55 protein-coding genes and 1 tRNA gene (2 of these 56 only partly in view) are annotated in these 56,124 nt (G+C 58.9%); 27 read left to right on the top strand and 29 right to left on the bottom strand.

The genetic code is table 11. The annotated features are described in order from the left end of the window. Positions 1 to 364 carry the end of a reprolysin-like metallopeptidase gene (locus LGH74_RS11190; RefSeq protein WP_226175675.1) on the top strand. 3,224 nt of this gene lie to the left of the window's left edge, so the window shows 364 of its 3,588 coding nt (coding positions 3,225-3,588); the start codon falls outside the window, past its left edge; the stop codon is at positions 362 to 364. A 288-nt stretch (positions 365 to 652) separates the two neighbouring features. Here LGH74_RS11190 and LGH74_RS11195 read toward each other — a convergent pair whose 3' ends face one another. The 3 genes from LGH74_RS11195 to LGH74_RS11205 all read right to left on the bottom strand — a co-directional run bounded on the left by LGH74_RS11195 (position 653) and on the right by LGH74_RS11205 (position 6,095). Continuing rightward, on the bottom strand, positions 653 to 2,761 hold the full coding sequence (locus LGH74_RS11195; RefSeq protein ID WP_226175676.1) for a helix-hairpin-helix domain-containing protein: 2,109 nt from the start codon (positions 2,759 to 2,761) through the stop codon (positions 653 to 655). Next, entirely contained in the window at positions 2,758 to 3,612 is an 855-nt protein-coding gene (locus LGH74_RS11200; protein WP_226175678.1) for a hypothetical protein, read from the bottom strand. Before LGH74_RS11200 ends, LGH74_RS11195 begins: the two co-directional genes overlap by 4 nt. A gap of 161 nt (positions 3,613 to 3,773) precedes the next feature. Continuing rightward, positions 3,774 to 6,095, bottom strand: coding sequence for a S46 family peptidase (locus tag LGH74_RS11205; protein ID WP_226175680.1), 2,322 nt, complete (start codon positions 6,093 to 6,095; stop codon positions 3,774 to 3,776). A gap of 123 nt (positions 6,096 to 6,218) precedes the next feature. On the opposite strand from LGH74_RS11205, the gene yidD reads away from it, so the two are divergent. Both yidD and LGH74_RS11215 read left to right on the top strand, forming a co-directional pair. Continuing rightward, positions 6,219 to 6,440, top strand: coding sequence for a membrane protein insertion efficiency factor YidD (gene yidD / locus LGH74_RS11210; RefSeq protein ID WP_226175681.1), 222 nt, complete (start codon positions 6,219 to 6,221; stop codon positions 6,438 to 6,440). A gap of 85 nt (positions 6,441 to 6,525) precedes the next feature. Further along, positions 6,526 to 7,419, top strand: a complete 894-nt coding sequence (locus tag LGH74_RS11215) for a hypothetical protein (RefSeq protein ID WP_226175682.1) — start codon at positions 6,526 to 6,528, stop codon at positions 7,417 to 7,419. A 68-nt stretch (positions 7,420 to 7,487) separates the two neighbouring features. On the opposite strand, the gene lgt is transcribed toward LGH74_RS11215, so the two are convergent. From lgt to LGH74_RS11250, 7 genes are all read right to left on the bottom strand, one after another. Beyond that, positions 7,488 to 8,369 carry a prolipoprotein diacylglyceryl transferase gene (lgt, locus tag LGH74_RS11220; RefSeq protein WP_226175683.1) on the bottom strand — a complete coding sequence of 294 codons (882 nt, stop codon included), beginning with the start codon at positions 8,367 to 8,369 and terminating at the stop codon, positions 7,488 to 7,490. 129 nt (positions 8,370 to 8,498) lie between these two features. Further along, entirely contained in the window at positions 8,499 to 8,804 is a 306-nt protein-coding gene (locus LGH74_RS11225) for a hypothetical protein (RefSeq protein ID WP_226175684.1), read from the bottom strand. Continuing rightward, entirely contained in the window at positions 8,797 to 9,429 is a 633-nt protein-coding gene (locus LGH74_RS11230; RefSeq protein WP_226175685.1) for an RNA polymerase sigma factor, read from the bottom strand. Before LGH74_RS11230 ends, LGH74_RS11225 begins: the two co-directional genes overlap by 8 nt. Positions 9,430 to 9,644: 215 nt before the next feature. Beyond that, positions 9,645 to 11,579 (bottom strand): NAD(+) synthase, encoded by a 1,935-nt coding sequence (gene nadE, locus LGH74_RS11235; RefSeq protein ID WP_226175686.1) that lies wholly within the window; start codon positions 11,577 to 11,579, stop codon positions 9,645 to 9,647. Between the two features lie 164 nt (positions 11,580 to 11,743). Continuing rightward, on the bottom strand, positions 11,744 to 12,493 hold the full coding sequence (gene rnc, locus LGH74_RS11240; RefSeq protein ID WP_226175687.1) for a ribonuclease III: 750 nt from the start codon (positions 12,491 to 12,493) through the stop codon (positions 11,744 to 11,746). Further along, complete coding sequence (fabF, locus tag LGH74_RS11245) at positions 12,493 to 13,740, bottom strand: beta-ketoacyl-ACP synthase II (protein WP_226175689.1); 1,248 nt, start codon at positions 13,738 to 13,740, stop codon at positions 12,493 to 12,495. Before fabF ends, rnc begins: the two co-directional genes overlap by 1 nt. Before the next feature lie 87 nt (positions 13,741 to 13,827). Next, entirely contained in the window at positions 13,828 to 14,064 is a 237-nt protein-coding gene (locus LGH74_RS11250) for an acyl carrier protein (protein ID WP_226175691.1), read from the bottom strand. Between the two features lie 163 nt (positions 14,065 to 14,227). Between LGH74_RS11250 and LGH74_RS11255 the strand changes: the two genes are divergently transcribed. Both LGH74_RS11255 and pyk read left to right on the top strand, forming a co-directional pair. Beyond that, entirely contained in the window at positions 14,228 to 14,656 is a 429-nt protein-coding gene (locus LGH74_RS11255; RefSeq protein WP_226175693.1) for an IPExxxVDY family protein, read from the top strand. A gap of 161 nt (positions 14,657 to 14,817) precedes the next feature. Beyond that, complete coding sequence (pyk, locus tag LGH74_RS11260; protein ID WP_226175695.1) at positions 14,818 to 16,257, top strand: pyruvate kinase; 1,440 nt, start codon at positions 14,818 to 14,820, stop codon at positions 16,255 to 16,257. A gap of 75 nt (positions 16,258 to 16,332) precedes the next feature. On the opposite strand, the gene LGH74_RS11265 is transcribed toward pyk, so the two are convergent. The 3 genes from LGH74_RS11265 to rpsT all read right to left on the bottom strand — a co-directional run bounded on the left by LGH74_RS11265 (position 16,333) and on the right by rpsT (position 19,811). Next, positions 16,333 to 17,859, bottom strand: coding sequence for a T9SS type A sorting domain-containing protein (locus LGH74_RS11265; RefSeq protein WP_226175697.1), 1,527 nt, complete (start codon positions 17,857 to 17,859; stop codon positions 16,333 to 16,335). Between the two features lie 43 nt (positions 17,860 to 17,902). Further along, complete coding sequence (locus tag LGH74_RS11270) at positions 17,903 to 19,411, bottom strand: T9SS type A sorting domain-containing protein (protein WP_226175698.1); 1,509 nt, start codon at positions 19,409 to 19,411, stop codon at positions 17,903 to 17,905. Positions 19,412 to 19,553: 142 nt separating this feature from the next. Further along, positions 19,554 to 19,811, bottom strand: a complete 258-nt coding sequence (gene rpsT / locus LGH74_RS11275; RefSeq protein WP_135463256.1) for a 30S ribosomal protein S20 — start codon at positions 19,809 to 19,811, stop codon at positions 19,554 to 19,556. Positions 19,812 to 20,032: 221 nt separating this feature from the next. On the opposite strand from rpsT, the gene LGH74_RS11280 reads away from it, so the two are divergent. Continuing rightward, complete coding sequence (locus LGH74_RS11280; RefSeq protein ID WP_226175699.1) at positions 20,033 to 21,202, top strand: MFS transporter; 1,170 nt, start codon at positions 20,033 to 20,035, stop codon at positions 21,200 to 21,202. Between the two features lie 76 nt (positions 21,203 to 21,278). Here the strand turns inward: LGH74_RS11280 and LGH74_RS11285 are convergent, their stop codons facing one another. After that, positions 21,279 to 21,968 carry a DUF4142 domain-containing protein gene (locus LGH74_RS11285; RefSeq protein ID WP_226175700.1) on the bottom strand — a complete coding sequence of 230 codons (690 nt, stop codon included), beginning with the start codon at positions 21,966 to 21,968 and terminating at the stop codon, positions 21,279 to 21,281. A gap of 392 nt (positions 21,969 to 22,360) precedes the next feature. Here LGH74_RS11285 and LGH74_RS11290 point away from each other — a divergent pair, with 392 nt between their 5' ends. Then, positions 22,361 to 23,344, top strand: coding sequence for a YheT family hydrolase (locus LGH74_RS11290; RefSeq protein WP_226175703.1), 984 nt, complete (start codon positions 22,361 to 22,363; stop codon positions 23,342 to 23,344). Positions 23,345 to 23,563: 219 nt separating this feature from the next. Here the strand turns inward: LGH74_RS11290 and rsmG are convergent, their stop codons facing one another. The 3 genes from rsmG to LGH74_RS11305 all read right to left on the bottom strand — a co-directional run bounded on the left by rsmG (position 23,564) and on the right by LGH74_RS11305 (position 26,032). Next, entirely contained in the window at positions 23,564 to 24,187 is a 624-nt protein-coding gene (gene rsmG, locus LGH74_RS11295; RefSeq protein WP_226175707.1) for a 16S rRNA (guanine(527)-N(7))-methyltransferase RsmG, read from the bottom strand. A 103-nt stretch (positions 24,188 to 24,290) separates the two neighbouring features. Further along, on the bottom strand, positions 24,291 to 24,914 hold the full coding sequence (locus tag LGH74_RS11300; protein ID WP_226175709.1) for an RNA polymerase sigma factor: 624 nt from the start codon (positions 24,912 to 24,914) through the stop codon (positions 24,291 to 24,293). Next, a complete protein-coding gene (locus tag LGH74_RS11305) occupies positions 24,905 to 26,032 on the bottom strand; it encodes a glycosyltransferase (protein ID WP_226175711.1) in 1,128 nt (375 codons plus the stop codon). The genes LGH74_RS11300 and LGH74_RS11305 overlap by 10 nt, the downstream gene beginning before the upstream one ends. Before the next feature lie 179 nt (positions 26,033 to 26,211). On the opposite strand from LGH74_RS11305, the gene tgt reads away from it, so the two are divergent. From tgt to LGH74_RS11320, 3 genes are all read left to right on the top strand, one after another. Beyond that, positions 26,212 to 27,342 carry a tRNA guanosine(34) transglycosylase Tgt gene (gene tgt / locus LGH74_RS11310; RefSeq protein WP_226175714.1) on the top strand — a complete coding sequence of 377 codons (1,131 nt, stop codon included), beginning with the start codon at positions 26,212 to 26,214 and terminating at the stop codon, positions 27,340 to 27,342. Between the two features lie 106 nt (positions 27,343 to 27,448). Further along, on the top strand, positions 27,449 to 28,525 hold the full coding sequence (locus LGH74_RS11315) for an LptF/LptG family permease (protein WP_226175716.1): 1,077 nt from the start codon (positions 27,449 to 27,451) through the stop codon (positions 28,523 to 28,525). A gap of 104 nt (positions 28,526 to 28,629) precedes the next feature. Continuing rightward, a complete protein-coding gene (locus tag LGH74_RS11320; RefSeq protein WP_226175718.1) occupies positions 28,630 to 29,562 on the top strand; it encodes a DMT family transporter in 933 nt (310 codons plus the stop codon). On the opposite strand, the gene ispE is transcribed toward LGH74_RS11320, so the two are convergent. After that, positions 29,518 to 30,330, bottom strand: coding sequence for a 4-(cytidine 5'-diphospho)-2-C-methyl-D-erythritol kinase (ispE, locus tag LGH74_RS11325; protein ID WP_226175721.1), 813 nt, complete (start codon positions 30,328 to 30,330; stop codon positions 29,518 to 29,520). The genes LGH74_RS11320 and ispE overlap by 45 nt on opposite strands. Positions 30,331 to 30,502: 172 nt before the next feature. Between ispE and LGH74_RS11330 the strand changes: the two genes are divergently transcribed. The 3 genes from LGH74_RS11330 to LGH74_RS11340 are packed head-to-tail and all read left to right on the top strand — an operon-like array spanning position 30,503 to position 32,989. Then, positions 30,503 to 31,159, top strand: coding sequence for a sugar transferase (locus LGH74_RS11330; RefSeq protein ID WP_226175723.1), 657 nt, complete (start codon positions 30,503 to 30,505; stop codon positions 31,157 to 31,159). Next, entirely contained in the window at positions 31,156 to 31,851 is a 696-nt protein-coding gene (locus LGH74_RS11335; protein WP_226175725.1) for an acetyltransferase, read from the top strand. Before LGH74_RS11330 ends, LGH74_RS11335 begins: the two co-directional genes overlap by 4 nt. Further along, a complete protein-coding gene (locus LGH74_RS11340) occupies positions 31,844 to 32,989 on the top strand; it encodes a DegT/DnrJ/EryC1/StrS family aminotransferase (RefSeq protein ID WP_226175726.1) in 1,146 nt (381 codons plus the stop codon). The genes LGH74_RS11335 and LGH74_RS11340 overlap by 8 nt, the downstream gene beginning before the upstream one ends. 170 nt (positions 32,990 to 33,159) lie before the next feature. On the opposite strand, the gene LGH74_RS11345 is transcribed toward LGH74_RS11340, so the two are convergent. The 5 genes from LGH74_RS11345 to atpD form a co-directional block, all read right to left on the bottom strand. Then, a complete protein-coding gene (locus LGH74_RS11345; protein ID WP_226175727.1) occupies positions 33,160 to 33,861 on the bottom strand; it encodes a membrane-associated protein in 702 nt (233 codons plus the stop codon). Positions 33,862 to 34,102: 241 nt separating this feature from the next. Continuing rightward, positions 34,103 to 35,224 carry a trans-sulfuration enzyme family protein gene (locus LGH74_RS11350; RefSeq protein ID WP_226175728.1) on the bottom strand — a complete coding sequence of 374 codons (1,122 nt, stop codon included), beginning with the start codon at positions 35,222 to 35,224 and terminating at the stop codon, positions 34,103 to 34,105. Positions 35,225 to 35,287: 63 nt separating this feature from the next. After that, positions 35,288 to 36,172 (bottom strand): tetratricopeptide repeat protein, encoded by an 885-nt coding sequence (locus LGH74_RS11355; RefSeq protein ID WP_226175729.1) that lies wholly within the window; start codon positions 36,170 to 36,172, stop codon positions 35,288 to 35,290. A gap of 157 nt (positions 36,173 to 36,329) precedes the next feature. Next, positions 36,330 to 36,575 carry an ATP synthase F1 subunit epsilon gene (atpC, locus tag LGH74_RS11360; RefSeq protein ID WP_135496997.1) on the bottom strand — a complete coding sequence of 82 codons (246 nt, stop codon included), beginning with the start codon at positions 36,573 to 36,575 and terminating at the stop codon, positions 36,330 to 36,332. A 115-nt stretch (positions 36,576 to 36,690) separates the two neighbouring features. Further along, positions 36,691 to 38,196 (bottom strand): F0F1 ATP synthase subunit beta, encoded by a 1,506-nt coding sequence (atpD, locus tag LGH74_RS11365; protein ID WP_226175731.1) that lies wholly within the window; start codon positions 38,194 to 38,196, stop codon positions 36,691 to 36,693. Between the two features lie 275 nt (positions 38,197 to 38,471). Here atpD and LGH74_RS11370 point away from each other — a divergent pair. The 5 genes from LGH74_RS11370 (at position 38,472) to pth (ending at position 42,084) form a co-directional block, all read left to right on the top strand. Next, a tRNA-Gln gene (locus tag LGH74_RS11370) sits at positions 38,472 to 38,544 on the top strand. Positions 38,545 to 38,644: 100 nt separating this feature from the next. Next, positions 38,645 to 39,574: a ribose-phosphate pyrophosphokinase gene (locus LGH74_RS11375; protein ID WP_226175733.1), complete on the top strand. Its 930-nt coding sequence runs from the start codon at positions 38,645 to 38,647 to the stop codon at positions 39,572 to 39,574. Positions 39,575 to 39,673: 99 nt separating this feature from the next. After that, complete coding sequence (locus LGH74_RS11380) at positions 39,674 to 40,729, top strand: DUF6340 family protein (protein ID WP_226175736.1); 1,056 nt, start codon at positions 39,674 to 39,676, stop codon at positions 40,727 to 40,729. A 127-nt stretch (positions 40,730 to 40,856) separates the two neighbouring features. After that, complete coding sequence (locus tag LGH74_RS11385; RefSeq protein WP_226175739.1) at positions 40,857 to 41,429, top strand: 50S ribosomal protein L25/general stress protein Ctc; 573 nt, start codon at positions 40,857 to 40,859, stop codon at positions 41,427 to 41,429. An 88-nt stretch (positions 41,430 to 41,517) separates the two neighbouring features. Further along, entirely contained in the window at positions 41,518 to 42,084 is a 567-nt protein-coding gene (gene pth, locus LGH74_RS11390) for an aminoacyl-tRNA hydrolase (RefSeq protein ID WP_226175743.1), read from the top strand. 202 nt (positions 42,085 to 42,286) lie between these two features. On the opposite strand, the gene metG is transcribed toward pth, so the two are convergent. Then, entirely contained in the window at positions 42,287 to 44,332 is a 2,046-nt protein-coding gene (gene metG, locus LGH74_RS11395; protein WP_226175750.1) for a methionine--tRNA ligase, read from the bottom strand. Positions 44,333 to 44,544: 212 nt separating this feature from the next. On the opposite strand from metG, the gene LGH74_RS11400 reads away from it, so the two are divergent. Continuing rightward, positions 44,545 to 45,183 (top strand): hypothetical protein, encoded by a 639-nt coding sequence (locus tag LGH74_RS11400; protein ID WP_226175751.1) that lies wholly within the window; start codon positions 44,545 to 44,547, stop codon positions 45,181 to 45,183. Between the two features lie 70 nt (positions 45,184 to 45,253). Here the strand turns inward: LGH74_RS11400 and LGH74_RS11405 are convergent, their stop codons facing one another. From LGH74_RS11405 to msrB, 3 genes are all read right to left on the bottom strand, one after another. Further along, a complete protein-coding gene (locus LGH74_RS11405) occupies positions 45,254 to 45,610 on the bottom strand; it encodes a hypothetical protein (RefSeq protein ID WP_226175752.1) in 357 nt (118 codons plus the stop codon). A 69-nt stretch (positions 45,611 to 45,679) separates the two neighbouring features. Further along, on the bottom strand, positions 45,680 to 46,477 hold the full coding sequence (locus tag LGH74_RS11410; protein ID WP_226175753.1) for a DUF3050 domain-containing protein: 798 nt from the start codon (positions 46,475 to 46,477) through the stop codon (positions 45,680 to 45,682). A gap of 123 nt (positions 46,478 to 46,600) precedes the next feature. Then, positions 46,601 to 47,161, bottom strand: a complete 561-nt coding sequence (gene msrB / locus LGH74_RS11415) for a peptide-methionine (R)-S-oxide reductase MsrB (RefSeq protein WP_226175754.1) — start codon at positions 47,159 to 47,161, stop codon at positions 46,601 to 46,603. A gap of 189 nt (positions 47,162 to 47,350) precedes the next feature. On the opposite strand from msrB, the gene typA reads away from it, so the two are divergent. Further along, on the top strand, positions 47,351 to 49,159 hold the full coding sequence (typA, locus tag LGH74_RS11420; protein ID WP_226175755.1) for a translational GTPase TypA: 1,809 nt from the start codon (positions 47,351 to 47,353) through the stop codon (positions 49,157 to 49,159). A 131-nt stretch (positions 49,160 to 49,290) separates the two neighbouring features. After that, complete coding sequence (locus tag LGH74_RS11425; RefSeq protein ID WP_226175756.1) at positions 49,291 to 50,034, top strand: YqjF family protein; 744 nt, start codon at positions 49,291 to 49,293, stop codon at positions 50,032 to 50,034. Between the two features lie 33 nt (positions 50,035 to 50,067). Here LGH74_RS11425 and LGH74_RS11430 read toward each other — a convergent pair whose 3' ends face one another. Together LGH74_RS11430 and LGH74_RS11435 are read right to left on the bottom strand one after the other, a co-directional pair. Further along, a complete protein-coding gene (locus LGH74_RS11430; protein WP_226175757.1) occupies positions 50,068 to 50,340 on the bottom strand; it encodes an acylphosphatase in 273 nt (90 codons plus the stop codon). A 137-nt stretch (positions 50,341 to 50,477) separates the two neighbouring features. After that, on the bottom strand, positions 50,478 to 51,284 hold the full coding sequence (locus tag LGH74_RS11435) for a TrmH family RNA methyltransferase (protein ID WP_226175758.1): 807 nt from the start codon (positions 51,282 to 51,284) through the stop codon (positions 50,478 to 50,480). Between the two features lie 112 nt (positions 51,285 to 51,396). Between LGH74_RS11435 and LGH74_RS11440 the strand changes: the two genes are divergently transcribed. From LGH74_RS11440 to LGH74_RS11465, 6 genes are all read left to right on the top strand, one after another. Next, entirely contained in the window at positions 51,397 to 52,911 is a 1,515-nt protein-coding gene (locus LGH74_RS11440) for a sensor histidine kinase (protein ID WP_226175760.1), read from the top strand. Positions 52,912 to 52,991: 80 nt separating this feature from the next. After that, positions 52,992 to 53,402, top strand: a complete 411-nt coding sequence (locus LGH74_RS11445) for a response regulator (RefSeq protein ID WP_226175762.1) — start codon at positions 52,992 to 52,994, stop codon at positions 53,400 to 53,402. A 245-nt stretch (positions 53,403 to 53,647) separates the two neighbouring features. Then, positions 53,648 to 54,541, top strand: coding sequence for a hypothetical protein (locus LGH74_RS11450; RefSeq protein WP_226175763.1), 894 nt, complete (start codon positions 53,648 to 53,650; stop codon positions 54,539 to 54,541). 46 nt (positions 54,542 to 54,587) lie between these two features. Beyond that, the gene (locus LGH74_RS11455) at positions 54,588 to 55,334 is read left to right on the top strand and encodes an endonuclease III domain-containing protein (RefSeq protein ID WP_226175765.1); all 747 of its coding nucleotides are present in this window, start codon (positions 54,588 to 54,590) and stop codon (positions 55,332 to 55,334) included. A gap of 32 nt (positions 55,335 to 55,366) precedes the next feature. Further along, positions 55,367 to 55,645, top strand: a complete 279-nt coding sequence (locus LGH74_RS11460; protein ID WP_226175767.1) for a DUF167 domain-containing protein — start codon at positions 55,367 to 55,369, stop codon at positions 55,643 to 55,645. Positions 55,646 to 55,741: 96 nt separating this feature from the next. After that, a protein-coding gene (locus LGH74_RS11465) for a ZIP family metal transporter (RefSeq protein WP_226175769.1) crosses the window boundary here: on the top strand, positions 55,742 to 56,124 show its beginning. 412 nt of this gene lie beyond the right edge of the window; 383 of the gene's 795 nt are visible here — the first part of the coding sequence; the start codon lies at positions 55,742 to 55,744; the stop codon falls past the right edge of the window.

The raw sequence follows: 56,124 nt of genomic DNA on the forward strand, positions 1-56,124 counted from the left end.
CCAGGTAACGGTGAATGGCCGCTACTTCTACCGGGTCCGCTCGGTAAACTCGGTTGGCGTTTCGGCCTATACCAACGAAACCAGCGTGTTGAGCAACAAGAGCACTGCGCAGCTGAAAGGCATCCAGGTATACCCGAACCCGAGCACGGGTATCTTCAAAGTGAACGTGGATAACGCCCAGCGCGGTGCCATCACGCTGCGGGTAACCGATGCTATGGGCCGCACGGTAGCCACCGAAACTCTGACCAAGGGCGCAGCGCTGCTTCAGCACGAACTGGACCTGAGCAAGCTCAGCACCGGCGTCTATCAGCTGCACATCGACATGCCCGAGGGCACGGCGGTGCAGCGCCTGCTGAAAAACTAATCAGCTTCCGCTAAAGCCAAAAAAGGGCGACTCCAGTGTGGAGTCGCCCTTTTTGTTTGTTGGTAATATTTTATTGGTAATGTGAAGAGGCAGTCAGCAGCGTTATTGAAAACTCCGACCGTCATGCTGAGCGAAGCCGAAGCATCTCTACTGCAATGATAGTTTGACTACTACTGCGGGAGAGATGCTTCGGCTTCGCTCAGCATAACGTGCTTTTCCAACAACGTCAGCCCACGAGATGCTTCGGCTGTGTCGCTGCATGATGTTCTTGCAGTTCCTTCTCAACGGCTAAAACTTGTAGCGGGCCTGCACTTTTACTTCCGAGCGGCGCGGGCCCTGCAGCTCTTCCAGGCCCGAGCCCACAGTGTTCTGGTGGCGATAATGGGTTTCGGCGTAGCGCAGCCACAACGTCAGGTGCTTGGTGCATTTCACCTCGGCTATGGCGTAGGCGCGGGTGCCCTGCCCGCTGAGGGCCGGCACCGAAAATGCATACAGTACATCCTGCTCAAACACATACTGGCGGGTGTCGAAATCGTCGGTATCGAAGAGGGCGTAGCGCCCGCTCAGCTGCAGGCGCCGGCCAATTTTCACGGAGGCATCCTGGGCCAGCACGTAGCCGGTGCGCTGCGGGCCATCATCCTCGCGGTAGTGGGTGCCCTGCAGGCGGGTGCGCAAACTCAGAATGAGTGTGGGGCTGGTGTCGTAGAACAGCAGCAGGCTGCGCCGCTGGGTGGGAGCCGTACGGGGCAGGTTGCCGGGGCTGGCTACGTCGTATTCCTTGTCCCGGGTCCGGATCTGGGCGTAGAGCAAGCTGGTTTTCGACGGGGTGAAGGCTACCCGCACCAGCCAGTCGTGGCCCTGGGTGGGCGTGCCGGCCTGGAATTTCAGCCACGGAAAGCTGAACTGGTCGTAGTAGGCCGACACTTCCCAGCGCGACACGGGCCGCACCTTCAAGCCCACGTATAAGCCTTTCTCGTTGATATTGCGCGTGTTTTCGCTCAGCGCATTGCCGTAGAAAGTGTGAAAGTTGCGGGCGTAGTTGCGGTAGAGCAGCGACACATCCACGTTGGAAGCCAGGCTGGCTAGCAGGCCATTCACGGTGCCGATGCCGCCGCTGCTGGAGCGGGCCGTTTCGCCAAACAGGATGATGTTGCGGATGACGTAGCTGTAGTGCGCGCCAACGGCCAGGTTTGTGCGCCCCCGAAACTCAAAGGCATTATACAGCTCAGGTTGGCGCTGCAGGGGCTTGTCGAAATAAGTGCTGACGGCGGTGAGGCCCGCGTTGAAGTTGCTGCTGCGGCTGGTGTAGCTCACGTTGCCGCCCCCGATGGTTTCGCGCAGCGTCTGGCGGTTGGCCAGCTCATTGGCCGTGCGGTGGAAACCCGTAATCAGGAAGCCCGACGAAAACTCGTCGAATTCGGCCAGGGAGTCGGCGGCCGACTGCACGTTGGCATCCACCCGCTTGCGCGACACGAAAGCCGTGGCCCGTAGCGTGGAGGTGAGGTTGACGGTAGCCGCCGCGCCCCGGAAAAACGTGCTTTCCAGCACCGACGAGTAGGGCCGCACGCCCAGGCTGCTGCGCCGGATGGTGGTAATGGTTTCGGCCCCCTTGCCCACCTGCAGCCCCGACGACAGCAGCAGCCCCTGCCCGAATTGCAGCTGGTAGTCGCCCACGGCCAGGGTTTTGAGGCGGCCCCGCTCCTGCAGCACGAAGTGGCCGGAGTAGAAGTCGGCGCCGTAGCGACGGGTGCCGGGGTTCCAGATTAGCTGCTCGCCGGCATCCTTCTCGGCCGTAATAGCCAGGCTGAAGTCGCGCTGGTGGCTGACGCGGTAGCGCACCAGCAGCTTATCGGGGGAGCCCAGGTAGCGACTGGCGGGCCGGCCGGTGCTGGTGGTATCGGGAGCGGCGTAGCCCTGGCGCTCCTGTAACACCCGCTCGTAGCGCACAAACAGGGCGTTGTTTTCCTCCTGGGCAATGCGTTTCCAGAGCGGCCCGCGCGCGGCATTGCCGGCATTGCTTTGCACCGAAACGAAGGGCGACACCCGGTAAATCGTGCGCAGATCGAAGCCTTCCACGCTTTGCAGCTCATAGAGGCTGATGAGGTTGCCCTGGGCCACGCGGTGCTCCAGCAGGTTGGTAATCTGGGTTTCGGAGAGCAGCAGCAGGGCCCGCAGCTCTTCGCGGGTGGCCGTGTTCAGGTTCAGCGGCGTCTGATAATACAGCAGCAACGTTTCGTAGAGGTCTTCATACGGCACCTGGTCACTTTGAATTTCGGCAAACAGCTCCTGCACCAGCCGGTCGAGGTCGGCCGGAGGGCGCACGTATTCCTGGGCCCGCACGGGCCGGGCCGCCAGCAGCGCGGCCAGCGCTACCAGGGCAAGAAACGGCCGCTTCATTTGGTGGCGCGGTTTAGCTGCACCCCAATGGCCAAATGCTGGCTCAGCCCCAGCGCCGTGTGCCAGGCCGCCGCGTAGTCAATGCGAAACTGCCCGGCCAGGAAGCCCACTCCGCCCGTCGTCTGGCGGCTGAGCGTGGAAAAGCCGCCACGTACGGCCAGCGCCGGAATTACCTGGTATTCGATGCCAGCTTTGAAGTCGGCGGCCTGGTCCACGTCCTTTTCGGTTTCCGCGTTCAGCATCACCTTCTCGGTGGGGCGAAACGAGAGGCCGGCTTTCAGCACGGTGGGCACCCGCTCGGTTTCGTATTCGGCCAGCTTGGCCTGGTTCAGGTTGTAGAGGTAAGCGCCGAAATACAGCCGCTTGGGCAGCACCTCGGCCTGCCCGCCGAGCGACACGGCCACGGCCCGCTTGCTGCCCAGCCCCTCAATGCTGACCTGGAGCACGTCGAACCTAGCCCCTACGCTGATGAGGCTGCCCCGGTAGCCGTAGCCGGCCCCCACGCGCTGCTCCGAGTACAGCTTGTCGCCGAAGCGCTGCGCCTCGAAGCCGACTACACCGCGCGTGGCTTTGCCGTCGGTAGCCGCGCCAATGGGCAGGGCGGCCGCCAGCACGGCCGTGTTCAGGGCGCGGCTCAAATAGCGGTTTTCAGCGTAGAAGCCCACTGCCGGACTCGTGACCTGCCCCAGCCCGGCCACGTTGTTGCCAATAGACCATACGTCGGTGAGCGTAACCGAGGCGTTGCCCAACCCTGCCGCCCGGGCGCCCCGCACGCCGGGGCCATTGCCCTGGGCGTGGGCAAGCGAAGCGGTTAACAAAAAGGCACTCAGTACGGAGTAAATTTTTAGCATAGGCCAGGGCCGCGGGTTTGAAGACTCTTTTCCACTCCCTAAGTAGGGCATTGTTCCGGTAAAATGAGTTATGCCAGACCGGCTATTTTCGGGCTCCACGCAAAAAGGCCCCAACGCACGGTGCGCCGGGGCCTTCAGGGCTGTCAGAGGAGGTTTTGGACTTACATGCCCGCCGCGCTTTCTTCCTTTTCCTTGCTTTTTTTCTTCTTGACTTTGGTCTTCTGGCCGTCGTCGGTTTTCACCTTCATCTTGTCCACGTCGCCGAGCTGGTTGAGCAGGGCCGCGCCGTTGGCCTGCGGGCCTACGCCGGGGTTCGGGCCGTTGTTGACGATGGTCATTTCATCGACCAGGGCCTTGCCGCCGCCGAGCTTCTCCACGCACCACAGCACGTAGCGAATATCCACGTTGATGCAGCGCTTCAGGTCTTTGTCGTAGGCCAGGTCGCCGGTCATGGCTTCCCAGTTGCCGTCGAAGGCAATACCGATCAGCTCGCCGCGGCCGTTGATAACGGGGGAGCCGGAGTTGCCGCCGGTGATGTCGTTATCGGTGGTGAAGGCCACGTGCAGCGTGCCGTCCTTGTCGGCAAAGCGGCCGTAGTCTTTGGCCGTCAGCAGCTCATTTTCCTTCTTGGGCACCACAAACTCGGGGTTGGTATTGTCTTCCTTGTCCAGAATGCCCTGGGCGGTGGTGTAGAACTTATAGTCTACCGCGTCGCGGGGCGAATAGTCGCGCACGGAGCCGTAGCTCAGGCGCAGCGTCGAGTTGGCGTCGGGCGAGTACACTTTATCGGTATTCTTGGCCCGCAGCGCGGCTACGTAGGCGCGGTTGGCGCGGGCCAGCGTGGCCTGGTAGCCCTGCATTTTGGGCTGAATGTTCTGACTGTAGTTGCGCTGCACCGAGTTCCAGGTTTTGAAGCCGGGGTCAGCCTCCAGCTTGGCTAGCGTGGGTGCAGCCAGGAAAGCCTCGGTTTTGGCCTTCGACACCAGGAAGGAATTGGCAAATACGTAGTCGGCATACTTCTGCATCGAGCCACCGTACTGCTTACTCACCGTCTGGAACACGTCGGGCAGCTGTTCCTTGGGCACGTCGGTGGCATACATTTGCATCAGCGCGGCGAATACCTTCTTGTCGGTTGGGTCGTTGTAGTCCTTGAAGTGGTCTTCCACGGTACCACGCAGCGCAGCTACGGCCTGCTGGATGGCGGCCTTATCGGCTTTGGGGTCCTGGAGTAGCTTGTAGAGCGGGGCCATGCGGCCGGCAAAGGCCACGACTTCGGTGCCGTTGGCGGCTTCGCCCACGTACACGGCGCTCAGGTTGTACTCGCGCAGACCATTGTAAGCCTGGTTAATGTCGTTCAGGGCCGCGCCGTACAGCGGGCCACGCGAGGCGTCGGCCGCAATCCACTGCATGAGCGAGGCTTCCTCGGCTTTCTTCTGGTCCACGGTTTTCAGGCGCTTCATACCTTCGTTCTGGCCGATGAAATACTTCCAGTAGTTGGCAATGTTAGCATATTTCGAAGCGTATTTCAGGCGAATGGCCGGGCTGGCGTCCGAGTCTTCCTTCCAGATTTTGAGGCGGGTATCGCGCAGCTTGATGCGGGCCGGGTTACTCTGGTCGAGCGTCAGCTGCAGGCCGGCGGCGGGCAGAAAACGCTGCGTGCGACCGGGAAAGCCGAATACCATGGCAAAGTCGCCCTCACTCACGCCCTGCAGGCTCACCGAAAGGTGCTTTTTGGGTACGTAAGGCACGTTGTCGGCCTGAGGGCCGGCGGTGGGCTTGTTGTTTTTGTCGGCATACACCCGGAACATCGAGAAGTCGCCGGTGTGGCGGGGCCACATCCAGTTATCGGTGTCGCCACCGAATTTGCCCACCGCTTCCGGCGGCGCCCCTACCAGGCGCACGTCGCCGAAGCGCTGATAGACGAACATGTAATATTCGTTGCCGGCAAAAAAGTCGCGCACGTAGGCTACGTACTGGCCGTTTTCCTTGGCCGCATCAGCCAATTCCTTCTGGCGCTGCTGAATCAGGATGGTACGCTCTACTTCCGACGTCTGAGGCGTGATGCCCTCGAGCACCTTGCCCGTCACGTCTTCCATGCGCACCAGAATATCCACGAACAAGCCAGGGTTGGTTTTTTCCTCGCTCTTGTTGGTGGCGAAAAAACCCTTTTCCAGGATATTGTTTTCCGGCGTGCTGTGGGTCTGAATGGCGTCGTAGCCGCAGTGGTGGTTGGTAAGTAGCAAGCCCTGGCTGCTCACAAATTCGCCGGTGCAAAAGCCGCCCAGCTGCACAATGGCATCTTTCAGGCTGGCATTGTTGACGTCATAGATTTCTTCGGCCGTCAGCTTGAGGCCCTTTTTCTGCATGTCGGCGTAGTTAAGACGCTTTACATACAGCGGCAGCCACATACCTTCGTCGGCGCGGGCGGCGGCGGGCAGCAGCAGCGCCAGCAGCAGCACTTTAGCCCAGAGTTGTTTTAACATGGGTGGGAAATGGGAGAGTGAAAAATCTAAAAAGGAAACCCCAGCCGCAGCCAGGCGCGTTTCTCAGTTCAAACTTACGAAAAGGCTGGCCGGTTCTTTTTGCTCAGCTTTGCCTTCCGCAGCATGTCCTACCTATTCCGCCAGCTTTTGCTGGGCCTCATCTGGGTGTACCGCCACCTTATTTCGCCGCTTACGCCGCCCAGCTGCCGGTTTCAGCCTACCTGCTCGGCCTACGCGGCCCAGGCGGTGCAGAAATACGGGCCTTGGCGGGGCGGGCAGCTGGCGTTGCGCCGCATCGGCCGCTGCCACCCCTGGGGCGGCCACGGCTACGACCCCGTACCCTAAGCGGCACGGCTGCGTATAGAATACTTCGTGTTTGTGCCTTTGCCCGCGGGCAAAGGCTTTTTTTCAGCTTTACTTTTGCTTTCGTATGCGTTTACTTCTGATGGGGACTACCCTGGCTACTGCTCTGTTCACCTTTAGCTGCTCCGAGGCCCAGAGCGACGATAAAAAGGGCAAGGGCGGCAAGAAAAAGGATAAGCAGGAAAGTCTGGAAAACAAGCTCACCGATGGCGCCATTCCCGGCCTGCGCCGCGTAGGCTCCCTCAACGGCGGCGTGCCCGAAAGCTCGGGGCTGGCCCGCGCCGAAACGGCCGGCACCTTCTACACCCATGCCGACGCCGGCAATGAGCCCGTGCTCTACAAGATTGACATGACGGGCCGCCTGCTGGGCAAATCGACGCTGCCCTTCTCCAACGTGGACTGGGAAAGCCTGGCCCAGGACGATAAGGGCAACATTTTCGTGGTGGACGCCGGCAATAACAACAACAGCCGCCGCGACCTGGTGGTGTACCGCATGAACCCCAACTCCCAGGATCTGAGCAAAATTGCCTTTTCCTACTCCGATCAGAAAGCATTTCCCCCGGGCAAAAAGGAGCGCAACTTCGACTGTGAAGCCTCGCTCTGGCACGCGGGCAAGGTGTATCTGTTTACCAAAGACCGGGGCGCCGGCCAAACTAGTAAAGTCTACACCCTCTCCGACCAGCCCGGCACCCAGAAAGCCCAGCTCCTGACGCGTATCAGCATTGCCGGGGAAGTCACCGGCGCCGACGTTAGCTCCGATGGCCGCCGCATTGCCCTGCTGGCCCGCGAAGAGCTATTCCTGTTGGAAGGCAGCAGCTTCGCTGCCGCGCTGAAAGCTACGCCCCGCCGCATTTCCCTGAAAGGCGCGGGCCAGACGGAAGGCATCGTATTCCACAAAGACGACAACAACACACTTTTTATCAGCACCGAGGAGGGCAATATCTACGAGTATAAGCTGTAGGCCAAGGCTCCCCTGCCCATCATAGTGCGTAAAAAAGGCCGATTCAACATTGAATCGGCCTTTTTGCTTTACCGGGCTTTTACTACCGGCTTGTTGTCTTCTTCCTGGCCCAAATCCCGGGGCGCGTAGCCGTAGGGGTTACTTGGGTTTTTACCGGCCCGCCAGAGCACCCAGATGCCCACCAGAATCAGCGGAATGCTCAGGATCTGGCCCATGTTCAGGGGCAGGCTGTTTTCGAAATCCACCTGATTTTCTTTCAGGAACTCACCCAGGAAGCGCTGCAAAAACAGGAATACTACGAAGAGCCCGAAGAGCAGCCCGCGCGGAGTGCGCTCTTTGGTGCGGTTCCACATGGCATAGAGCACGGCCAGCAGCACGATGCAGAACAGGGCCTCGTACATCTGCGTGGGGTGGCGCAGCTCGTTCGGGATGTTGGTTACCTCGTGGTGAATCTCATTATAGCGCACAAATTTGAAGGCCCACGGCACATCCGTCACCTTGCCGATAATCTCGGAATTGAACAGGTTGCCAGTCCGGATGAGGGCACCGCCTAGGGCTACCACAATCACAATTCGGTCGAGCACCCAGAGGTAGTCGAACTTGTTGTTGCGGGCAAACAGCCAGCAGGCCAACAGGATACCGATGGTAGCACCGTGGCTGGCCAAGCCGCCCTCCCAGATCTTGAGAATGTCCAGCGGGTGCTTCAGGTAATAGTCCGGGTCGTAGAACAGGCAGTGGCCCAGGCGGGCGCCTACCACCGTGCCCACCAGCATGTAGATGGTAATGACATCGACCCAGCGCGGCGACACCCGCTCCGATTTGTAGATGTGCGACAGAATGAACGTGCCGAATACGAAGCCCGACATAAATAGCAGCCCGTACCAACGCAAGGTCAGGGGGCCAATTTGGGCAATGATGGGCGACACGTCCCAGGTAATGAAGGCAAGCATGGGGAGCACAGTTACGAAAAGATGGAAAGGATTCAAAGGTAGTCAGACATTCGGCTTGCCTGCGGGCCAGCCGCCGGGCCGCAAGGGAAGCCGAATGGCTTGGCCGCCGCGGAGAACGCCAGAAGCTGGTCAGCGCGGGGATGAATCGGCCGGCTGGCCCCCAATATAGGACTGGTTTTGGTTGGCCGGGTCGGGTGAAGGCAATACTGCGCCGTCGCCACTTAGCAGCAGAATTATACCCAGCATGGCCACGTAGCCGGGCCAGCGCAGCCAGATGGGCAGCAGCTGACGCTCCGTGGGCATCTCGCCAACGAGCCGGGCGCGGACGCGGCTGTAAAAAAAAGGCTGGGGTTGGGAAGGCTGCTGGGCCTGCCATTGGCGCAGCAGGATTTCCCATTCTTCGTCGGCGCTGAATCGAGGGCTATGCTTAGGCATGACGCAAGGTGGGCGTAAGGTGATGGCGAAGGGTTTTGCGGGCCCGAAACAGCAGCGACTCCACCGCTGGCACGGTGGTGTTGAGTACGGCCGCTATTTCCTCGTAGCTCAAGTCCTGCTCGTGCCGCAGCGTGAAAGCCACCTGCTGCTGCTCGGGCAGGCGGTCAATGAGGTCCAACAAGTGCGTCAGCTGCTGCTGCCCCTCCAGCTGGGCCTGCGGGTGCACCTGATGAGCTGGCTCGTGCAGCAATTGATTGTCGAAGCCCAGCAGACTGGTAAAGTAGGCGAAGCGCTTCTGGGCCCGGGCCCGGCGGCGGTTTTTCAGGGCGCGGGAGGTTGCCAGCCGGTAGAGCCAGGTGCTCAGCGCAGCCTCACCCCGAAACCGACCGATGGTCTGGTACACCTCCACAAATACTTCCTGGGCCACATCTTCGGCTTCTTCCGGCGACCGTAGCAGCGCCAGTACCGTGCGGTAAATCCGGTTTTGGTAGCGCTCTACCAGCGTGCGAAACGCGGCTTCACTGCCCTGCTGCAGCTGCGCCACCAACTCGGCATCGGCAGCGGCGGCAGTACCGTGGGTAGCAGGCGGGGAGCCGTAAACGATGGAAAGCGGAAGAGTATACACCGGAAAAGCAGGAGCTGAAAGGATAGAAATGCTACTCGTTCAGTTTCCAGCGCGTGCCGCGAATACTGAGGTTATGCCTGCTTAGGCCACCTTGTTGCCCAAAACTTGCGCCCACCTCCCAAATTTATTTTAGTAACCTAAAAGTCAATCTTTTACAGCACCTAAACCCTGCATACCCTTGTTACGGTGGCTCAGCTAAAGCCAGCCGGGTTGCGCTACAGGTTATTGAGCTCCTGAGTGAAGCCACCGCTCAAAATGGGGAAGCGCAGCCACGAGCGGGGGTCTACGTTGTAGTCGTCGAGATGAAAGGCTGGGGCATACCGCTCCCGCTTCCACTGGTTGCGCGCCCACAGCGAGTAGAAGCGCTTCACGTAGGTTTTGAGCTGCTCGGGGTCGGCGGCCGGGTCTTCCTGCACCAGCGTGGCATACACCTGCTGCGGACTCAAGCGGTTGTAAAAGGCCAGCCGCTCGATGCGGTTGAGCAGAATATAGGGCATTAAATCCCGCTCATCGGTTTGGTTGTCTTCCAGGGGCCGCAGCTCGGCCGTGGGTTGCAGCGCATTCACGTAGCGCAGGCCAGGGTAGCCCAGCTCGGTTTCGGCCCAGCGCAGCCACTTTTTCACGAAGTCTTTATCCACGCCCGCAATGGGCGAAATGCTGCCGGCCGTGTCGCCGTCCATCGTGCAGTAGCCCACGGAGGCTTCCGAGCGGTTCGAGGTCGTGAGCAGCAGGCAGTTTTGCACGTTGGCCAGCATCCAGATAGCCGGGGCCCGCACCCGCGCCTGAATGTTCTGCAGCGCCAAATCGTCGGTTTGCCAGGTCAGCTCCCGACCCAGGGCGTGCTCAATCTTGCCCACGTAGCCATTCACTTCCTCATCAATACCCCAGTTGTAGAACACCGCGCCAATGGAATCGGCTAGCTCTTTGGCCGAGTTGTAGGTGTCGTCGGACGAGTTGACGGTGCCCTGGTAGGCGCAGGTGAGCAGGTGGTGGGTAATTTCGCGCTGCTGCCGCTGCTGTTCGGCGTCGGGCTGGGTGTGCGACGCTTCTTTAGGGCCCGGGGTATCCTGGTCGCTCCGGGGCGTTACGGGGCCGGCAATGCGGGCAATATCGTCGGCCGTGAAGCAGCCGGCCCGGCGCATAAACTCGGCCGTCCCGATTTCCAGCGTACCCAGCCGCACCATTTCGGCCACGCCTACGGCGCACATGCAGGAGTCGGCCCCGCCGCTCAGGCTCAGCACGAAGCCCCGGCTGCGGGCCTTGCGCAGGTAGTCGAACAAGGCCAGACTCAGGGCTTGGTTCAGCTCCCGGTACTCATCGGGCGTGGGCAGGGGCTCGATGGTTTCGGCCCGGGCCAGGGGCGTGGCAAAATCCACGTCCACACACTCCATATCCACTTCCTTGAAGCTCAGCAGCTGATTGCGGTGCAGCAAATGTCCATTGCGGGCCACCAGAATTTCGCCGTCGTAAATCATGCGGCCCGCCTCGTTGCCGAGCAGGTTGGCGTAGAGGTAGGTGCAGTCGAAGTTGCGCGAGGCGTTGAGCACCAGGTTGTAGCGCACGTCGGTTTTGCTCATGGCAAAGTGGCTGGCCGATGGATTCACAATCAGATCCACCCGGCCCATCAAGCGGCAGGCAGGCCGCTCGTTGTCGGGCCGCCACGCATCCTCGCAGATTTCAAAGCCGAACCGCACGCCCTTGTGCTCGAAAATAAGGTCGCCGATGGGCCACTGCTGCCCCTCCCAGCTCACGGTTCCGGTTTCGCCGGCCCGCCACGAGGTAAACCAGCGCGGCTCGTAGTGCACCCCGTCGTTGGCCAGAAACTGCTTGGCCGCGAAGCCCAGAATTTCCCCGTCGCGCAGCACGGCAGCCGTGTTGTAGGTGCGGCCCGCCATGCGTATCGGCAGCCCCACGCACACCAGAATTCCCTGGGTCCAGGGCCGGATCTGCTGCAAATGGGCCAGCGCCGATTCGGGCAGCCAGTCACTCAGAAACAAATCCTCGCAGCCGTAGCCGGTCAGGCACAGCTCCGGCAAACACAGCAGCTCCACGCCAGCAGTTTTAGCCTGCTCAATGGCGTCTTTGATGGTGCGCAGGTTGTGTTGCCAGTCAAAAGGTATCTGGTTGAGGGCGGCGCCGGCTATTCTCATCGTGCGAAAAATTGATTCTGGTTAACAACTATATTTTCTGGTCCCAGGTTGTCAAAATCTACTCTGCGGACCTCCGCGAAACCACTGCGCACCTCTGCGGGGACCGTCGTTCAACGATATTTCCCGCAGAGGTGCGCAGTGGTTTCGCGGAGGTCCGCAGAGAATTATACGCCCAGGGCCGTCAGGGCCCGCTCGGCGGCCAGCTGCTCGGCCTGTTTTTTACTCAGGCCCATGCCAGTAGCTACGGGCTCGTCGTCGAGCATTACGGTGGCTGAAAACTCCATTACGCCGCCCGAGCGGGGCTGGCCCGTCAGGTCGTAGCGAATGGTTTTGCCCTGCCGCTGGGCCCATTCAATGAGTTTGCTCTTGAAATTGGCCGTCGTTTCAATCAGGGATTTAACATCGACAAATGGCTTAATCAAGCGGGCCAGCACGAATTTTCGGGCGGCTTTGTAGCCCTGGTCGAGGTAAATAGCCCCCACCAAAGCTTCCAACGCGTTGCCGTTCACGGAGCGGGAACGGGCGGCGCGGCCCTGGGCGGGGTCGAGCTGCACGAGCTTGTCCAGCCCGATTTTCAGGGCCAGCGCGTTCAGGCTTTCCCGGTTCACAATGCGGGATCGGAGCTCAGTAAGAAAGCCTTCCTGCTCATAGGGAAACTTACGGAACAGGTATTCGGCTACTACGGCCCCCAGCACCGCGTCACCTAGAAACTCCAGCCGCTCGTTGCTTTGGTGCCGGGCCGTATCGCCCTGCTGCCGCACCACTGAGGAATGGGTAAAGGCCAAATGGTAAAGCCGCACGTTGTCAGGCGTGCGGCCGGTTACCGTGGCAATGGCTTGCCGAAAAGCCCGGTCCTGCCCCAGCAGCCGCCGAAAAAATCCGAAGAGCGGTAGTGGCTGACCGGGCTTCAGCATTAGTCGCGAAGCTTGCGGAAGACCACCGACGTGTTGTGGCCGCCAAACCCGAAGGTGTTGCTCATGGCCACCGTCACTTCCCGCTTCTGGGCCTCGTTGAACGTGAAGTTCAGACGCGCGTCCAGCTCCGGGTCGTCGGTGAAATGGTTGATGGTCGGCGGCACGATACCGTGCTGGATAGCCAGAATGCTGGCCAGCGCCTCAATACCGCCAGCGCCGCCCAGCAAATGGCCGGTCATGCTTTTGGTCGAGCTGATGTTGAGGTTATAGGCATGCTCGCCGAAAACCTTCTGGATGGCCTTGATTTCGGCCCCGTCGCCCAGCGGCGTGCTCGTGCCGTGGGTGTTGATGTAATCCACCTCTTCGGGGCTGATGCCGGCATCCCGCAGCGCGTTCTGCATTACCAGCACCACGCCTTCGCCCGTAGGGTCGGGAGCGGTGATGTGGTAGGCATCCGACGACAGGCCGCCACCAATAATTTCGGCGTAGATCCGGGCCCCACGGGCCTTGGCATGCTCGTAGTCTTCGATAACCAGCGCACCGCTGCCCTCGCCCAACACAAAACCGTCGCGGTCTTTATCGTAGGGGCGGGAGCCGGATTGCGGGTCGTCGTTTCGCTCGCTCATGGCCTTGAGAGCATTAAAGCCCCCTACCCCGGCCTCGGTAATGGCCGCTTCGGAGCCGCCGGTAACGGCTACGTCGGCCATACCCAGACGGATGTAGTTGTAGGCCGCCACGATGGCATCCGAGGAGGAAGCACAGGCCGAAGTGGTTACAAAGTTGGGGCCGCGGAAGCCGTTCTTAATCGAGATGTTTCCCGACGAGCTGTCGGCAATCATTTTTGGGATAAAGAACGGATTGTAGCGGGGCGTACCGTCGCCTTTGGCGAAGTTGAAGCACTCGTCCTGGAAGGTTTTGAGCCCACCAATACCAGAGCCCCAGATAACGCCCACCCGGTCTTTGTTCACTCCTTCGAGATTAGCATCCCGGATGGCTTCGTCGCTGGCAATGACGGCGAACTGCGTGAACAGGTCCATCTTCCGACCTTCCTTGGTGGGGAAATAGTCGTCTGGATTGTAGTTTTTAACCTCGCAGGCAAAGCGCGTTTTAAACTTGCTGGCGTCGAAGCGGGTGATGGGGGCCGCACCGCTTACCCCGCGCGACAGCCCGTCCCAGAATTCGGCGACGGTTTTGCCCAGCGGGGTAATGGCACCAAGGCCGGTCACGACAACTCTCCGAAGAGACATAGGCGAAAGTGGAGACTGAATAAAAAGCAAAACGGCCGGCGGCGAGCCGGCCGGTAAGCACTAAATGGGGGTAGAAAGAAGCAAAGCCTACTTAGCGTGCTCTTCCAGGTAGCTCACGGCCTGACCAACGGTGGCAATGTTCTCAGCCTGGTCGTCGGGAATAGATACGTTGAACTCCTTTTCGAACTCCATGATCAGCTCGACAGTGTCCAGGGAATCAGCACCCAGGTCGTTGGTGAAGCTAGCATCGGTGGTAACTTCAGACGCTTCAACACCAAGTTTATCGATGATAATGGCTTTTACTTTTTCTGCAATTTCAGACATTTCCGTGGGGGTTTAGAGAAAACTCGCCACAAATAACACTAACTTCCCTAACATTTTCAAACCGGCGGCCTGTAATCTTGGCAGTGCAAGATTATGGCGGAGGTGGTTTCTTTGGCCCCGTTGCGTGCGTAGTTTTGTTCTTCCTTGTTTTTGGTAGTGCCTTATGAAAACGCTCACGCTGGACGTAGACTATGATTGTGACTTCGACTTGTTCGGCATTGTGTCGTCGAGCCGGGAGCATAAGCTGGCCTGGACGCTCAACAGTTCGCTGCGCCTGCGCCTGGTAAAGCAGCAGGATTTAATTTACGATTTGCTGGCCCAGGGCCGTTTGGTCATCAGCAATTACCTGCATTCCACCGAAAACAGCACCCTGCGCCTGCTGCGCAACCGCTCGGTAGACCCTTCGCCCCTAAAAAAGCCCTTCTTGGCGCCCGACATCAAGGAGTACGACTACCTGATTCAGGTTAATAACGGGGCCGGGCCGCTGGCACCGGAAGAATTGCTGGAGCAGCTCACCCGCCTGCCGGAGGTACAGTACGCCTGCCAATTCGACCCGAATACGCTAAAATTCAAAGAAAATCTGCTCTTTTGAGCTCGTACAACCAGCAGCGGCCGGTTGAGCCGCTTGCCTAAGGACCTTGTTTTGTCTGTCTGCCTCCCCGAAACAGCGTTTCAGCGGGCGGCAGAGTAGCAGGATGAGGTCCTTGGCTTGCCCTCATACCAGTCGCTCATCTTAAATCTGACCCATACTTCATGGAACCGTCTCCGCATTTTAATAAAACCAAAATCGTGGCCACCGTGGGCCCCGCCTCCAACACGTATGAAAAGCTGGGAATGCTGATTCGCGAAGGCGTCGACGTATTCCGGCTCAATTTTTCCCACGGTTCCCACGAAGACCACCTGTCGGTTATCAACACGGTGCGCCGCCTCAACAAGGATATGCGCACCAACGTGGGCCTGTTGCAGGACTTGCAGGGCCCGAAAATCCGGCTGGGTGAGGTGGAAGGCGGCGCCGTGGAAATCAAGGCCGGCGACAAGATCAAGCTAGTGTGCGGCGAAAAGGAAATCACGACGGCCACGCGCCTGAGCACGATTTACCTGGGTCTGGCCCGCGACGTGAAGCCCGGCGACATGATTCTGATTGACGACGGCAAGATTGAGCTGCGCGTGCTGGCCACCGACCGCGACAAAGAGGTGGACGTGGAAGTAATTTACGGCGGCACCGTCAAGCCCCGCAAGGGCATCAACCTGCCCGACTCCGAGGTTTCGGCCCCGTCGATGACCGAGAAGGACATTGAAGACCTGAAATTCGGTCTGGAAAACGATGTAGACTGGATTGCGCTGTCGTTTGCCCGCCGCGGCGAGGATATTCGCTTCATCAAGAGCCTGATTGCCGAAAGCGGCAAAACGGCCCGCGTCATCGCCAAAATTGAGACGCCTGAGGGCCTCAAAAACCTCGACGAAATCATTGCTCTGACCGATGCCGTGATGGTAGCCCGTGGCGACCTGGGTGTGGAGGTGAAGATGGAAGAGGTGCCAATGGCCCAGAAGCTCATCGTCTCGAAGTGCAACAAGGCCGGTAAGCCGGTAATTGTGGCTACCCAGATGATGGAAAGCATGATTACGGCCCCCCGCCCCACCCGGGCCGAAACCAGCGACGTGGCCAACGCCGTTATCGACGGCGCTGATGCCGTGATGCTGTCGGCTGAAACGGCCGTGGGCGCCTACCCGGCCGAGGTTATTCGGTCGATGGTGGCTACTATTCTGAGCGTGGAAACTCAGATGCCCAGCCTCTACAACCGTTGGCACCCTATCACGCCCGAACTGCCTTCGTTCATGGTGGATAGCGTGATTTCGGCGGCCTGCCACTTGGCCAAAAACACCGGTGCCAAAGCCATTACCGGTATGACGCACCGGGGCTACACGGCCTTCCAGATTGCCAAATACCGGCCCAAAGCCAACATATTCATCTTCACCGACAACCGGCCGCTGCTCACCACGCTAAGCCTGATCTGGGGCGTGCGGGGCTTCTACTACGACCGGATGCTGAGCACTGACGGCACGGTGTCGGACATCAAATACGTGCTGACTACGACCGGCAACCTCAACAAAGGTGACGTATTCATCAACACCGCGTCGATGCCCATCAACGAGAAAGGTAAGACCAACATGGTAAAGGTGAGCGTAGCCTAGTGCTGGTTCCCGTTTATAGTAAAAAGCCCCGGCAGAAGTTTCTGGCGGGGCTTTTTATTGCATACAGAATACCGTTTACGGCAGTTTCTGAACCCGCACACTGCGCACATCACCAGCCGCAACCTGGAGCTGCACCAGGTAGATTCCAGCCGGTTGCTGCCGCAACGATAGTGGTACTGTGGTCTGACCAGCGGCCACTTCTGTTCTCCATACCAAACGACCCAGCGCATCCTGCACCACTACGCTGGTACCGGCGCGGGCCGGGCCTTCCAGCTGCAGCTGCAGGCTCTCCGCAGTCGGATTGGGGAAAGCCTGGAAGCCGGGCGCCAATGCCGCAGAACGGGCCGGCAGCAGCGTGGCAAAGTCGCTGCGGGTGCCGCAGGTAGTGGTGTTGCCGCCGCGGGTGCGCGTGTAGTACTGGAGGGAGGTTTCACCAGTGTATAAGTCGCCCAGCCCGAGTACAGGCGAGAAGCTCTGCTGAATCGTCAGCGCATCCAGGCCGCGCCAGTACATGCCGGGGGAGGTATTGTAAGGATACATAACCTGGTAGCCAACGTTGCGGCCAGTGCCCGCGCACCCGCCCAGGCTCTGATACAGCAGGCCCATACCCACAATCAGCCGCTGGTCGTTGCCCGTGGTAGAAGCCACGCGGTACTCGCCCGACAGCATGGGCAGGGCCCCAAACAGGTAGCTATACTGTCGGGCCTGACCCGTGCGCAGGGAAATGGCTAGTCGGCCGGTTGTCGCGGAGCCGGTGCTGCTGCCAGCCGGAGAGCCGCAGTTTGGTACGCCGTACGTTTGGGTGCGGCTTTGTTCCTGGTAGGTGTAAATCAGGCTGTCGGCCGTTTGCTGCCGGGTTTTGATCTGCCGCAGCTTGTAGGTGCGCGAACAGGGCAGGCCCCCGTAGCTGAACGGCTCCTGCACGTAGCCCAGCTCGTCGCCGGGCTGCATATCGAAAATAGCCAGCGGACTGTAGGCTGACTGAAGCAGCGCAGCGGGCAAGGCAGCCTGCACGTATTCCCTGGAGTTGCCCGAGTAAGGATAGACCAGCTCGGTAGCCGACACCAGGCCGTAGCGCCGGCTCATACGCACCACCTGCCCGTTGCTGAGCGTGATGGTAGCTAGGCTGTCGGTAACGGCGGGCGTTCCGAAGGTTTGGACGGCACGGCTGGTGAGAGTGGCCGTTACCAGTGGATTCTGCCCGGCGGCCCAGCTGCTGCCTACCGCCGCCCGGGGACGCAGTAACAGGGAAGTGGCCCCTTGCCCAGCCGTGGGGTCGGCATTCACCACCAGCCGATACTCCGCCGTGCCCGGCCGCCATTCCAGCCGGGAGCCAAATAGGTTGTTGCGGGTTTTGTAGAACGTACCCTGGTCGGTGCCCGGCGCCCGGCGCATTATGCGGTTGAAGGTGAAGACCGAATCTCCAGCCGTGGTGGCATAGGCCGAGTCGACGCGCAGCGTGAAAGCATCGGTAGCCGGACCAGTGCCCGTGGGCTGGTAAGCGTAGATCAGGCCCATCCGAAAAGGCTTCCAGCTTTGAGCCTGGACAATAGTGACGGAGCCACACAGCGCGGCTATTACCAGGGGGTAAAGTTTTTTCATCGTGAATAGCTAGCTCAACAGTTGATCCTGACAGGCTGATTCCTTACCGGGAGTGCTGCAGCTTCAGATACTGCGCCGGCTCGTGGCCCGCCTGCACTTCCACTAGGTACAGGCCCGGAACCAGGCTTTGCAGCGGCAACACCAGCTCGGTTTGTCCGGTGGTCAGCTGCTGAGTTTTCACGGCGCGGCCCAGGTTATCGAGCAGCCGCACCGTGGTAGCAACCCGCGCGGCGCCAGCCAGCCGCAGCGTTGCTGATTCGCCCGCCGGGTTCGGATACAGCTCGAAAGTAGCGGCAAGCCGAGCAGCCTTGGTGGGCAGCAGCGTGCCAAAGCTGGTGCGGCTACCACAGGTCTGGTCTGCGGCATTCACAGTGCGCCGCCAGTAAACAAGGCGCTTCTCTGCTTGGCTTATCACCCCAACGCCCGGGCCCTCCTGCTGCTGCCAGCCGGGCAGGTCGATGGCCTGGTACGGGTTGTAAACGTCGCCATTGAGGCGGTAGAGCATTTGCTGCTGTAGCCGTGCGGGTATGCTGCAAGCCGTAGCCGGACTGGCCACAAGTACTGGATACCCCATCATCAGCGACGCTGGAACGCCGGGCAGGGCGCGGTATTCATACGCTAGCAAATCGGTATTGACGGGCACCAAGGCCGCGTTGGGCCTGTTGGGGCCGGCCCACCGGCCCGTGCGCAGAGAGGCCGCCATGCGCACCACCTCCACGGGCCCAACCGCAGTACCCATGCCGGAGCAGCTAGGCGTGTTGTGGTACACTGTCTGGCTTTGCTGCTGAAAACGATACACCACACTGTCGGCCGTCACTTGCCGGCTCAGCACCCGCCGCAGCAGCCAACCATCAAAGCAGGCAAACGGGCCCAGAAACACCGGATCCTGGAAGTAGCCCAGCTCGTTGCCGGGCTGCAGGTCCAGTAGATCCAGCGGGTTGTAATAGCTCAATCCGGCCGGGCCGGGCCGGCGGGCTATAGTCAGCATTTTAGGATTTGTTACGCCAAACAGTAAGTTCGCCGGGGCCGATACCAAGCCGTTGTTCTTGCTCAGCATCACCGTTACGCCCGTGCTGCACCGGAAAATAGCCACGGAGTCTGTTACGCCATCTACCACCTGCGTGCCGCGGGAAAGCAGCGTGGTTTGCACTCCATAATCGGAGAAATAGCTGCTCCACGTGTCACCGACCCGAGCAAAAGGCTTAAGCACCAGTGTCCGGTCGGCGGAAAAGCCATTGATTGAGACCCCGGCCCAGTTCAGCGAATACGTGCGCTGGGCCGGGTTGTAGCGCAGCTGCCGGCCAAACTGGTTGTTAGCCGACTTTTGCCACTGAAAGCTGTTGGCCCGGCGCACGGTACGGTTGAAATAATAAACCGAGTCGGCGCCCTGCAGCGCGGCCGAATCCAGCCGCATGGTTAGCACGGTGTCGGCCGTTACGCCTCGAAAGGCGTGCACGTCCTGATTAGGGCGAAAAGGCCGCCAGTTCTGGGCTTGTAGGGGTAACTGGGCAAGGCTGGCGCACAGCACCAGTAAATAGTACACGTTTTTCATTGGCGGTTCTATAAGAAGTGATAATACCAGCAAAATATGGAATAAAACGTAGCCATCAGCTCAGCGGTCAGAATAAACAGAAAAGCCCCTGCACTTGCGCGCAGGGGCTTTCATATAACAGAGCAGAAAAGTCAGTGGATGCTTAGGCAGCCAGCGACTTCACGAACTTGGCCAGCTTCGACTTATTGTTGGCGGCTTTGTTCTTGTGAATGATGTTCTTCTTGGCCAGACGGTCCAGCATCGACGATACTTTCTTCAGCAGCTCTTGTGCTTCCGAAGCATCGGTGGTGGCGCGCAGCTTCTTAACAGCGGTGCGGGTCGATTTAGCCTGATAACGGTTCAACACGCGCTTCGCTTCGTTGGAACGGATACGCTTGAGGGCCGACTTATGATTTGCCATGGGTATGGTAAAATTGACGTTCTGCTCGAATTGGGTTCAATTGGGTTGGCAAAGGTAAGCCTTTGGTTTGAAATAACAAATACCAGGCTTCGATTTGCGCTTTGGCTTCGGGCTGCGCTGCAAATATAGCCCTTCTACTCCCGCTTTTCTACCCCGGCGGGCTGCTCGATGCTGGCCGGACGGGCGCAAATATGCTACTTGCAGCCTTTGTTCTGCCGGCCATGAAATACCTCACCCGCACCATCTGGCTGCTTTCCCTGGTTAGCCTCTTTACTGACCTGGCCAGCGAAATGCTGTATCCGGTGATGCCGCTCTACCTACAAAGTATTGGCTTCTCCGTGGTATTGATTGGCGTGCTCGAAGGTGTAGCCGAAGCCACCGCCGGCCTGAGCAAAGGCTATTTCGGGCAGTGGTCCGACCGGCTGGGGCGGCGGCTGCCGTTCGTGCAGTGGGGTTATGGCCTGAGTGCTTTGTCGAAGCCTATGCTGGCTGTGCTGACGGCTCCATGGTGGGTGTTTCTGGCCCGCACCACCGACCGGCTGGGCAAAGGCCTGCGCACCGGAGCCCGCGACGCGCTGCTTTCCGACGAAACTACCCCTAAGAATAAAGGCCGCGTCTTCGGCTTTCACCGCTCCCTCGATACCCTCGGGGCGGTGCTGGGGCCGGTGTTGGCCCTGCTTTGGCTGGCAGCCCGCCCTGGCGACTACCGCTTGCTGTTTCTGCTGGCCTTTCTGCCGGGCCTGGCCGCGGTGGGCATTACGCTGGCAGTACACGAAAAGCCCAAGGTTCCGTCCGCGCAGCCGGTGCGCCCCTTCTGGGCCTCTTTCAGCTACTGGCAACGGGCGCCAAGCTCTTACCGCCGGGTGGCGAGCGGCTTGCTGGTATTTGCTTTCTTCAACAGTGCCGACACCTTTCTACTGCTGCTGGCCCGGCAGCGCGGCCTGCCCGATGCCACCGTTATCGGCTTGTACATCTTCTACAATCTGGTGTATGCCCTCAGTGCCCTGCCCGCCGGCCACTTATCCGACCGCCTGGGTCCTCGACCCATGCTGGTAACAGGGCTGCTGCTGTTCAGTCTTGTGTACGCCGGCATGACGCAGGCCCATGAGCTGTTGGTTTTCGCGCTGCTGTTTGGGTTGTACGGCCTGTATGCGGCCGCTACGGAAGGCATCAGCAAAGCCTGGCTCAGCAACCTATGTGTCCCCGCCGACACCGGGGCCGCGCTGGGCACCTATGCCGGTCTGAGCAGCATCGCCGCGCTGCTGGCCAGCGCGCTTACCGGACTAGTATGGCAACTGTTTGGCAGCACAGCAGCCTTTGGCCTTTCGGCGGCGGTGGCAGCCGGCGTGGCGCTGTTTCTAGCCCGCACCCGCCTGCCGTCAAAAGAATAGCCCCGGCCGTGCATTGCACCACCGGGGCTATTCCTAGTTGGGGTAAACAAAGCCTGTTTCAGGCCGCACGGCACTGCTAATCAACTTTCTTTTCGATTTCGTTGGCCATCGTGTGGTGCGAGCGAAGCATGGGCAGCGTTTTAGTAGCAAAGCTCTGTACGGTCGGCGTTTCAGCCCCCTTACTTTTCACCTCAAACATGGCCACATCCATCTTGTGGGCCGCTTCCATGGCATCCATATAGGCCTCGTCGAAAGCCTTGCCCGATTTACCGGTCAGCTGGTCGGCCATAGTCTGGTGAATGGGCATCAGGGTCTGGGGCAGCGTGACGCCCAGCGGCACGGCCACGGTTTTCAGCTCCTGCGTCGCCTTGGTATGATGGTCGACCATCATTTGGCCAAACTTTTTCACTTCGGCATTCGCTGATTTCTGCACTGCCAGCTTGCCCATCTGAATTTCCAGCATGTTGCTGCTAGCGGCCGTCATCAGAAATGTAGGGTCCTGCATGGTGGCAAAACTGGCCATAAAAGCATTCATATCGGTACCTGGAGCGCTGGCCGAGCCGGCCGCCATGCCGGTGCCGCTCATGCTGCCGGCGGTAGTACCGGTGGCGGCGGTGCTGGTGCCAGTTTGGCTGGGCGCAACGGCGGAACCCACGCCCGTATCGGCCACGCCGGTGCTGGTGCCGGTCGAGGGCGTGCTGCCACTGCCACTCATACTGCTGCTCGTACCCGTGGAGCTACCTGAAGTAGAAGCGCCTGAGCTCATACCGGAGTTAGTGTTGGTGCTACTACAGGCAGAGGCCACAATAAAGGCGCTGCCAACTAAAAGCTGAGGAATTACTTTTATCGTTTTCATAGTGGGGTTGTGAGATTATGAGATTGTGGGTATAATACGAGCATATAATCAATCAAGATACTAGTGTTCAGCTTGTTACTTACCAATTCTTTGACCATTTACTTTTTGCCTTGCTTCTGAGGCTTTGTGGTCGCAGGCACTAGCCCAAAGAATTGGGAGCAACTTTTCATTTTAAGCGGCGGTTCTTTTTCTGTCCTGCCTGCCAAGCCGACTTGCTGTGATGGTATGCATGCCTACTTATTTTATCCTTATCTTCCTCAAGTCGCCGCATCTTTGCCAGTAGCTTAGCTTTTTGTCCGTTTATGCCACTCGTACCGCACTCTCGCTATCAGCCGCCGTTTTACATGTTCAACGGGCATATTCAAACCATCGTGCCTAGTCTGTGGCGCTCGGTGCCCGATGTGAGCTATCAGCGCGAGCGGGTAGAAACGCCCGACGGCGACTTTCTGGACCTCGACTGGTCACGGCAGACGGCGGGGCCAGCCGATACGCTGGCCATTGTGTCGCACGGGCTGGAGGGCGACGCCGGCCGCCCCTACGTGCGCGGCATGGTGCGGGCCCTCAAGCGCGCCGGCCTCGATGCGCTGGCCTGGAACTACCGCAGCTGCAGCGGCGAAATGAACCGCCTGGTGCGCTCCTACCACCTCGGCGACACCGACGACCTCGACTTCGTGGTGCGCCACGCTCTGGCTACGGGCCGCTACCGCCGCATCTTTCTCACCGGCTTCAGTGCGGGCGGCAACGTAACGCTGAAATACCTGGGCGAAAACCCAGCCCGGCTGCCCCGGGAAATAACCCGCGCCGCCGTCTTCTCGGTACCCACGGATTTGAAATCCAGCTCCTACCAGATTTCCAAGCCCGAAAACCGCATCTACCTGGCGCGCTTTCTGAAGTCGTTACGGGCCAAGATGCGGCAGAAAGCAGATTTGCTGCCCGGCCAGATTGATGTGGAAAACCTGGAGCTGCTACTCGACTTTCCGCAGTTCGACGACCGGTTTACGGCGCCCATGCATGGCTTCAAATCGGCCGACGACTACTACGAGCAGTCCAGTTCGGGGCGCTACCTGGCCACCATTACCATCCCGACTTTGCTGGTAAACGCGGAAAACGACCCGTTTCTGGCTCCCGCCTGCTTTCCCCGGGACATTGCGGCCGCCTCGGAATTCGTGTTTCTGGAAACCCCGCCCGAAGGTGGCCATGTGGGCTTTGCCGAGGGCACGCCCGATGGCGAATACTATTCCGAGCGTCGCGCCGTCGAGTTTCTGATGGCAGCAGTACCGGGGTAAGGTGCTAATGTGGTTGGATGTGTCCTTGCGAGGCGTGAGCCGTGGCAAACCGTCCGCTGAAATGTTGCGAGTGATAGTAAGTGAAAAGCCCTCAACCGTTGGTACAGTTGAGGGCTTTCTGGTAAAAGGTTGTGTCTTACTGCGCAGTGGACGGATGGCTTCGGCTTACACCTCGCAAGTGCACATTTCTCACATTCCAACACATCAGCACGTTAAGTATTACCGGCCTTCATTGGGCACGAAAACCACTTTCTTAGTTTCGAAGAATTCCTCCTCGAAATAGTCGCTGAGGTTGAAGACGTGAGCTACGAGGCCCGATTCGTCGATTTCCTCCGACAGGTCACCGCCTTTGAGGTAGTAGAGGCCGGTAGTAGCGTCGCCCTGGGGCTTGTAGCGGTGGGCTATCCAGGGGTGAAAAGTGGCTAGGCGGGCTACGGCGCGGCTCACTACGTAGTCGTATTTGGCGCGCACTTGCTCGGCGCGGGTTTGCTCGGCGGTGAGGTTGTGTAGTCCCAAGGCATGGGCCATATCCTGCACTGCCCGAATTTTCTTACCAATACTATCGACTAGGTGAAACTTCACCTCCGGAAACAGAATGGCCAGCGGCAAACCTGGCAGGCCGCCGCCCGTGCCTACATCAAGCACCGAAGTGCCCGGCGCAAACTGCACCACTTTGGCAATGCCCAGGGAGTGCAGAAAGTGCCGCTCGGCGAGGTTGTCCACATCGGTGCGAGCTACCAGGTTAAGGCGCTCATTCCAGCCCCGAAACTCGGTTTCGAGCTGGGCAAAGTGGCGTTTCTGTTGGTCGGTGAGGTCGGGAAAGTAGCGGGCCAGAATATCCATTGGGGCAAAGATAGTGATGCGCAGGGGTTGCGCTCAGGATGACCGATTAAACCACATCGGCCACAAAAAAGCCCCGACTCGCGCCGGGGCTTTTTACTTGTCATTAGATGATGTGCTTCTTGTTTTTCACCATGTCATAGAGCAACTCCCGGGCGCGGTGCAGTTGGGCTTTCACCGTGCCGAGGGGGGCTTTTAATTCGGTGGCAATTTCCTCGTAGCTCAGCTCATCGAAGTAGCGCAGCGTGACGAGACGCTGGTATTTATCGGGCAGCCGCGACACGACGTGCTGCATGATTTCGATTTTCTGGTTTTTGATGGCCGTCTCCTGCGGGTTCAGGTTCTGGTCGCGGAAGTCGATGGTGATTTCGTCACCGTTGTCGATTTTGATGGCCGAGTCAATCGACATCGTTTTGATTTTATTCTTGCGAATAAAGTCGATGCAGTTGTTGGTGGCAATGCGGAACAGCCAGGTACTAAAAGCGTACTCCGGGTTGAACTTGTGCAGGTTGCGGAAAGCCTTGGCAAAAGCCTCGATGGTCAAGTCCTCCGCGTCGTCGGGGTTGCGCACCATTTTGAGCACCACGTGGTACACCGGCTTCTTGTAGATATGCATCAGCTCGGCATAAGCTTTTTCGTCCGACTGCTCAACGGCAGCGCGGATCAGCTTGAAGTCGTGCTTGGCCTTGGCAGAAAACTGCTTCTGAATTTCCTGGTTGTTTACTTCCATCGGAGGTTACGGTAGAGGAACAGCGAAATTCCCAGAGCTAGATAGTAAAAAAAATAAACAGCGTCGAGTACGGGCAGCAACGCCACGGGCAAACGGTCATCGAGTCGTTGGCCGAGCTTTGCATACGCAGCACAAATTACCGAAGTACGAACACCCCACAAGACGGTCAAAGGTACCCAATCAGGTTGGGAAAACAGCAGCAGCACAGTTGTGAAATAAAAAAGCAGATTAGTGCCAATAAAGTTTCCAATTCGTAATCTATCGGCGAGGCGGTAGTGCTTTCCGGCCGACAAATGCCGGCGTTTTTGGCGCCACCAGGTTTGCCAGGTTTGGGCTGGCTGGCTGAGCGTATGGGCGGCCGGCTCGGCCTCTACTGCCACCCATTGCCCGTGATGTACTGCATCCTGCACCAGCAGGTCGTCGTCGCCGCCGAGGCTGCGAATGTGGGAAGCAAAGCCTTTGGTTGCGCGGAAGCACTTCTGCGTGTAGGCCATATTCCGGCCTACGCCCATGTAGGGTTGCCCACGCCACGCGAAGGACAGATACTGTGCTCCGGTGAGCAGGGTTTCAAAACGAATGAGTTTATTTAAAAATCCGGGCTCGGGAGCGTAGGCCGAATAGCCCAGCACCAGATCGGCAGGCCGGGCAAAGCCGCGCTGCATAAGTCGAACCCATTGATCAGTAGCCGGAATGCAGTCGGCGTCGGTGAAGAGCAGGCGCGGGTAGCGCGCTACTTTGATGCCGAGCGTGAGGGCATATTTTTTTGGCGAAAGACCTTCCGGCGTCTTATCGACGGACACCAGGCGCACGTTGGGGTAGTATTGCGTGAGCTGCTGCACGTACAGATACGTGTCGTCGCCGCTCCGGTCGTCGATGAGAATAATTTCGAAGCCGGCGGGGTAATCTTGCTGCAGCAATAAGGGCAGCAGGCGGCGCAGGTTCTCCAGCTCGTTGTGGGCGCACACCAGCACCGATACGGGCTCGGAGTCAGCTGCCGGGCCGGGCGGCGCGGTTTCGGGGCGTAGCGCGAAGGGCAGAAAGTAGTAGGCCGCGTAGCCCAGCTGCACCAGCACCGAGGCCAGCAGCAGCCAGATAGCGGGAGAAAAAGGAACGGACAACGCCTGGGAGTTGGGTAAGTGGGCAAAAGTAGCTATTCAGCACGAGGGAACCGTGGTAAGGGTTTACCTTTGCAGATTCCAACGTCATTTCCCACCCCGGGGCCAGCCGGAAAAGCAGCATTCAGCCAGTGGCTTGCAGGCTGCCGACCACCGCTCCGACCGGGAATTCTTCCCCACGCATGACCTTCGATTTAGTAGCCCACGATCCGCAATCCAAAGCCCGCGCCGGGGTGGTGCACACGGCCCACGGCGCCATTCAAACGCCCATCTTTATGCCCGTGGGCACGGCTGGCACGGTGAAAGCCGTGCAGCAGCGCGACCTGAAAGACGATATCAAGGCCCAGATTATTCTCGGCAATACCTACCACCTGTATCTGCGCCCGGGCCTCGATGTGCTGCGCGCGGCCGGCGGCCTGCACAAGTTTAACGGCTGGGACCGGCCGATTCTGACCGACTCGGGTGGCTACCAGGTGTACTCGCTCAGCGGCACGCGCAAAATCAAGGAGGAAGGCGTGAAATTCCGCTCCCACATCGACGGCTCGCAGCATCTGTTTTCGCCCGAGGGCGTGATGGACATCCAGCGCACCATCGGGGCCGACATCATGATGGCCTTCGACGAGTGCACACCCTGGCCCTGCGAGTACGACTACGCCGCCCGTTCGCTCGACATGACCCACCGCTGGCTCAAGCGCTGCATTGCCCGCTTCGACAGCACCGAGGGCCACTACGGCTACGACCAGACGCTGTTCCCGATTGTGCAGGGCTCGACGTTCAAAGATCTGCGCATCAAGTCGGCCGAGTTTATTGCTGAGCAGGGACGCGAGGGCAACGCCATCGGCGGCCTGAGCGTGGGCGAGCCGGCCGACATGATGTACGAAATGACCGAGCTGGTCTGCGACATTCTGCCTAAAGACAAGCCCCGCTACCTGATGGGCGTGGGCACGCCGGCCAACATCCTGGAAAACATTGCGCTGGGCGTGGATATGTTCGACTGCGTGATGCCGACCCGCAACGCCCGCAATGGCATGCTGTTCACCACCCAGGGCATTATCAACATCACCAATAAGAAGTGGCAGCTGGACCTGGAGCCGCTGGATAAGGAATTAGGTGGCTACGTGAGTACGTTTTACTCCCGCTCCTACGTTCGGCACTTGTTCCAGAGCCAAGAAATGCTGGGCCCCCAGATTGCCTCCATCCACAACCTGACGTTCTACCTCTGGCTGGTGCAGCAGGCCCGGGAGCAAATCATTGCCGGCACCTTCCGCGACTGGAAAGACAAGATGGTGAAACAAGTAATGACGCGGCTGTAATTATTAGTTGTTGGTTGTTCGTTGTCAGTTGTTAGCGTCGTTACAGAACCAGCAATTACCAACTAACTAACAACTGACAACGAGCAACTAACAACTAACCTTCTCAGTGAAGCTCCTCGATAAATACATTCTGCTGAAGTTTCTGACCTCGTTTTTCTTCGTGGTCATTGTGCTGGTAAGCGTGATTTGCGTGATTGATTTCACGGAGAAAAACGACGACTTCATTCAGCACAACCTGTCGGCGGGCAAGATTATTTCGGAGTATTACGTCAATCTGTTTCCGTACTACGCCAATCTGCTCTCCCCGATTACGGTGTTCATTGCCGTCGTTTTCGTAACGGCCCGGCTGGCGGCCCGTACCGAAATTGTGGCTATTCTGGCCAGCGGTGTGAGCTTCAAGCGCCTGCTGGTGCCCTACCTGATGGGTGCGGTGGTTATCGGAGTGGCTACGTTCGGGCTCATCGGCTGGGGCATTCCCATTGCTAATAAAACGCGGGTGGCTTTTGAGAAGAAGTACATCAAAAACCCCTACCGCTACAACGCACGCAACATCCATATCAAGATTGGGCCGAAATCCTACATCTATATGGAGAGCTACGATAACGTGAACAACGTGGGCTACCGCTTCGCCCTGGAAACCATCGACGGCACTACCCTGAAGCGCCGCATGACGTCCGACGCCATTACCTGGGACTCGACGCGCCGGGCCTGGAAGCTGAGCCCGCAGCTGGTACGCACCTTCGACGGGCAAAACGAAAAACTGTTGAGCCTGCCCGCCCGCGACACCACCCTGAACCTCTACCCGAAAGACTTTGCCAGCACCTGGCGCTTGGAAGAAACTCTCACGCTGCCCGAGCTCAACGCCTTCATCCAGCAGAAGATTGACCGGGGCGCCGACGATACGCAGGTATATCTGAGCGCGAAATACGAGCGGTTCGCCTACCCTTTCGCCATCCTCATTCTAACCGTTATCGGCGTTATTCTGAGTGCCCGTAAATCCAGAGCGGGCGTGGGCGGCCAGATTGCGCTGGGCTTCGTGCTGGCCTTCGTCTTTCTCATCTTCGTGATTCTGAGCCGCAACTTGGCCCAGGTCGGGGATATGAGCCCCATGCTGGCGGCCTGGGTGCCCAGTATGGTCTTCACCTTCATCGGCATCGTTCTCTACCGCTTCGTACCACAATAGGTGAAGTAGTGAGGTGGTGAAATTGTGAGTTGCTGCTCGATTCGCGCAAGTAGGGGACTAGCAACTCACAATTTCGCCACCTCACTACTTCACCATTTCCCGCCATGCTCAAAGACTACTTGCGTCTGCACTTTATCGTCCTGCTGTGGGGCTTCACGGCCATTCTGGGCAAGCTGATTTCGGTGCCGCCGGTGGAGCTGGTGTTCTGGCGCACGTTGCTGGCTTCAGCGGGTCTGGGCCTGCTGCTGACGTTGCGCCGACAGGACTGGCGCCTGCCGCTGGCCGACGCGGCACGGCTGCTGGGCGTGGGCGCGTTGGTAGCCGTGCACTGGATTACGTTCTTTCTGGCGGCACGGCTGTCGTCGGTGAGCGTGTGCCTGGCGGGCCTGGCCACGCTGGCACTGTGGACTTCCTTGCTGGAGCCGCTGTTGCTGTGGCGGCGCGTGCGGGCTTACGAAGTTGGCCTGGGTTTGCTCACCATGGCTGGGCTCTACCTCGTGTCGCAGGCCGAGCTAGACCAGCTGCTGGGGCTGAGCGTGGCCATCCTGTCGGCGGGTATTTCGGCCCTGTTCAGCGTGCTGAACGTGAAGCTCGTGAAGCAGCATTCCCCGCTGAAGCTCACGTTCTACGAAATGGCCGGCGCCTGCCTGAGCGTGACCCTGTTTTTCCCAATCTATTCTCGCTACTACACCCAGGGCGTGGGTCTGCAACTGGCCCTGCGGCCCCTCGACTGGCTCTGGCTGCTGCTGCTGGCCGGCGTGTGCACGGTGTATGCCTTCTCGTCATCGGTTGAACTGATGAAGCGGCTGTCGGCCTTCGTTATTAACCTGACGGTGAATCTGGAGCCCGTGTACGGCATTATCCTGGCTGTGCTGATTTTTGGAGCCACCGAGAAAATGTCGACTGGCTTTTACCTGGGCACGCTCGTTATCCTCTTCAGCGTGCTTATTCACCCGGTACTCGACCAGTGGAATCAGCGCCGCGCCCGGCGCTTACAGCAACCCGTCCCAGACGAGATAATCGTGACGAACCCCTAGTGTAGGCGGCATTTCCAGTCCAGGAAACAGCCCGTATACTGCCGAGCCCGAGCCCGACAAGCTCGCGTAGACCGCGCCGGCAGCGTACAGGGCGTGCTTTATTTCGGCTAGCAATGGGTAATGCGGCGTCAGGGCCTCTTCAAAATCGTTGCTTACCGTTTCGCGCCAGGTTTCCATTGGCTGAGCCAAGCTTGCCCGCAAGTCGTGGCGGGGCTTGCGAGGCACCACGCGGCTGTAGGCCTCGCCGGTACTGATGTGCAGATTGGGGTACACTACCTTGCAGGCCACGCCGGTCAGATCCAGCGCCAGGAGCTCGAATATGTCGCCCTTTTCGTAGGCGAATACGGGTTTGTTCTCGATAAAAAAGGCGCAGTCGGAGCCCAGGCGACGAGCATATTGCTGCAGTTGCGCGGTGCTTAGCTTCAGATCAAACAATGTATTCATGGCGCGTAGGGCAAAGGCCGCATCAGCTGAGCCGCCTCCTAGCCCGGCCCCAATGGGCACCACTTTGTGCAGGTGCATCTGCACCGGCGGCAGGTTAAAATCGGCCTGTAGCAGCTCGTAAGCCCGCCAGCATAAGTTGGTGCTTACCTCACCGGGAATGGGAATACCGGTCAGCGTCAGTGCATTGTCGGTGGCGGGCAGCACTTCCAGCGCGTCGGTCCACGGCAGGGGCACAAACGCCGATTCGAGGTTACGGAACCCGTCGGGGCGCTGCTCCGTGACGTAGAGCCCCAGGTTTAGCTTGGCATTCGGAAAAACGAGCATAGGCGTAGCAGGCGCGTAAAGCATAAAAATCGGGCCCCAGACCGGGCGTTTCGACCACTGAAAGCGGTAGTTGAACGCGCTGCCGACGGAGCACGGCGCAAGCTACGGCCGGCGCGGCACAAAAAGCATATTTTTGCCGCTGGCCAAAGTCGGGTGGCTTTGGCTTTCTCCTATGTCGGCTCCTTCTTCAGCATCTTCTGGGTACCGTGCTTGGGGCAAGCGCCTGCTTGACCTGAGCCTCGCGCTGCCGCTGGCCCTGCTTACGCTGCCGCTACTGCTGGGCGCGGCGCTGCTACTGGCCCTGCAGAACCAGGGCCAGGTGCTGTTCCGGCAGCTCCGGCCCGGCTTGCACGGCGGGCTCTTCACGCTCTACAAGCTCCAGACGATGACCAACGCCCGCACCACCGATGGCCAGCTGCTGCCCGATGCCCAGCGCCTCACCCGCCTGGGCGGCTGGCTGCGCGCCACCTCTATCGATGAGCTACCCCAGCTTTGGAACGTAGTGCGGGGCGAACTGAGCTTGATTGGCCCCCGGCCCCTACTGCCGCAATATCTGCCCCTGTACTCAGCCGCGCAGGCCCGCCGCCACAACGTGCGGCCCGGCATTACGGGCTGGGCGCAGGTGAATGGCCGCAACGCCATCAGCTGGGAACAAAAGTTCGAATACGACGTCTGGTACGTCGACCACCTGTCCCTGGCGCTGGACCTGCGGATTCTGTTGCTCACTGTGCGCCGTGTGCTGGGCGCGCAGGGTATTACTGCCGCAGGCCAAGCTACTACCGAAGCCTTTACCGGCACTCCGCCCTCCTCTCACTCTCCTGTTGCATGACGCTTTCTACTACTAGTCCATCCGGAGGCCCGCCGCCCCAACCGCTACCCCAGCTGGCTATTGTCGGGGCGGGCGGTCTGGGCCGGGAAGTGCTGGTGCTGGTGCACCAAATCAACGAAGTGCGGCCTACCTGGCAGCTGGCGGGCTTTTTCGACGACCAGGCTCCGGCCAGTGCCATCATTCACGACGTGCCGTATCTAGGCAGCACGGCGGCGCTGAACGCCACCATCGAACCGCTGCAGGTGATAGTTGCGGTGGGCAACGGACGTAGCCGTGCGGCCATTGTGCAGCGGCTTACCTCTCCCCTGCTGCGCTTTGCCACACTCATTCACCCAGCGGTGGCGCAGCAGCCTTACCAGCAGCTGCAGATCGGTGAAGGCTGCATTATCGGCCAGGGCTGTATTCTGACCACCGATATCCAACTGGGCCGCCACGTATTACTCAACCTGGGCTGTACTATCGGCCACGATGCCGTGCTGGAAGATTTCTGCTCCCTGATGCCCCACGCCAACGTCGGGGGCGAGGCTTACCTGGAAACCGGCGTGTACTTGGGCACCAACGCCACCATTATCAACAAAGTCCGCATCGGGGCCCGCACCATCGTGGGGGCCGGCGCGGTTGCCGTCCGCGACCTGCCCACCGACTGCACCGCCGTCGGAGTTCCCGCTACTGTTATCAAAACCCATGCTTAGCCAGGATTACGACCGTATCTTCCTCTCGCCGCCCCACCTTGGCCGGCACGAGCTTAACTATGTTCACAAGGCCATTGAGGATAACTGGGTGGCTCCCGCCGGCCCCAATCTTAGCGGTTTCGAGCAGGACATCTGCCATTATACCGGCGCGGCTCACTGCATCGCGCTGTCGTCGGGCACGGCAGCTATTCATCTGGGTCTGATCCTGCTCGGCGTAGGCTCCGGCGACGAAGTCTTGTGCCCGTCCTTCACCTTCGTGGCTACGGCCAACCCGATTCTATACCAGGGGGCCACCCCCGTTTTCGTCGATAGTGAAGCCATTACCTGGAATATGTGCCCCGTGCGCCTGCGCGAGGCCATTGAGGACCGGCTGCGGCTGGGCAAAAAGCCCAAGGCTCTGATTCTGGTGCACCTCTACGGCATGCCCGCGCAGCTACAGCAGTTGCAAGCCATTGCCGAGTTCTACGACATCCCAATTCTGGAAGACGCGGCCGAAGCCCTCGGGGCCCGCTACGACGGCCGCCGGTTGGGTACGTTCGGCATGGTGGGCGTTTTTTCCTTTAATGGCAACAAGATTATTACCACCAGCGGCGGCGGCGCGCTGGTAACTAACAAAGCGGAATGGGCCGAGCAAACCCGCTTTCTGGCCACGCAGGCCAAAGACCCCGCGCCCTACTACCAGCATTCCGCAGTGGGCTACAACTACCGGCTCAGCAACATCTTGGCAGGCATTGGCCGCGGCCAGATGGAGCTCATCGACAGCCGCGTAAAGGCTCGGCGCGAAATCTATGCTTGGTACCAGAAGAACCTGCAGGATGTAGCAGCCCTGCAATTTGGTCCCACCGAGCCCGCCCTGGGTTTCTCCAACCGCTGGCTCAGCACCATCACCCTCGACCCGGCCCATACGACTGCCACGCCCGAGCAAGTTCGCCAACACCTCGAAACGCATAATATCGAGTCGCGGCCGCTTTGGAAGCCGCTGCACCAGCAGCCGCTTTTTGCGCAGGCCCCCAGCTACGGTGGCGAAGTCAGCGCCGATTTGTTTGCCCGGGGCCTCTGCCTGCCTTCCGGCTCTGCGATGACGGAAACCGAGCTGCGCCGGGTAGCTGGGGCATTGCGGGAAATTTTATTGCCTTAATAACCATTCGAATCCAGTACAAACCTACTGTCGGCAGTACATAAGGTTCTATGAGCAGTACAAGGGGTACAAAACCCAAGCCTGGGAGTATATGTAGGCAGCGGCTGGTACATACTATGCGTGCAGGTAGCCCGCCAAGTGCTGGGGTATCGGCAATGTTGCTCTACCAGCTAGGCTCCCGCCGGTAGAGCTATAGCAGTGGGTTGGGCGGCAACGGTGGCAGCCGGACGGGCTTTGCGGCCGAACAGTTTCTTCAGCACAAAGTGCGTGGGCAAATAGAACACGATGAACAAGGCAGCCATCCAGGCCAGCAGGTAAGCCGGCGCAGGCATCCAGGTTTGGGCCTTGGCATCATCGAAGCCGAAGACGTAATTGATGTTGACCGGAATTTTGGGGTCGGGCAGCACGGTGCCGGCAGCGGGCAGCAGAAAGTAGGCCACCAGGCACAAGCTCCAGCCGAGGCCCGTCCAGGCCCACAGGGCCCGCCGGTCGTAGCCCAGGCGCTTCACCATGAAAAGCAGCAGGAACGGCAGCCAACCATGGAAGAACGACAAGCCGCGCAGAAATAACGAGCGGTTGGGGTCAAACATGTAGGCTGTCATGCCCACCAGATGCACGCCAACCAGCTCACCCAGAAAATCAGCGCACCAGAATACCTGGGGCAGCAGAATCCCTACGGCCGCCATGGAGGCGGGCAGACGTGCTTCCGTCCAGAGGCTGATGAGACAAAGCAGCAGGGCAATGTCGCAGAAGTACAGGAAGTTGGTTGGGCCGTAGTTGAAATAATAAACCGGCACCATCACGGCCAGAAACAGGCTGTAGGCTATTTTGAGCGTAAGCGGCAGACGGGATGAAGCAGAAGCAGGCGTCATAAGGCAAAGGCTTAAGTGAGAACAAGTAGGTGAAGTAACTCAGCGGGCTTAGCAGCCTGCTGATACCACTGCGAAATACGAGAGCCACGAGCCCGCAACAACTCCAAAAATCACATCTACCCGACTTTTGCAACGCCTAAAATAACTAGGCAATATTCTGACTAAAAGCCTGATACACCTTAATCAGCAGACTTTAGAAATACTGAATTTCACCTGTTTATGGTGTGTAAACCGGCTATGCTTACCCGAGTGCCTGAGCCAGATCGGCTAGCAGTTCCTCAATAGGCTCAATGCCGACCGACAGCCGGACCAGCCCCACCGTAATGCCGAGTTGCTGCTGCTGCTCGGTAGTGAGGGAGCGGTGCGACGTGCCCAGCGGGTACGACAATGACGAATCGACACCCGCCAATGATGGTGCGAACGGAAACCGGCGGCTACGCTGCATAAAGGCGTTGACGACCTCCGCATCATCATCCAGCAGAAACGACATCATGCCCCCAAACTGTCCGGCGCCCTGCTCGGCAGCCAGCGCGTGCTGCGGGTGCGCATCCAGTCCCGGGTAATTGACCTGCCGGACTTTTGGGTGCTGCTCCAGAAACTGCGCCACAATCAAGGCGTTGCGACTGTGTTCCCGCATCCGCAGGCGCAGGGTTTTAAGGCCGCGCACCGCCAGCCAGCTTTCCATCGGGCTTAGCGTCAGGCCGTAGAATATGCCGATTTGCCGGAGCCGCGCCACCACTTCTTCGTCGGCTGCTACCACTACGCCCGCCGTCACGTCGCTATGGCCGGAAATGTACTTGGTTACGCTGTGCAGCACAATATCGGCCCCCAGCGCCAGCGGCTGCGTTATAACGGGCGAGGCAAAGGTGTTGTCCACCACCAGCTTCAGGCCGTGCCGGTGGCATTCCGCAGCCAGTCGGCGCAAATCGGCCACGCGTAGCAGCGGGTTGCTGATAGTTTCGGCCAGCAACAGCCGCGTGGTGGGCTGCACAAACTCCGCCAGCTCATACAGCTGCTCAAATGGCACGTACGATGCCGTGATGCCCATTCGGCTCAGCTCCGCATTGAGTAGTGCCGACGAGCCGCCGTAGATGTCTGCCGCACACAATACATGGTCGCCAGCCTGGCAGCAGGCCAGAATAGCGGCGAAAATAGCCGCCATACCCGAGCCGGTAGCTACTGCCCCGGCCCCGCCTTCCAGCTTGTTTACGGCTTCGGCCAGCTCATCCGAGTTCGGATTGCCGTTGCGCGAGTACAGGTAGCGGCTGCCGGGTTCCCCAAAGTATTGCTCCAGCTCGTTCAGATCGTCAAACTTGAAAACTGAAGTCTGGTAAATCGGGGTGATTTTGGGGGTGATTTTCATGAGTAGAGCAAAGGGCAACTAACGGATATGGCGGCAAGGTACGGCTGCAAAATCAGCCATACTCTATTTCATTTGCCGAATTTCCTTACTGAGGTCAGTGGCCGCCTCACGACCTTCCGGCAGCTTGCGCAAAGCCGTAACGTACTGCTGGGCCTGCTCTTTGTGGCCCAGCTCTATTTCCACCTTGGTCAGGTTGGCCAGCGTCTGCCAGTCGTTGGGCTTGCGAGTATTGGCCTGCTGAAAAAGCTCCAGCGACTTTGGCCACTGCTTCTTTTGCGCGTAGTACGTGCCCAGGTTGAACGGGGCCAACGAACTTTCGGGGTAGTATTTGCCCAACAGCTCGGCCAGTTGCCGCACTACCTCGTCGGCTTCGGAATTCTGCATTTGCCAGTAGGGTAGCATATACTCTTCCAGGCTTTCGGGCACGAAAACCTTTTCTACTGCCGGCAAAGCTGCTCCGTCCTTCCAACGCCAAGGCTTGCCGCTAGCTTGCCGGTCGGCCAGAGCGGCGGACAGCACCTCAATTTCCGCGGCCGGCTCCCCGGTTAGCTCGTAGGTTTTGGCCAGGCCAAAACGCATGTCCAACCGGTCGGGCGCTACCCGGATACCCTCGCGCAACGTAGTGCGCGCCGCCGCCAATATTGTTGGCTCGTAGCCCTCACTGATAGAGCCGGCCGCGTCGCCATTGGCCTTATTGAACACCAGTCCGCCTTTTTTGTCGGGGTCGGAGCTGACTACAACCCGGTAGGATTTCTTTAGTAGGTAATTAAAGTTGGCCACGTGCCAATCGGGGTCCTGCGGCTTCTGCTGCTGCCAGACCTTCAACACCTGGTGAGCTTTGGCGGTATCCTGAGCCTGCATAGCCCGCCGAAAATCAATCTGATGGTTCTGCGCATTGCCAGTGTGAAAGCCCAGGAGCAGCAGGGAACTAAGAAGCAGCTTAGTCATAAAATAAGGTTCGGTAAATAAGGATGAATGCATAGTGCAAACTACGGCGGCCCCGGGTTTTTCACGCTGCCGCCCCCAACTAATTCCGAAAATATCGGCCACGAAAAAACCCCGCACCTGTTGCCAGATGCGGGGCTTCTCTTATCGTTTAAGCCGGTTACGCTACCGCGCCTTCAGCCAGTACAATCACATTGTTGCGGAGCACTTCCACCACACCACCTTCAATACGGAAGGATTCGCGGCCGGCCGCACCCACTACCGTGATGTCACCCGATTTGAGGGCGCTAATCAGCGGAGCGTGGTTGTTCAGGACCTCAAACAGCCCATCGGTACCCGGAAATTGCGCCGACACTACGTCGCCAGCAAATACTTTCCGGTCCGGCGTGATGATTTCTAAATGCATGGTATTAATGTGCTAATGTGGGAATGTGCTGATGTGTTAATTAAGGTGCTGATGCACTAATCGGGAATTCCGAATTAGCACATCAGCACATTTAATCACATTCGCACATTAGAAATTATTTCGCTTCGGCAATCAGACGCTCACCTTTGGCTACGGCATCCTCAATGGTGCCTACCAAGTTGAAAGCAGCCTCGGGCAGGTGGTCGTAGGTACCGTCGATGATGGCGTTGAAGCCTTTGATGGTATCCTTAATGTCAACCAGTACGCCGGCCAGGCCGGTGAACTGCTCGGCTACGAAGAAGGGCTGCGACAGGAAACGCTGTACCCGACGGGCGCGCGTTACGGTCAGCTTATCCTCTTCCGAGAGTTCGTCCATACCCAGAATGGCGATGATGTCCTGCAGTTCTTTGTAGCGCTGCAGAATCTCCTTCACGCGCTGAGCCGTGTTGTAGTGCTCGTCGCCGAGAACTTCAATCGACAGGATGCGCGAGGTGGAGTCCAGTGGGTCCACGGCGGGATAAATGCCCAGCTCAGCAATTTTCCGCGACAGTACCGTCGTGGCGTCCAAGTGAGCAAAGGTGTTAGCCGGAGCCGGGTCAGTCAAGTCATCGGCAGGTACATATACAGCCTGTACCGACGTGATAGAGCCACGCTTGGTCGAGGTGATACGCTCCTGCATGGCACCCATTTCGGTAGCCAGCGTGGGCTGGTAACCTACGGCCGATGGCATCCGGCCCAGCAGAGCCGATACTTCCGAACCAGCCTGGGTGAAGCGGAAAATGTTGTCAATGAAGAACAGGATGTCGCGGCCGGCGCCGGTGCCATCACCGTCGCGGAAGTTCTCCGCAATGGTCAGACCCGACAGGGCTACGCGGGCCCGGGCTCCGGGGGGCTCGTTCATCTGGCCGAACACCAGGGTAGCCTGCGACTTGAGCAGTTCGTTCTGGTCAACCTTCGAGAGGTCCCAGCCGCCCTGCTCCATCGAGTGCTTGAACTCCTCACCGTACTTGATGATGTCCGACTCAATGAATTCGCGCAGCAAGTCATTGCCTTCGCGGGTACGCTCGCCCACACCGGCAAATACCGACAGACCAGCGTAAGCTTTGGCAATGTTGTTTACCAGCTCCATGATCAGTACGGTTTTACCAACGCCGGCACCACCGAACAAACCAATCTTGCCACCTTTTACATAAGGGGCGAGCAGGTCAATTACTTTGATACCCGTGAACAGGATTTCCGACGACGTGGCCAGATCCTCGAAGGGCGGTGGCTGGCGGTGAATCGGCAGCGGACCGTCGCTCTTGGGCTGGGGAATACCGTCGATGGCATAGCCGATGACGTTGAACAGGCGACCTTTCACGCCTTCGCCCGTGGGCATCGACATGGGTGCGCCCAGGTTGCGCACTACCGCACCACGGGTCAGACCTTCGGTCGAGTCCATGGCAATGGTGCGTACCCGGTCTTCACCGAGGTGTTGCTGGCACTCCAGGATGACTACCTGGCCGTTGTCTTTCGTGACTTCGAGTGCGTCGAGGATGTTGGGAAGCGTAGAGCCTTCACCCGCGAAGCTCACGTCCACAACGGGACCGATTACCTGGGTGATTTTACCGTTATTCGCCATTGCGAGTCTTTATATAGATGGGTGCAACGTTTTCAGGGTGCAAAACTACGGCTTAATCCCGGCTTTGCCAAAGACCCGCCGGAGTAAAGTTCGGGCCTTTTTTTCACCTCCAATCCACCCTGATTATCAGTCCGTAAGGCCGAAAACCGCATATTTCCCGGGTTAGGCCTCGAAATATTTTTGAAATATTTTTGCGGGAAAATTTGCCTTGAATCTTTCCCGTGGTACATTTGCAGACCCAAACGGCACACCCACACCGGTAGCCGCTTGGATATTGTCCGATGGTGTAACCGGCAACACGCTTGATTTTGATTCAAGAAAGTCCAGGTTCGAGCCCTGGTCGGACAACTGACTAAGTAACGCGAAAGGCGCTGATTCTTCCTCCCCGGAAGAGTCGGCGCCTTTCGCTTTTTCCGTTTCTTCCGTTTTCGCCCCCTTTCCCCTCTCCATGGCTCAGTTGGTTAAAATCTTTGCAGGAAATGCGTCTCCTGAACTCGGCAAAGCAATTGCCGAAGCATACGGTACCCGCCTCGGCGACTTAAGCATTCAGCGCTTCGCCGATACGGAGCTCGGGCCCAGCTTCAACGAAAGTGTGCGGGGCTGCGCGGTGTTTCTGATTCAGAGCACCAACCCGCCGGCCGAAAACCTGATGGAGCTGATGCTGATGGTGGATGCTGCCAAGCGCGCCTCGGCCGCCTCGGTTACCGTGGTGATGCCCTACTTCGGCTACGCCCGCCAGGACCGCAAGGACAAGCCGCGCGTAAGCATCGGGGCCAAAGTCGTGGCCGAGTTCATTCAGAGCGTAGGCACCGACCGCCTGATGACCTGCGACCTGCACGCCGGCCAGATTCAGGGCTTCTTCGACATTCCCGTCGATCATCTGGATGGCGCTACGGTGTCGGCGCCTTATATCAAGTCGCTGAACCTGGACGACCTCATCTTCGCCTCGCCCGACGTGGGCGGCGTGGTGCGCACCCGAGCTTTTGCCAAGAAGTTCGGCGCTGAAATCGTCGTCTGCGACAAAATGCGCCTGCGGGCCAATGAAATCGCCTCGATGCAGGTAATCGGCGACGTGACGGGCATGAACGTGGTGCTCGTGGACGACATCGTGGATACGGCCGGCACCATTTGCAAAGCCGCTGAGCTGCTGATGGAGCGCGGTGCCAAATCGGTGCGCGCCGTTATTACCCACGGCGTACTCAGCGGCCCGGCCCACGAGCGGATTCGCAACTCGGTATTGGAAGAGCTGGTCATCACCGACACGATTCCGCTAAAAGAGGAGAACCACAAGATTCGGGTAATTTCCCTGGCCAACCTGTTTGCCCAGGCCATCCGCAACGTGGTGACCCACGAAAGCATTAGTTCCTTGTTTATCTAACCACCAGGTCGGGTCATAAAATAGCCGGAGCCAATTTTGGCATGGTGTTGAAGAGAGGGAACTGAAAAGTTCCCTCTCTTCTCGTTTTATTTTCCGACTATGAAATATTCTTTACTTCGCTCTGCCTGGGTTAGCCTGTTCTTCTTAGGCCTAGTCAGCAGCTGCACCACGACCGTTCACCTGGAGGCGCTGGCTCCGGCCTCGGTGCCTATGCCACCGGCCCTGCAGCGCATCGCCACAGCCAACCGCATCCTGCCTGACAGCCGCCGCGACAAATTCTTCGATGTGCTGGAAGGAATTTTTACGGGTGAGGGCCCGATGGTGGACCGGGCCGGGGCGGAAGCCTGTGTGCTGAGCACCGGCGAAGCCCTGATGCGCAACAGCCCGCGTTTCCGCGTGACGCCAGCCAACCTGCAGCTCGTGGGCCGCACGCGCGAGTTTTTCCTGCCGCCCATGGCTCCCGATTACGTTCGGCGGGTGTGCCGCACTTCGCAGGTTGATGGGCTGGTGGTGCTCGAAGCCTTCGACTCCGACATGCAGCTGCAGAAGCGTCAGGAAGAGCGGATTATTAAGGAGAAGGACAAGCCCGACCGGAAAGTACTGGTAACGGTCGTGCACATGGACATGCGCGTCGTAACCGGGTTTCGCACCTATGGCCCCGAGGGGCTGGTAGTCGACCAGGCGCGGCAGGAAGATCATTTGGGCTGGACCAGCGAAGGCGCCACTTACCAGGCCGCGCTGGCCGGCCTGCCCGCCCCGGAGCGCTGCATCCGGGAAGTGGCTCTCCGTATCGGTGACCAGTACGCCCGCCGGATTGCGCCGTCCTACGTGCCGTTGTCGCGCAGCATCTACACCCGGGCCAAGAAGAATACGCACATGCAGCAAGCCCGGCAGTGCGTGCAGGCCACCGACTGGTCTCAGGCCGCGGCCCGCTGGCAGCAGGCCGCCCGCAACCTCAACCACGTAGTAGCGGGCCGGGCCTTTTATAATCTGGCCGTGTACGAGGAAATGAACAACCACCTGCCCGAGGCCATTGACTACGCCCGCAAAGCGGCCTACACCTGCCAAATGCGGCCGGCCGTCGCGTATCTGCGCGTGTTGCAGCAGCGCCAGCAGGCCGAGCAGCTGGTGCAACAACAGCTCGGCCGCCCCTGACCTTGCCTGCCAAACCTGGGGCAAGTTTTAATTGTCGGATAGTCCACCTATCTTTGCGGCCCGTTTTGGGCTGATTGTCAGCTTGGCCGGGAAAACACAATTTACTTTTTCTCAAAAACACAAGCTTATGAAAAGCCTCGAGATTGTAGGGTTTAAAAGAGCGAATCTCGGTAAGAAGGATGCTAAAGCGTTGCGTCTTGACTCGTATGTTCCGTGCGTATTGTACGGTGGCGAAGAGCAGGTACACTTCTCGGCTCCGGCCATCCTCTTCCGCGAATTGCTGTACACGCCCGAAGTACACGTGGTAGACGTGAACGTAGAAGGCACCGTGTACCGGGCTATCGTGCAGGACGCACAGTTCCACCCCGTAAACGAAATGCTCCTCCACGTTGACTTCCTGCTCTTGCAGGACGGCAAAGAAGTGAAAATGGACATTCCCGTGAAGTACGTTGGCGTTTCGCCGGGCGTACTGGCCGGTGGCAAGCTGGTAAGCAAGCTGCGGAAGGTAAAAGTAAAGGCTCTGCCCGAAAACCTGCCCGACTACGTGGAAGTGAACATCTCGGACCTCGAGCTGGGCAAATCCATCAAAGTGAGCAAAGTAGAGCCTAAGAACTACACCATCCTCACCAACGGTGCTTCGCCAATCGCAACGGTGGCCATCCCACGTGCCCTGAAAGGCCAGATGAACGCCGACAAGTAATATCTCTCCGCTCTGCGGTAAGTACGAAAATCCTGTCCTGCCTCGGCGGGACAGGATTTTTTTGCGTTTAAAACCCGTATTTCGCCTTATGAAGTTTCTGGTTATGGCCCTGGGCAATATTGGCCCCGAATACGCCGACACGCGCCACAACATCGGCTTTATGGTAGCCGACTATCTGGCTGCCAAGCACGATGCGCAGTTTGAATTGAAGCGCCACGGTTTCGTCACCGAAATCAAGCACAAGGGCAAAACGCTGGTGCTGGTGAAGCCGACGACCTACATGAACCTGAGCGGTAAAGCCGCCGCCCACTACCTGACGAGCGAGAAAATCCCGAAGGAAAACATGGTGGTAGTAACCGATGACCTGGCCCTACCCTACGGCAAACTGCGGCTGAAAGGCAAAGGCTCGGCCGGTGGCCACAATGGCCTGAAGCATATTCAGGAAACCCTGGGAACCGACGAATACGCCCGCCTGCGCTTCGGCGTGGATGCCAATTTCCCGAAGGGCCGGCAGGTGGATTATGTTTTGAACCCGTTTTCGGCCGATGAGAAAATTGACCTGCCGCTGCGCATCGAAAAAGCCGCCGACGCTATTCTGGCCTTTGCTACCATTGGCCTGGAGCGCGCTATGAACGTGGTGAATGTGAAAGAGTAATGTGCTCAGGTGCTAATGGGTAAAATGTGCTGAATGTTTCATTGCGAGCGAAGCCGAAGCAATCCGTCCTTTGAAATGTGCTCAGCCCTCTAATATAAAAAGCCCTTTCCCGTAACAACAGGAAAGGGCTTTCTGGTAACAGGGCATTACGTACTGCGCAGAGGACGGATTGCTGCGCGTTACTGCAATGACAGTCAATTCTCTACGCTACGTGGCTGCCAGGCTGCACATGCTGGCCGGGCTGCATGAGCTGCAGGGAGCCGTCGGCATTTTCGGCCAGCAGCAGCATACCCTGCGACTCAATACCTTTTATTTCGCGAGGCGCGAGGTTGAGCAGCACCAGTACTTGTTGGCCAACTAAGGCCTCGGGAATGAAGTGCTCGGCAATACCGCTAACAATGGTGCGCTGGTCGAGACCCGTATCGACGGTGAGCTTGAGCAGCTTTTTGGTTTTGGCTACTTTCTCGGCGGCTACTACGGTACCCACACGCAGATCCATGCGGCCGAAATCGTCGAAGCTGACGTCTTCCTTAGCGGGCGCGGCCACGGCGTTGGCCAGCTCGTTGGCTTTTTTGGTATCCAGCAGCTTCTGCACCTGGGCTTCCACGGTGGTATCCTCGATTTTTTCGAACAGCAGCGCGGCAGCTCCTATTTCGTGGCCGGTAGCCAGCGCATCGGGGCGGCCGGCGGCTTGCCAACTGCCTTTTTCCAGGCGCAGCATGTCACCAAGCGTAGCGGCCGATGCGGGCAGGAATGGCTCCATTAACGTAACTAGGCTGGCGGCAATTTGCAAGGCTACGTGGAGCACGGTACCAGTGCGAGCTTCGTCGGTTTTAATCAGTTTCCAAGGCTCGGTTTCGGCCAAGTATTTATTGCCGACGCGGGTCAGATTCATCAATTCATTCAGCGCGTCGCGGAAGCGGTAGTTGTCAATCAGTTCGCCGATACGCTGTGGAAATTCGGCTAATTGCGCCAACGCTTCCAAATCAATTGTTTGCAGCTCGCCATTTATGGCGGGCACTTTGCCGGCAAAGAACTTGTGCGTCAATACCACGGCGCGGTTGACGAAATTACCCAGGTTGGCAACCAGCTCGTTGTTGTTGCGCGCCTGAAAATCCTTCCAGGTAAAATCGTTGTCTTTTGTTTCAGGCGCGTTGGCGCACAGCACGTAGCGCAGCACGTCGGCTTTACCCGGAAAATCCTGCAAATATTCGTGCAGCCACACCGCCCAGTTGCGGCTCGTGCTGATTTTGTCGCCTTCCAGATTCAGGAATTCATTGGCTGGCACATTATCGGGCAGAATATAGTCGCCGTGGGCCTTAAGCATCGCCGGGAAAATGATGCAGTGGAACACGATATTATCCTTGCCGATAAAATGCACCAGCTTGGTGCCGCTGTCTTTCCAATAGGTTTCCCAGGTATCGGGCAGCAGGTCTTTGGTGGCAGAAATGTAGCCGATGGGCGCATCGAACCACACGTAGAGCACTTTGCCCTCGGCGCCAGCTACGGGCACGGGCACGCCCCAGTCCAAGTCACGGGTGACGGCGCGGGGCTGCAGGCCCTGGTCAATCCAAGACTTGCATTGGCCGTACACGTTGGCTTTCCAGTCGGCTTTGTGGCCTTCCACAATCCACTCGCGCAGCCACGGTTCGTACTGGTCGAGGGGCAGATACCAGTGCTTGGTTTCGCGCAATACCGGCTGATTGCCCGAGAGCATGCTGCGCGGATTAATTAATTCGGTGGGGCTCAGCGACGAGCCGCATTTCTCGCACTGGTCGCCGTAGGCATTTTCGTTGCCACAGTTGGGGCAGGTACCTACAATGTAGCGGTCGGCCAGAAATTGTTCGGCTTTTTCGTCGTAGTACTGCTGCGAGGTCTGCTCAATGAATTTATCTTCCTCGTAAAGCTTCTTGAAAAAGCCACTGGCTACTTCGCTGTGCGTTTGGGAAGACGTGCGCGAATAAATATCGAACGACACGCCAAAATCGACGAAGGAGTCGCGAATTATTGCGTGGTATTTATCGACTACCTGCTGGGGTGTAACACCTTCTTTCTGGGCGCGGATGGTAATGGGTACCCCATGCTCATCGGAGCCACAGATAAACTTCACGTCGCGGCCGGCGGCGCGCAGATAACGAACGTAAATATCTGCTGGTAAGTACACGCCGGCCAGATGCCCGATATGCACGGGACCGTTGGCATAGGGCAGCGCGGCCGTGACTGTATAGCGTTGGGGGTAAGCTTGCATATGAAAAAGGAAACAAGAAAAAACAACGAACCGAGAAGCAATATTCAGGGACGAATACTGACTTATTTATTTACAAAGAAACAAGTATTTAAAAGTAAAGCCGACCGAATAAAACCTTAACCTGTCATGGCCGGTAAATACTTCTATATTTGAGCATAACAGCGCCGAAAAACGCTGCTTTTGTGCCTACCTCCTTTTCATTTATCTGCCCCATGAAAAAAAACGCTCAGGATCAGCCCGCAAAGAAGGCCAAGAAAGATCCCGCACAAAAGAAAGAAAAGAAAGACCCTGCACAAAGGGCTCAGCACAAAGCTGATAAAGCCGCTTCACGAGCTTCATCGAAGCTTACCGATGCGCAGACCGAGAAGAAAACCAGCCAGAAAAAGTCCCTGAAAACGGCCGCGAAACAGTTGCAGAAAGAACTGGATCAGCGGATGAAGGAAACTATGGAGCGCATTCGCAAAGAAACGAAAGCCAAGCTCAAAGAAGTAGTTAAAGATGCAACCAAGCGCCTCGATCTTGACACGGAGCGCATGTTCGAACAAGCGCTGCATACCATAGTACGTCACTACGACGGCAACGCTTCCGTAGCCACTTCCGACAGCATCTCCACGACCGAGGATATTACTCCTGAAAAAGCCAGCAGCCAAGGAAAAGCCTCAGTCGCAACAATCAACAAGAACGGCACTCCACGGAAGCCTCGTACCACGCCAGCCGCCGCCCCTGCCGCCCCCGCGCGACGGGGCCGCCCGACTACTGTCGGCAGTGCTGCCCCCCGAGTGCGTAAGCCAACACCACCTAAAACGCCGGCCGCCGACGCTACTGCGCCAGCGGCTGAAACCAACAGCTAGAAAAGTTGATCATAGCCTGATAAGGCGCCAAAGGGTCTGCTTTCCTGACGGGAAGCAGGTCCTTTGGCGCTTAAGGCAGGCGGCGCACAGTATCTACCGGAGCCCCGTTCAGGCGGCGCAACCGGGTTTCATTGGTCGTGTTATTGGGGTCGTTGGTATTCACGCTTTCCACGCGCTTGCGCGAGTTGATGCCACTAGCCTGTTCCCGCACCTCTACCCGCCCCGGGGTGGCATCAGGAGCCGAACCGCCGTAACCACCATTACTGTTGTAAGCCGCTTGACGGTCGGCATCGGTACGAATGGCAGTGGGCACCGGGGCACGGTCTACTTCGGCAGCACTTTCCTGACTGGCCGTACAGGCCGTCAGCCAGCTGCTACTTAACAACAGCAACAGGCGAAACGAGGGAAATATAGATTGAGCAGTCATGGCTACAATAGGTTAGAGCAGCCACTTGGACGGGGCTACTCGCTTACAACGCGTAGCTGGCCCGGTAAGTTAGCTTAGCGGCACCGGAGCGGTGGCATCCATAGCCTGCCGGATACCGTCCCAGAGCGCCACGCGGGCCTGCATGCAGCGGGCTGCCACTTCCCGTGCCTCGTCCCACTTCTGCTCATTATCACCGCAGAGCTCCCGCACCATCTGCTCGGCCAGGGGCGTGTGTACCTCCTCATCGAGCTGAATATGGCGGTTGAGGTAATACGTAAACGTTTCGAGCTGGCCGGGAAAGCGCTGTCCCAGATCGGCTACCAAGTGGCGGAACATATCTGGAATTACGTCTTCGCGGCCGAAGGTAAAGGCCGAGGCCACAGCGTAGGATTTGCCAGAATTGATGACGTTGAACGTGCTGAGCACAAACTGCTGCACGGCATACGGCACATTAGCCTGCAGCAGCGCCATTTCCACCGATTCGCCCACCGACAGCGCGTCGAGTAGCTTGCGGATAGGCTGGGTATCGGCCCCACACTCTTCCATGGCCCGCAGATACAGCTCGAAATGGCTGGCCGGCTGCCCGTGCTGGTCCACGTCGGTTTCCTCTTCCAGCACGATTTCGTTAATAAGCCGGCGTGTGGCAGGGTTGCCGCGCGGTACCCACGGCACCGTGACGCAGGTCAGGTCGCGCTGCAGGCACTTGAGTAGCGACATAAAATCCCAGACGGCAAACACGTGGTACTGCATAAACTGGCGCAGGTCTTCCAACGTGCGGATGCCCTGGTACACATTGTGGGCCACGAGCTGCTCACGGGCCGGGGCCAGCTGCTGCTGTAACGTGCGGATTGGATCAACGGAAGTCATAGGCAGGAGTTTACAAAGCTAGTTGTGCGCTTGGGGCCGCCGGTACTAGCAGCGGCAGGCGCAGCAAAAAACAGCCCGCTGAGTGGTCGGCGGGCTGTGGGGAAGGGCAAATATCGGACTCTTTTACTTGGTCTTCTCGAAAACCATACCGTCTGAGTCCATGCAGTAGCGCATGCCGGTAGGTTTGGGGCCGTCGTCGAAAACGTGGCCGAGGTGGCCGCCGCACTTGGCGCACACTAGCTCGTCGCGGCTCATGCCGTGGGTGTCGTCGGCAGTTACTTTTAGGCTGGCTTCGCTGGCTGGGGCCCAGAAACTGGGCCAGCCGGTACCACTCTCAAATTTGGTGTCGGAAGAGAAGAGTAGGTTATGGTCGGCGGCGCAGTAGTAATTGCCTTTTTCGTGGTTGTCGAAGTATTTATTATTAAAGGCCTGCTCGGTACCTTGCTGACGCAGAATGAAATACTGAGCCGGCGTGAGCTGGGCTTTCCACTGCGCGTCGGTTTTGCGCACCGGAAACTCGTCGGGCTTGTGCGTCACCGGCTGGGGCTTGGGGTAGGCTTTGGCCGCGGCCGTGGGCTGGGTGGGCGCCTGAGGCTTTTCGGCGGCTAAGTTCTGGCGCTTCTGGGAGCAGGCCGAGCTCAAAGTAAGGGAGGAAAGCAGCAGAATCAGAAGGGGGGTGCGCATGGGGAAGAGAGGAGAATAAACAGGAAGTAAAGCCGCAGCACAGGACGCTGCCGACCGAATAAACATACGCGGCCGAGCTTCCGTTCGGTTTAGCTAAGGCCGTGCCTTTCAGTCGGAACAGCTAACATTTTGATAACTCGGGCTTTTACGATAAGAAATACTTACCTTTGCACCCGGAAAACCCTTTGTATGCAGAACATCCGGAATATCGCAATCATTGCGCACGTTGACCACGGCAAGACGACGCTCGTGGACAAAATCATTCACGCCTCGAAGCTATTCGACGAGCACCAGCAGTTCGACGACCTGATTCTTGATAACAACGATCTGGAGCGCGAGCGGGGCATCACCATCGTTTCCAAGAACGTATCCGTCCGCTATAAGGACGTTAAAATCAACATTATCGACACCCCTGGTCACGCCGACTTCGGCGGCGAGGTGGAGCGGGTTCTGAAGATGGCCGACGGCGTATTGCTGCTCGTTGATGCCTTCGAAGGTGCTATGCCCCAGACGCGCTTCGTACTGGGCAAAGCCATTGATTTGGGCCTGAAGCCCATCGTGGTGGTCAATAAAGTGGATAAGGAAAACTGCCGGCCCGACGAGGTGCACGAGCAGGTATTCGACCTCATGTTCAACCTCGGTGCCAACGAAGACCAGCTGGACTTCGTGACGCTGTACGGCTCTTCAAAGCAGGGCTGGATGAGCACCGACTGGAAAGTGAAGACCGACAACATCATTCCGCTTTTGGATGCTGTAGTGGCTTCGATTCCGCCCGCTCCTACCCTGGACGGCACGCCCCAGATGCAGGTTACCTCGCTCGACTACTCGTCGTTCGTGGGCCGTATTGCCATTGGCCGCGTACACCGCGGTACGCTGAAGGAAGGCTCCAACATGAGCCTGGTGAAGCGTGACGGCACCATCAAGAAAGTTAAGATCAAGGAACTGCAGGTGTTCGAAGGCCTCGGCCGCACCAAGGTTTCCGAAGTTAGCTCGGGCGAAATCTGTGCCGTAACCGGCATCGAAGGCTTCGACATCGGCGACACTATCGCCGACGCCGAAAACCCCGAGGGCCTGACCGTTATCAGCATCGACGAGCCGACGATGAACATGCTGTTCACCATCAACAACTCGCCCTTCTTCGGTAAGGAAGGCAAGTTTGTGACCTCGCGCCACCTGCGTGACCGTCTGTTCAAGGAAACGGAGAAGAACCTGGCCCTGCGCGTGAAGGAAACCGATAAGGAAGACACGTTCCTCGTGTACGGCCGCGGTATTCTTCACTTGTCGGTACTCATCGAGACGATGCGTCGCGAAGGGTTCGAATTGCAGGTTGGCCAGCCGCAGGTACTGTTCCGCGAAGACGAGAATGGCAACCGCACCGAGCCCATCGAGCACCTGGTGGTAGACGTACCGGAGGAAACTGCCGGTAAGGTTATCGAGTTGGTAACGATGCGCAAGGGCGAGCTGACCATCATGGAGCCGAAGGGCGACTTGCAGCACCTCGAGTTCAACATTCCGGCCCGGGGTCTGATTGGCTTGCGCAACAACGTGCTGACCGCCACCGCTGGTGAGGCCATCATGAACCACCGCTTCCAGAGCTACGAGCCGTATAAGGGCGTAATTCCCGGCCGTATTTCCGGCTCGCTGATTTCGATGGACACCGGTGCCGGCACCGCCTACACCATCGACAAGATGCAGGACCGTGGTGAGTTCTTCGTTGACCCAGGCGAAGAAGTATATGCTGGCCAGGTTATCGGTGAGCACACCCGCCCCAACGACTTGACCATCAACATCCAGAAAGGCAAGAAGCTCACGAACATGCGCGCCTCGGGCACGGATGACAACGTGAAAATCGTTCCGAAGCGTCAGTTCTCGCTGGAAGAAGCCATGGAATACATCCAGAAGGATGAGTACTTGGAAGTGACGCCTAAGTCGGTGCGGATGCGCAAAATCCTGCTCGACGAAAACGAGCGTCTGCGCTCGGCCAAGAAAATCGACTAGTTCGTAGTCGGATAAGCTGGAAAAGGGGTGCGGCCAATGGCCGCACCCCTTTTTTATGCTCATTTATTCTCCCTACGGACAGCTACCAGCCGCCTTTAGTTTGTTGTAGACCTGCTGAACCTGTTTTACAAATGTCCTTCGAACCATCATCCCCCCCTAATGGCTTGCCGCTGATGCGGCAGCGCTGGAGTCAGCTGCTGTTTGCACATTGGCCGGTGCCGCCGGAAGTATTGCAGCCCTATCTGCCGGCGCGGCTGGAGCTGGACCTTTTTGAGGGGCAGGCGTGGCTGGGCGTGGTGCCGTTTACGATGAGCCACATCCGGCCACTGGGGCTGCCTGCCGTACCGGGGCTCAACCATCTGCACGAGTTGAACGTGCGCACCTACGCCCGCCTGGATGGCGTGCCGGGCGTGTGGTTTTTGTCGTTGGATGCCACACTGGGCCTAGGCGTATGGGCTGCCCGCACCCTGTTTCACTTGCCCTACCTGCACGCCCGCATGCGCCTCACCGAAACCAACGGTACGCTACGGGCCACAGCCGAGCGGACGCACCGGGGCGCGGCCCCCGCCCACTTCCGGGCCGCCTGGACGCCGGGCGCGGCCCTGCCTCTGGCCCAGCCAGGCACGCTGGCGCACTTTCTCACTGAGCGGTATCATCTCTACACCGCCGGGCCGGATTTGCAGCAAGCCCTCCGGGGCAACCGACTCTGGCGCGGGCAGCTCTATCACGCGCCTTGGCGCCTGCGCACGGCTACGGTCAGCGAGTGGGAATCGACGGTGGTGGAAAGCCACGGGCTGCCAACGCCAGTGGGCCCACCCCTGCTCTACGCCGCCGACGCGCTGAATGTGTGGGTGCGGGAGCTGCGGCGCGTTTGAGGCGGGCTGATGGACGGCACAAATCAGCCCGATTTAGCGGGCAATGCTGAAATCGGCAAAGCCCTGCCCGGGGCCGGGGTTCACCTCCACCCTATCGACGCGGGCCGCCGGCGGGCCTTGGTGGCACCAGGCTTCTAGCGCGTCGAGGGCTTCGGTGGGGCCTTCGGCTTCGATGGTCACGGTGCCGTCGGCGTTGTTGCGGGCGTAGCCGGTGAGGCCTAGGCGCTGGGCTTCGGCGCGGGTGCTCTGGCGGAAGAATACGCCCTGAACCCGGCCATGAACGTGAAATATGCGGTGCGTGCTCATAGCTACAGAGTAGAAGTGGTGCGTGCAAACCGGCCGGCCGGGCGGTGCAGCAGCTGCAAGCTGAATTGCATACGAGGCCCCTTAGCATTCATCCAACCGGGCCTGAAATTTATTTACCCAAGGGTGCGGCGAACCAATTACTGGCGCTGGCGCACGGCTTCGAAGGTGAGCACCGCGGTGGCAATGCTCACGTTGAGCGAGTCGATGTAGCCGCGCATGGGGATGATGATGGTTTCGGAGCAGGCCTCGCGCAGCTCGGGCGTGAGGCCGTCGGCTTCGGTGCCCATCACGAAGGCAGTAGGGCTCCGGAAGTCGTACTCAGTATAGGCCCTGGCAGTGGGCGTGAGGGCGGCGGCGTAGGTGCGGATACTGTTTTGCTGGCACCAGGCCAATACTTCTTCGCGGGTGGAGGCCACGGTGGGCACGGTAAAGATGCAGCCGATGCTGGAGCGGATGGCGTTGGGGTTGTAGAGGTCGGTGCGCGGGTCGCAGATGATGACGGCATCGACCTGGGCCGCATCGGCGGTGCGCAGGATGGCGCCCAGGTTGCCGGGCTTCTCCACGGCTTCCAGAATGAGCAGCAGCGGGTTGGGGGGCAGCGTCAGGGTAGCGAGGTGGCGCTGCGGGGGCCGCACCAGGGCCAGAATCCCATCAGAGCCCTCCCGGTAAGCCACTCGCTCAAACACGGCTTTCGACACTTCAAACCACTCTACCTGCGGCCCCAGGGTGGCCTGCAGCTCGCGCTGTCGGGCGTCGCCGGCCAGCTCGGGGCACACAAACAGGCTGCGGATGTCGATGCCGGCCTGGTGGGCAATGGTCAGCTCACGGTGGCCTTCGATGATGGTAAGCTGCTGCTCGCGCCGCTCGGAGGCCTTTTGCTGGAGGCGCAGCAGGTTTTTGATGCGCGGATTCTGCGGGCTGGTAATCGGGTCGGCGGCGGGCATAGGCAAGAAAAGGCGAAGACGAGTGCGAAGGTAAGCAGCCCGCGCGGCTACGGCGGCGGCCTGCCGCGGTTTTGCTAGGGCATGTGCCGTGAAGGGCGTAGGTTTGCAGCCTATGCGACTCAATCTCAATACGAAAATTCTGCTGGGCTTTGCCGTGGCGGCCGGCGTGCTGCTGCTCACGGCCGTGGCCTCTTTCCTGAGCATACGGCAACTGGCCGTGCAAACCCGGCACGTAGAGCACACCTACCGCGTGATTCAGGAAGCCGAGCAGCTCACCTCGCGGGTGCGGGATGCTGAGTCGCGGGTGCGGGGCTACCTGCTCACGGCCGATACGTCGTACCTGCAAACCTACAACACCTCCCAGCGCGACATTGAGCAGAGCTTCGAGCGGCTGCAAGAGCTGACGGTGGATAACCCCCGGCAAACGGCCCGGGTCGATTCGATGCGGGTGTTAGTCGACCAGAAGTTCAGCAATATGCGCCGGCTGCTGGACCCCGACCGCGCCATTACCAGCTCCTCCACCCAAACCATTCTGGACACGGGCCGCCAGACGATGCGGGCCATTTCTGGGTTGTTTGAGCGCATCAAGAACAACGAGCTGCTGCTGCTGACGGAGCGCAACCGCCTGCAGAACGTGTTTGAGACGATTACGCCCATCACCATCATTGTGTCGGCCACGCTGGCCATTCTCATTACGCTGTGGCTGTTCCAGAAAATCTCGCGGGAAATTGCGGCCAACGAGCGGCTCCAGCAGGAGCTGTCCGCCATCAACCAGGCTACTACTCAGCGGATTCAGATTATCGAAAACCTGGCCGACCAGGTAGTGCAGGGCGACTACAAGGTAAAAATCAAGGACAAGGAAAAGGACAGCCTGGGCAACCTGGCCACCTCGCTCAACCGCATGACCCAGACCCTGGACGACACCTTCGGGGCCCTGCAGAACCGCAATAAGGAGCTCGACCAGTTTGCCTACGTCACCTCCCACGACCTGAAAGCACCGCTGCGGGGCGTGATGACGGTGGTAAAATGGATTGAGGACGAGCTGTCGACGGAACTCTCGGCGCAGATGCACCAGTACCTGGGCATGATGAAGGGTCGTCTCGTGCGCCTCGAAGACCTCATCAACGGGCTACTGGCCTACGCCCGCATTGGGCGTACCGAGCAGAAGCTGGAGGAAGTAGCCGTGCAGCAGCTGGTGGAGGAAGTGCGCGACATGGTGGTGCCGCCCGAGTTCCGCCTGCTGCTGCCCACGCCGCTACCCGTACTCTTCACCGACCGGCTCAGCCTGCAGCAAATATTTACTAACCTGCTCAGCAACGCCGTGAAATACCACCACCGGGGCCAGGGCACTATTACGGTGAGCTGCACGGAAGCCAAAAAGGAGTACGAATTCCGGGTGGCCGACGACGGGCCCGGTATTGCCCCCGAATACCACGAGAAGATCTTCCTGATTTTTCAGACCTTACGGGACCGGAACACAGCCGAAAGCACCGGCATTGGGCTCAGCATCGTGAAAAAAATCCTGGATGAGCAGAAAAGTAGCATCCGGGTGGAGTCGGAGCTGGGCCAGGGTACGGCATTTATTTTCACCTGGCCCAAGGTTTCGGTTACCGAAAAAACAATCTAGCCCTTAGCTTGCAGTGGTTTTGGCCCGCCTTTTGCCAAGCGGGCCCGGCTGCTCTTCCTTTTTGCTTTTTTCCCTTGCCCATGCGCTCCGTTCTACTGGTAGAAGATGATTTTTTCGACACGATGACCGTGCAGAAGGCTTTCGAGAAATTCAGCATTCAGCACAAGCTCTACACCGCTTTCAACGGCCTGGAGGCCCTCGATTTGCTCTTGGGCCAGAATGGCGCCGAGCCCATCCGGCCCCTGCCCGAGGTGATTCTGCTGGACTTGAACATGCCCAAAATGAACGGGCACGAGTTTTTAGTGGAGCTGCGCAGTCACGCCGAGCTGAGCGACATTCCGGTCTTTATCACCACTACCTCGTCGATGGATGTGGACCGGCTGCGGGCCCAGAATCTGGGCGTCGACGGCTACATTCTGAAGCCTGTGGACTTTGAAACCGGCACCGATATGGTCGACAGCATCAGTCTGCTGGAACACCTGCTGAAATAGCCGACCACCTTTCTGCTTGCTAAAGCGCCAAGCCAGTTTTACAGCACCAAGCGTCTGTAGAGCTGGCTTTTGCATTTACACCAATTGTACTGTTGCGCAGCCACTGCAACTATTTCGGGGGGAAACCACATCTTTGGGAACAGAGGCTCTTTGTCGACTAGTTGGGCCAGTTGGGCAGCCCGGCACCGGCCTCGTACCAGAAAATCCCAGTCCTTTGTTTGGTTGAAGGCAATTCACTGCTTGTTATGACCTTTCGTTCTTATTTCTTCCTGCTTGCCCTCGGCATAGCCAGCCCAATGCTGGTGCAGGCTCAGGATGCCCCGCGCCAGCTCAACAGCCTGCCCGCCGTGCCCGACTCAGCCCGGCGGCAGCCCCAACTTTCCCAGCAGCCCCAAATGCAGCAGCCACCGAGCCAGGCCGTGCCCCCGCGCCAGCCAGCTCCCGCGCCACCGGCCGAAACCACGCGCTTCGCGGTAGGCCTCAAAAATGGCACTGTGTATAAGGCTTACGACGTGGAAATAAAGCAGCCGGTATTCGGGCGCTCCTACCTGCTACTCGACGATCAGCGCCGCCTCGACCTGAACGAAATCAGCTTCTATGAGGACGAAACAGGCCATTACGTGCGCACCACGCTGCCCCGCTCGAAGCGCGAAACCACGCTGCGCCGTGACCGGGTAGGGCGGCTGAGTCTATATTCGGATACCCGTACCCAATATGCGGGCAACGGCTATAGTCCCTATGGGCGCTACGGCGGCTATGGCGGATATGGGGGCTATGGGGGCTTCGGGGGCCCGGTGTACCGCACCGTCAAGACCGAGTATTTCAGCAAGGATAACGGCCCGATTCAGGATATGAGCCTGCGCAACCTCAGCCTGGCCACCGCCGACAATGCGGGCAGCGCCGCGCTGCTCATGCAGGCTCGCAAATACCAGACCTACAGCACCATGAGCTACGTAGCCGCGGCCGGAATACTGGCCGTCGGCATCTTCTCCACCTTCAACTCCAACCAATCAGGTATCTCCGTTTCGCCGCTCGTGTATGCCGGTATTCCGCTGGCCATTGTGCCCTTGGTACTGGGAAGTAAGCAGCAGAAAAACGTTAAACAGGCTATTTCGCTCTATAACCGGGGCGGCGAGTAAATGGTAGGCCGGTAACCTGCTCAGGCGGCTAGGCGTACGCCAGAGGGTGGAAAAACCCCTCAACGTCTGCTCCGATTTCGAAACCTGCCAGGCCCGGGCGCTGCGGGCCCATGAGCTGCTGTGCGCGGAGTACGGCGCACCGTTTCGCTTTTTCAGTACCAAGGATGCGCTTAGCGAGCTTATCAGTGCTTTGCTTTCGCACCGCACCCGCAACCAGGAGTCGCACCGCGCTTATCAACAGCTGCGGGCCCGGTTTCCGACCTGGGAAGCCGTACGCGATGCTCCTACCGACGAAGTGCAGCAGGCTATCAGCGCCTGCACCTGGCCCGAGCAGAAAGCGCCCCGCATCCAGGCCGTGCTGCGCGAAATAAGTGAACGGTGCGGCGGCCCCTGCGACCTGGCTTTTTTGGCCAATATGCCGGTGGCAGAAGCGCGGGCCTGGCTGGAATCCATTTCCGGCATCGGACCCAAAACCAGTGCCGCTACGCTGCTGTTCAGCTCGCTGCGCATTCCGGCTATGCCCGTCGATAGTCACCACCACCGTGTGGCCCAGCGGCTGGGGCTTATTGGGCCCAAAGTAGGCGAAGGGCCGGCCCACAAGCTGCTTTCAGCGTTGCTCCCACCCGATTGGGACGCCCAGCAGGTGTACGACCACCACGAGGCCCTTATGTTTCACGGGCAGAAGTGCTGCTACTTTCACACGCCCGCCTGTGGCCGTTGCGTAGTGCTTGACCAGTGTCCGTTTGGGCAGGCGCGGCTAGGGACGCCGGCTGCCGCGGAGGAGGCGAAGTAGTACCTTGGCGGCCCGCTTGCCCGCTTCTGCTTATGCCCGCTACTCTGCACCTGAAAGCCAAACCCAACAGCCGCCACAACCAGCTGGAAGTAGCCCCCGACGGCAGCATTACGGTGCGGCTGAAGGCGCCGGCCCAGGATGGCAAGGCCAATAGCTGCCTGCTGGCTTATCTGGCGGAGGTATTCGGCGTCAGCAAATCGAGCGTAGAGCTACTGACCGGCCACACTGCTCCGTTCAAGAAAGTGCTGCTGACAACCATTGACGAACCAACGCTGCGCCACACTCTTGCCCAGTATGGCGGCCCGGCCTGAACCAGGAACGCAATAACTATAACCCGGGGCCGAGGCTACGTATAAGGGCACCCGGCTTGTTTGTAGCCGGGGCCGTCCGCTCCTTATTCCACACATATGACTTTTCCAATCTGGGCCGTTGCCGGCTTCTGGGGCCTAGTTTCCGGCTCCGCGTTGCTGCTTGGCGCTGCCATTGGCTACTATGCCCACGTACCCCAACGCTGGATAGCGGCCGTAATGGCCTTTGGCAGCGGCGTACTGATTTCGACTCTTTCCCTGGACCTGATGGAAGACGCCTACGAAAAAGGCGGCCTCGACTCTACGGCACTGGGTTTTGTAGGCGGCGCGGCCGTATACACGCTAGCCAACTGGCTGCTGGCCCGCCACGGTGCCAAGCACCGCAAACGCTCGGGGGAGCACCAGAAAGTAGAGCGTGAAAAAGTGCAGGCCGGTGAGAAAGAAGCCACCGAACCCGGCGACGACAACGGCATGGCCCTGGC

This window comes from Hymenobacter lucidus (assembly GCF_020447265.1).
GTDB classification, from domain to species: Bacteria; Bacteroidota; Bacteroidia; order Cytophagales; family Hymenobacteraceae; genus Hymenobacter; species Hymenobacter lucidus.

Coding starts and splice junctions, on each gene's coding strand:
- LGH74_RS11195 (WP_226175676.1), bottom strand. CDS start 2,761: ATGAAGCGGCCGTTTCTTGCCCTGGTAGCGCTGGCCGCGCTGCTGGCG.
- LGH74_RS11200 (WP_226175678.1), bottom strand. CDS start 3,612: ATGCTAAAAATTTACTCCGTACTGAGTGCCTTTTTGTTAACCGCTTCG.
- LGH74_RS11205 (WP_226175680.1), bottom strand. CDS start 6,095: ATGTTAAAACAACTCTGGGCTAAAGTGCTGCTGCTGGCGCTGCTGCTG.
- yidD (WP_226175681.1), top strand. CDS start 6,219: ATGTCCTACCTATTCCGCCAGCTTTTGCTGGGCCTCATCTGGGTGTAC.
- LGH74_RS11215 (WP_226175682.1), top strand. CDS start 6,526: ATGCGTTTACTTCTGATGGGGACTACCCTGGCTACTGCTCTGTTCACC.
- lgt (WP_226175683.1), bottom strand. CDS start 8,369: ATGCTTGCCTTCATTACCTGGGACGTGTCGCCCATCATTGCCCAAATT.
- LGH74_RS11225 (WP_226175684.1), bottom strand. CDS start 8,804: ATGCCTAAGCATAGCCCTCGATTCAGCGCCGACGAAGAATGGGAAATC.
- nadE (WP_226175686.1), bottom strand. CDS start 11,579: ATGAGAATAGCCGGCGCCGCCCTCAACCAGATACCTTTTGACTGGCAA.
- rnc (WP_226175687.1), bottom strand. CDS start 12,493: ATGCTGAAGCCCGGTCAGCCACTACCGCTCTTCGGATTTTTTCGGCGG.
- fabF (WP_226175689.1), bottom strand. CDS start 13,740: ATGTCTCTTCGGAGAGTTGTCGTGACCGGCCTTGGTGCCATTACCCCG.
- LGH74_RS11250 (WP_226175691.1), bottom strand. CDS start 14,064: ATGTCTGAAATTGCAGAAAAAGTAAAAGCCATTATCATCGATAAACTT.
- LGH74_RS11255 (WP_226175693.1), top strand. CDS start 14,228: ATGAAAACGCTCACGCTGGACGTAGACTATGATTGTGACTTCGACTTG.
- pyk (WP_226175695.1), top strand. CDS start 14,818: ATGGAACCGTCTCCGCATTTTAATAAAACCAAAATCGTGGCCACCGTG.
- LGH74_RS11265 (WP_226175697.1), bottom strand. CDS start 17,859: ATGAAAAAACTTTACCCCCTGGTAATAGCCGCGCTGTGTGGCTCCGTC.
- LGH74_RS11270 (WP_226175698.1), bottom strand. CDS start 19,411: ATGAAAAACGTGTACTATTTACTGGTGCTGTGCGCCAGCCTTGCCCAG.
- rpsT (WP_135463256.1), bottom strand. CDS start 19,811: ATGGCAAATCATAAGTCGGCCCTCAAGCGTATCCGTTCCAACGAAGCG.
- LGH74_RS11280 (WP_226175699.1), top strand. CDS start 20,033: ATGAAATACCTCACCCGCACCATCTGGCTGCTTTCCCTGGTTAGCCTC.
- LGH74_RS11285 (WP_226175700.1), bottom strand. CDS start 21,968: ATGAGCTCAGGCGCTTCTACTTCAGGTAGCTCCACGGGTACGAGCAGC.
- LGH74_RS11290 (WP_226175703.1), top strand. CDS start 22,361: ATGCCACTCGTACCGCACTCTCGCTATCAGCCGCCGTTTTACATGTTC.
- rsmG (WP_226175707.1), bottom strand. CDS start 24,187: ATGGATATTCTGGCCCGCTACTTTCCCGACCTCACCGACCAACAGAAA.
- LGH74_RS11300 (WP_226175709.1), bottom strand. CDS start 24,914: ATGGAAGTAAACAACCAGGAAATTCAGAAGCAGTTTTCTGCCAAGGCC.
- tgt (WP_226175714.1), top strand. CDS start 26,212: ATGACCTTCGATTTAGTAGCCCACGATCCGCAATCCAAAGCCCGCGCC.
- LGH74_RS11320 (WP_226175718.1), top strand. CDS start 28,630: ATGCTCAAAGACTACTTGCGTCTGCACTTTATCGTCCTGCTGTGGGGC.
- ispE (WP_226175721.1), bottom strand. CDS start 30,330: ATGCTCGTTTTTCCGAATGCCAAGCTAAACCTGGGGCTCTACGTCACG.
- LGH74_RS11330 (WP_226175723.1), top strand. CDS start 30,503: ATGTCGGCTCCTTCTTCAGCATCTTCTGGGTACCGTGCTTGGGGCAAG.
- LGH74_RS11335 (WP_226175725.1), top strand. CDS start 31,156: ATGACGCTTTCTACTACTAGTCCATCCGGAGGCCCGCCGCCCCAACCG.
- LGH74_RS11340 (WP_226175726.1), top strand. CDS start 31,844: ATGCTTAGCCAGGATTACGACCGTATCTTCCTCTCGCCGCCCCACCTT.
- LGH74_RS11345 (WP_226175727.1), bottom strand. CDS start 33,861: ATGACGCCTGCTTCTGCTTCATCCCGTCTGCCGCTTACGCTCAAAATA.
- LGH74_RS11350 (WP_226175728.1), bottom strand. CDS start 35,224: ATGAAAATCACCCCCAAAATCACCCCGATTTACCAGACTTCAGTTTTC.
- LGH74_RS11355 (WP_226175729.1), bottom strand. CDS start 36,172: ATGACTAAGCTGCTTCTTAGTTCCCTGCTGCTCCTGGGCTTTCACACT.
- atpC (WP_135496997.1), bottom strand. CDS start 36,575: ATGCATTTAGAAATCATCACGCCGGACCGGAAAGTATTTGCTGGCGAC.
- atpD (WP_226175731.1), bottom strand. CDS start 38,196: ATGGCGAATAACGGTAAAATCACCCAGGTAATCGGTCCCGTTGTGGAC.
- LGH74_RS11375 (WP_226175733.1), top strand. CDS start 38,645: ATGGCTCAGTTGGTTAAAATCTTTGCAGGAAATGCGTCTCCTGAACTC.
- LGH74_RS11380 (WP_226175736.1), top strand. CDS start 39,674: ATGAAATATTCTTTACTTCGCTCTGCCTGGGTTAGCCTGTTCTTCTTA.
- LGH74_RS11385 (WP_226175739.1), top strand. CDS start 40,857: ATGAAAAGCCTCGAGATTGTAGGGTTTAAAAGAGCGAATCTCGGTAAG.
- pth (WP_226175743.1), top strand. CDS start 41,518: ATGAAGTTTCTGGTTATGGCCCTGGGCAATATTGGCCCCGAATACGCC.
- metG (WP_226175750.1), bottom strand. CDS start 44,332: ATGCAAGCTTACCCCCAACGCTATACAGTCACGGCCGCGCTGCCCTAT.
- LGH74_RS11400 (WP_226175751.1), top strand. CDS start 44,545: ATGAAAAAAAACGCTCAGGATCAGCCCGCAAAGAAGGCCAAGAAAGAT.
- LGH74_RS11405 (WP_226175752.1), bottom strand. CDS start 45,610: ATGACTGCTCAATCTATATTTCCCTCGTTTCGCCTGTTGCTGTTGTTA.
- LGH74_RS11410 (WP_226175753.1), bottom strand. CDS start 46,477: ATGACTTCCGTTGATCCAATCCGCACGTTACAGCAGCAGCTGGCCCCG.
- msrB (WP_226175754.1), bottom strand. CDS start 47,161: ATGCGCACCCCCCTTCTGATTCTGCTGCTTTCCTCCCTTACTTTGAGC.
- typA (WP_226175755.1), top strand. CDS start 47,351: ATGCAGAACATCCGGAATATCGCAATCATTGCGCACGTTGACCACGGC.
- LGH74_RS11425 (WP_226175756.1), top strand. CDS start 49,291: ATGTCCTTCGAACCATCATCCCCCCCTAATGGCTTGCCGCTGATGCGG.
- LGH74_RS11430 (WP_226175757.1), bottom strand. CDS start 50,340: ATGAGCACGCACCGCATATTTCACGTTCATGGCCGGGTTCAGGGCGTA.
- LGH74_RS11435 (WP_226175758.1), bottom strand. CDS start 51,284: ATGCCCGCCGCCGACCCGATTACCAGCCCGCAGAATCCGCGCATCAAA.
- LGH74_RS11440 (WP_226175760.1), top strand. CDS start 51,397: ATGCGACTCAATCTCAATACGAAAATTCTGCTGGGCTTTGCCGTGGCG.
- LGH74_RS11445 (WP_226175762.1), top strand. CDS start 52,992: ATGCGCTCCGTTCTACTGGTAGAAGATGATTTTTTCGACACGATGACC.
- LGH74_RS11450 (WP_226175763.1), top strand. CDS start 53,648: ATGACCTTTCGTTCTTATTTCTTCCTGCTTGCCCTCGGCATAGCCAGC.
- LGH74_RS11460 (WP_226175767.1), top strand. CDS start 55,367: ATGCCCGCTACTCTGCACCTGAAAGCCAAACCCAACAGCCGCCACAAC.